54 protein-coding genes (1 of these 54 cut by a window edge) are annotated in these 56,158 nt (G+C 71.4%); 32 read left to right on the top strand and 22 right to left on the bottom strand.

Annotated features, from left to right (window positions below):
- The 7 genes from ACWIE7_RS07545 to ACWIE7_RS07515 form a co-directional block, all read left to right on the top strand.
- Window positions 1–692 carry the 3' portion of a sensor histidine kinase gene (locus tag ACWIE7_RS07545; RefSeq protein ID WP_454068918.1) on the top strand. The gene continues 601 nt to the left of window position 1, outside the view, so only the last 692 of its 1,293 coding nucleotides appear in the window; its start codon lies off the left edge, out of view; the stop codon is at window positions 690–692.
- Window positions 677–1,363, top strand: coding sequence for a response regulator transcription factor (locus tag ACWIE7_RS07540; protein WP_454068917.1), 687 nt, complete (start codon window positions 677–679; stop codon window positions 1,361–1,363). The genes ACWIE7_RS07545 and ACWIE7_RS07540 overlap by 16 nt, the downstream gene beginning before the upstream one ends.
- Window positions 1,360–2,187, top strand: a complete 828-nt coding sequence (locus ACWIE7_RS07535; RefSeq protein WP_454068916.1) for a hypothetical protein — start codon at window positions 1,360–1,362, stop codon at window positions 2,185–2,187. The genes ACWIE7_RS07540 and ACWIE7_RS07535 overlap by 4 nt, the downstream gene beginning before the upstream one ends.
- Window positions 2,188–2,314: 127 nt before the next feature.
- A complete protein-coding gene (locus ACWIE7_RS07530) occupies window positions 2,315–3,553 on the top strand; it encodes a glycosyltransferase family 4 protein (RefSeq protein WP_454068915.1) in 1,239 nt (412 codons plus the stop codon).
- Window positions 3,537–4,139, top strand: coding sequence for a VTT domain-containing protein (locus ACWIE7_RS07525; protein ID WP_454068914.1), 603 nt, complete (start codon window positions 3,537–3,539; stop codon window positions 4,137–4,139). The genes ACWIE7_RS07530 and ACWIE7_RS07525 overlap by 17 nt, the downstream gene beginning before the upstream one ends.
- A 9-nt stretch (window positions 4,140–4,148) precedes the next feature.
- Entirely contained in the window at window positions 4,149–4,847 is a 699-nt protein-coding gene (locus ACWIE7_RS07520) for a hypothetical protein (protein ID WP_454068913.1), read from the top strand.
- A gap of 378 nt (window positions 4,848–5,225) precedes the next feature.
- Window positions 5,226–5,498 carry an alpha/beta fold hydrolase gene (locus ACWIE7_RS07515; protein WP_454068912.1) on the top strand — a complete coding sequence of 91 codons (273 nt, stop codon included), beginning with the start codon at window positions 5,226–5,228 and terminating at the stop codon, window positions 5,496–5,498.
- 5 nt (window positions 5,499–5,503) lie between these two features.
- Here the strand turns inward: ACWIE7_RS07515 and ACWIE7_RS07510 are convergent, their stop codons facing one another.
- The 5 genes from ACWIE7_RS07510 to ACWIE7_RS07490 all read right to left on the bottom strand — a co-directional run bounded on the left by ACWIE7_RS07510 (window position 5,504) and on the right by ACWIE7_RS07490 (window position 11,112).
- Window positions 5,504–7,102: a GMC family oxidoreductase gene (locus ACWIE7_RS07510; RefSeq protein ID WP_454068911.1), complete on the bottom strand. Its 1,599-nt coding sequence runs from the start codon at window positions 7,100–7,102 to the stop codon at window positions 5,504–5,506.
- Window positions 7,103–8,221 carry an amidohydrolase family protein gene (locus ACWIE7_RS07505; RefSeq protein WP_454068910.1) on the bottom strand — a complete coding sequence of 373 codons (1,119 nt, stop codon included), beginning with the start codon at window positions 8,219–8,221 and terminating at the stop codon, window positions 7,103–7,105.
- 125 nt (window positions 8,222–8,346) lie between these two features.
- Window positions 8,347–8,868 carry an N-acetyltransferase family protein gene (locus ACWIE7_RS07500; protein WP_454068909.1) on the bottom strand — a complete coding sequence of 174 codons (522 nt, stop codon included), beginning with the start codon at window positions 8,866–8,868 and terminating at the stop codon, window positions 8,347–8,349.
- Between the two features lie 31 nt (window positions 8,869–8,899).
- The gene (locus ACWIE7_RS07495; RefSeq protein ID WP_454068908.1) at window positions 8,900–10,225 is read right to left on the bottom strand and encodes a UDP-glucose dehydrogenase family protein; all 1,326 of its coding nucleotides are present in this window, start codon (window positions 10,223–10,225) and stop codon (window positions 8,900–8,902) included.
- Window positions 10,226–10,482: 257 nt separating this feature from the next.
- Window positions 10,483–11,112: a PadR family transcriptional regulator gene (locus ACWIE7_RS07490; RefSeq protein ID WP_454068907.1), complete on the bottom strand. Its 630-nt coding sequence runs from the start codon at window positions 11,110–11,112 to the stop codon at window positions 10,483–10,485.
- A 95-nt stretch (window positions 11,113–11,207) separates the two neighbouring features.
- Here ACWIE7_RS07490 and ACWIE7_RS07485 point away from each other — a divergent pair, with 95 nt between their 5' ends.
- Window positions 11,208–12,803, top strand: a complete 1,596-nt coding sequence (locus ACWIE7_RS07485) for a protein adenylyltransferase SelO (protein ID WP_454068906.1) — start codon at window positions 11,208–11,210, stop codon at window positions 12,801–12,803.
- A 9-nt stretch (window positions 12,804–12,812) separates the two neighbouring features.
- On the opposite strand, the gene ACWIE7_RS07480 is transcribed toward ACWIE7_RS07485, so the two are convergent.
- A complete protein-coding gene (locus ACWIE7_RS07480) occupies window positions 12,813–14,105 on the bottom strand; it encodes a cytochrome P450 (RefSeq protein ID WP_454068905.1) in 1,293 nt (430 codons plus the stop codon).
- 67 nt (window positions 14,106–14,172) lie between these two features.
- Here ACWIE7_RS07480 and ACWIE7_RS07475 point away from each other — a divergent pair, with 67 nt between their 5' ends.
- A complete protein-coding gene (locus ACWIE7_RS07475) occupies window positions 14,173–14,826 on the top strand; it encodes a TetR/AcrR family transcriptional regulator (RefSeq protein WP_454068904.1) in 654 nt (217 codons plus the stop codon).
- Here the strand turns inward: ACWIE7_RS07475 and ACWIE7_RS07470 are convergent.
- From ACWIE7_RS07470 to ACWIE7_RS07455, 4 genes are all read right to left on the bottom strand, one after another.
- Window positions 14,823–16,424: an FAD-dependent oxidoreductase gene (locus ACWIE7_RS07470; protein ID WP_454068903.1), complete on the bottom strand. Its 1,602-nt coding sequence runs from the start codon at window positions 16,422–16,424 to the stop codon at window positions 14,823–14,825. The genes ACWIE7_RS07475 and ACWIE7_RS07470 overlap by 4 nt on opposite strands.
- A 6-nt stretch (window positions 16,425–16,430) precedes the next feature.
- Window positions 16,431–17,444: an AurF N-oxygenase family protein gene (locus tag ACWIE7_RS07465; protein ID WP_454057252.1), complete on the bottom strand. Its 1,014-nt coding sequence runs from the start codon at window positions 17,442–17,444 to the stop codon at window positions 16,431–16,433.
- A 137-nt stretch (window positions 17,445–17,581) separates the two neighbouring features.
- On the bottom strand, window positions 17,582–18,259 hold the full coding sequence (locus tag ACWIE7_RS07460; RefSeq protein WP_454057251.1) for a TetR family transcriptional regulator: 678 nt from the start codon (window positions 18,257–18,259) through the stop codon (window positions 17,582–17,584).
- A complete protein-coding gene (locus ACWIE7_RS07455; RefSeq protein WP_454068902.1) occupies window positions 18,256–19,293 on the bottom strand; it encodes an AraC family transcriptional regulator in 1,038 nt (345 codons plus the stop codon). The genes ACWIE7_RS07460 and ACWIE7_RS07455 overlap by 4 nt, the downstream gene beginning before the upstream one ends.
- 90 nt (window positions 19,294–19,383) lie before the next feature.
- On the opposite strand from ACWIE7_RS07455, the gene ACWIE7_RS07450 reads away from it, so the two are divergent.
- Both ACWIE7_RS07450 and ACWIE7_RS07445 read left to right on the top strand, forming a co-directional pair.
- The gene (locus tag ACWIE7_RS07450; RefSeq protein WP_454057249.1) at window positions 19,384–21,018 is read left to right on the top strand and encodes a flavin-containing monooxygenase; all 1,635 of its coding nucleotides are present in this window, start codon (window positions 19,384–19,386) and stop codon (window positions 21,016–21,018) included.
- Window positions 21,015–21,842 (top strand): SDR family NAD(P)-dependent oxidoreductase, encoded by an 828-nt coding sequence (locus ACWIE7_RS07445; protein ID WP_454057248.1) that lies wholly within the window; start codon window positions 21,015–21,017, stop codon window positions 21,840–21,842. The genes ACWIE7_RS07450 and ACWIE7_RS07445 overlap by 4 nt, the downstream gene beginning before the upstream one ends.
- Before the next feature lie 59 nt (window positions 21,843–21,901).
- Here ACWIE7_RS07445 and ACWIE7_RS07440 read toward each other — a convergent pair whose 3' ends face one another.
- A complete protein-coding gene (locus ACWIE7_RS07440; RefSeq protein WP_454057247.1) occupies window positions 21,902–22,645 on the bottom strand; it encodes a dienelactone hydrolase family protein in 744 nt (247 codons plus the stop codon).
- A 98-nt stretch (window positions 22,646–22,743) separates the two neighbouring features.
- Here ACWIE7_RS07440 and ACWIE7_RS07435 point away from each other — a divergent pair, with 98 nt between their 5' ends.
- Window positions 22,744–23,205 (top strand): SRPBCC family protein, encoded by a 462-nt coding sequence (locus ACWIE7_RS07435; RefSeq protein WP_454057246.1) that lies wholly within the window; start codon window positions 22,744–22,746, stop codon window positions 23,203–23,205.
- A gap of 67 nt (window positions 23,206–23,272) precedes the next feature.
- Entirely contained in the window at window positions 23,273–24,142 is an 870-nt protein-coding gene (locus ACWIE7_RS07430; RefSeq protein WP_454068901.1) for a PhzF family phenazine biosynthesis protein, read from the top strand.
- Here the strand turns inward: ACWIE7_RS07430 and ACWIE7_RS07425 are convergent.
- Complete coding sequence (locus ACWIE7_RS07425; RefSeq protein ID WP_454068900.1) at window positions 24,080–25,048, bottom strand: alpha/beta fold hydrolase; 969 nt, start codon at window positions 25,046–25,048, stop codon at window positions 24,080–24,082. The two genes, ACWIE7_RS07430 and ACWIE7_RS07425, sit on opposite strands and share 63 nt — an antisense overlap.
- Window positions 25,045–25,257 carry a DUF2945 domain-containing protein gene (locus ACWIE7_RS07420; protein ID WP_454057243.1) on the bottom strand — a complete coding sequence of 71 codons (213 nt, stop codon included), beginning with the start codon at window positions 25,255–25,257 and terminating at the stop codon, window positions 25,045–25,047. Before ACWIE7_RS07420 ends, ACWIE7_RS07425 begins: the two co-directional genes overlap by 4 nt.
- A 238-nt stretch (window positions 25,258–25,495) precedes the next feature.
- On the opposite strand from ACWIE7_RS07420, the gene ACWIE7_RS07415 reads away from it, so the two are divergent.
- The 5 genes from ACWIE7_RS07415 (at window position 25,496) to ACWIE7_RS07395 (ending at window position 30,478) form a co-directional block, all read left to right on the top strand.
- A complete protein-coding gene (locus tag ACWIE7_RS07415) occupies window positions 25,496–25,837 on the top strand; it encodes a transglycosylase family protein (RefSeq protein ID WP_230929288.1) in 342 nt (113 codons plus the stop codon).
- Window positions 25,838–26,009: 172 nt separating this feature from the next.
- Entirely contained in the window at window positions 26,010–27,377 is a 1,368-nt protein-coding gene (locus tag ACWIE7_RS07410) for an MFS transporter (RefSeq protein ID WP_454068899.1), read from the top strand.
- 124 nt (window positions 27,378–27,501) lie between these two features.
- On the top strand, window positions 27,502–27,993 hold the full coding sequence (locus ACWIE7_RS07405; protein WP_452098073.1) for a glutathione peroxidase: 492 nt from the start codon (window positions 27,502–27,504) through the stop codon (window positions 27,991–27,993).
- Between the two features lie 83 nt (window positions 27,994–28,076).
- A complete protein-coding gene (locus ACWIE7_RS07400; RefSeq protein ID WP_454068898.1) occupies window positions 28,077–29,258 on the top strand; it encodes an alpha/beta hydrolase in 1,182 nt (393 codons plus the stop codon).
- 71 nt (window positions 29,259–29,329) lie between these two features.
- Window positions 29,330–30,478: an alpha/beta hydrolase gene (locus ACWIE7_RS07395; protein WP_454068897.1), complete on the top strand. Its 1,149-nt coding sequence runs from the start codon at window positions 29,330–29,332 to the stop codon at window positions 30,476–30,478.
- Window positions 30,479–30,605: 127 nt separating this feature from the next.
- On the opposite strand, the gene ACWIE7_RS07390 is transcribed toward ACWIE7_RS07395, so the two are convergent.
- Together ACWIE7_RS07390 and ACWIE7_RS07385 are read right to left on the bottom strand one after the other, a co-directional pair.
- Complete coding sequence (locus ACWIE7_RS07390) at window positions 30,606–31,880, bottom strand: pyridoxal phosphate-dependent aminotransferase (protein WP_452098070.1); 1,275 nt, start codon at window positions 31,878–31,880, stop codon at window positions 30,606–30,608.
- A 310-nt stretch (window positions 31,881–32,190) separates the two neighbouring features.
- Window positions 32,191–33,456 carry a TerC family protein gene (locus ACWIE7_RS07385; protein ID WP_452098069.1) on the bottom strand — a complete coding sequence of 422 codons (1,266 nt, stop codon included), beginning with the start codon at window positions 33,454–33,456 and terminating at the stop codon, window positions 32,191–32,193.
- 235 nt (window positions 33,457–33,691) lie between these two features.
- Here ACWIE7_RS07385 and ACWIE7_RS07380 point away from each other — a divergent pair, with 235 nt between their 5' ends.
- The 7 genes from ACWIE7_RS07380 (at window position 33,692) to ACWIE7_RS07350 (ending at window position 40,714) form a co-directional block, all read left to right on the top strand.
- On the top strand, window positions 33,692–35,146 hold the full coding sequence (locus tag ACWIE7_RS07380; RefSeq protein WP_454068896.1) for an aminotransferase-like domain-containing protein: 1,455 nt from the start codon (window positions 33,692–33,694) through the stop codon (window positions 35,144–35,146).
- A 110-nt stretch (window positions 35,147–35,256) separates the two neighbouring features.
- Window positions 35,257–36,081: a mycofactocin-coupled SDR family oxidoreductase gene (locus tag ACWIE7_RS07375; protein WP_454068895.1), complete on the top strand. Its 825-nt coding sequence runs from the start codon at window positions 35,257–35,259 to the stop codon at window positions 36,079–36,081.
- A gap of 256 nt (window positions 36,082–36,337) precedes the next feature.
- Window positions 36,338–37,897, top strand: coding sequence for an FAD-dependent oxidoreductase (locus ACWIE7_RS07370; RefSeq protein ID WP_454068894.1), 1,560 nt, complete (start codon window positions 36,338–36,340; stop codon window positions 37,895–37,897).
- Complete coding sequence (locus ACWIE7_RS07365; RefSeq protein ID WP_454068893.1) at window positions 37,894–38,922, top strand: molybdopterin-dependent oxidoreductase; 1,029 nt, start codon at window positions 37,894–37,896, stop codon at window positions 38,920–38,922. Before ACWIE7_RS07370 ends, ACWIE7_RS07365 begins: the two co-directional genes overlap by 4 nt.
- Window positions 38,919–39,401, top strand: a complete 483-nt coding sequence (locus tag ACWIE7_RS07360; RefSeq protein WP_452098064.1) for a hypothetical protein — start codon at window positions 38,919–38,921, stop codon at window positions 39,399–39,401. Before ACWIE7_RS07365 ends, ACWIE7_RS07360 begins: the two co-directional genes overlap by 4 nt.
- Window positions 39,402–39,427: 26 nt before the next feature.
- Complete coding sequence (locus ACWIE7_RS07355) at window positions 39,428–40,234, top strand: Crp/Fnr family transcriptional regulator (protein ID WP_452098063.1); 807 nt, start codon at window positions 39,428–39,430, stop codon at window positions 40,232–40,234.
- Between the two features lie 72 nt (window positions 40,235–40,306).
- The gene (locus ACWIE7_RS07350) at window positions 40,307–40,714 is read left to right on the top strand and encodes a cupin domain-containing protein (RefSeq protein ID WP_452098062.1); all 408 of its coding nucleotides are present in this window, start codon (window positions 40,307–40,309) and stop codon (window positions 40,712–40,714) included.
- Window positions 40,715–40,856: 142 nt separating this feature from the next.
- Here ACWIE7_RS07350 and ACWIE7_RS07345 read toward each other — a convergent pair whose 3' ends face one another.
- Entirely contained in the window at window positions 40,857–42,821 is a 1,965-nt protein-coding gene (locus tag ACWIE7_RS07345) for a heavy metal translocating P-type ATPase (protein ID WP_454068892.1), read from the bottom strand.
- A gap of 157 nt (window positions 42,822–42,978) precedes the next feature.
- The gene (locus tag ACWIE7_RS07340) at window positions 42,979–43,218 is read right to left on the bottom strand and encodes a heavy-metal-associated domain-containing protein (RefSeq protein WP_452098060.1); all 240 of its coding nucleotides are present in this window, start codon (window positions 43,216–43,218) and stop codon (window positions 42,979–42,981) included.
- 132 nt (window positions 43,219–43,350) lie between these two features.
- Between ACWIE7_RS07340 and ACWIE7_RS07335 the strand changes: the two genes are divergently transcribed.
- Complete coding sequence (locus tag ACWIE7_RS07335; protein WP_454057234.1) at window positions 43,351–44,607, top strand: glutaminase; 1,257 nt, start codon at window positions 43,351–43,353, stop codon at window positions 44,605–44,607.
- Between the two features lie 34 nt (window positions 44,608–44,641).
- On the opposite strand, the gene ACWIE7_RS07330 is transcribed toward ACWIE7_RS07335, so the two are convergent.
- The 4 genes from ACWIE7_RS07330 to ACWIE7_RS07315 form a co-directional block, all read right to left on the bottom strand.
- A complete protein-coding gene (locus ACWIE7_RS07330) occupies window positions 44,642–46,108 on the bottom strand; it encodes a flavin-containing monooxygenase (protein WP_454057233.1) in 1,467 nt (488 codons plus the stop codon).
- Complete coding sequence (locus tag ACWIE7_RS07325) at window positions 46,105–47,034, bottom strand: patatin-like phospholipase family protein (protein WP_452098057.1); 930 nt, start codon at window positions 47,032–47,034, stop codon at window positions 46,105–46,107. The genes ACWIE7_RS07330 and ACWIE7_RS07325 overlap by 4 nt, the downstream gene beginning before the upstream one ends.
- 75 nt (window positions 47,035–47,109) lie before the next feature.
- Window positions 47,110–48,294, bottom strand: coding sequence for an alpha/beta hydrolase (locus ACWIE7_RS07320; protein ID WP_454068891.1), 1,185 nt, complete (start codon window positions 48,292–48,294; stop codon window positions 47,110–47,112).
- Window position 48,295: 1 nt separating this feature from the next.
- Window positions 48,296–48,730 carry a pyrimidine dimer DNA glycosylase/endonuclease V gene (locus tag ACWIE7_RS07315; protein ID WP_264888033.1) on the bottom strand — a complete coding sequence of 145 codons (435 nt, stop codon included), beginning with the start codon at window positions 48,728–48,730 and terminating at the stop codon, window positions 48,296–48,298.
- A 121-nt stretch (window positions 48,731–48,851) separates the two neighbouring features.
- Between ACWIE7_RS07315 and ACWIE7_RS07310 the strand changes: the two genes are divergently transcribed.
- Entirely contained in the window at window positions 48,852–49,529 is a 678-nt protein-coding gene (locus tag ACWIE7_RS07310; RefSeq protein WP_454068890.1) for a DNA alkylation repair protein, read from the top strand.
- A gap of 47 nt (window positions 49,530–49,576) precedes the next feature.
- Here the strand turns inward: ACWIE7_RS07310 and ACWIE7_RS07305 are convergent, their stop codons facing one another.
- Entirely contained in the window at window positions 49,577–50,785 is a 1,209-nt protein-coding gene (locus ACWIE7_RS07305) for a hypothetical protein (RefSeq protein ID WP_454068889.1), read from the bottom strand.
- A 103-nt stretch (window positions 50,786–50,888) separates the two neighbouring features.
- Here ACWIE7_RS07305 and ACWIE7_RS07300 point away from each other — a divergent pair, with 103 nt between their 5' ends.
- The 5 genes from ACWIE7_RS07300 to ACWIE7_RS07280 all read left to right on the top strand — a co-directional run.
- On the top strand, window positions 50,889–51,761 hold the full coding sequence (locus ACWIE7_RS07300) for a WcbI family polysaccharide biosynthesis putative acetyltransferase (RefSeq protein ID WP_454068888.1): 873 nt from the start codon (window positions 50,889–50,891) through the stop codon (window positions 51,759–51,761).
- On the top strand, window positions 51,758–52,828 hold the full coding sequence (locus ACWIE7_RS07295) for a hypothetical protein (protein ID WP_454068887.1): 1,071 nt from the start codon (window positions 51,758–51,760) through the stop codon (window positions 52,826–52,828). Before ACWIE7_RS07300 ends, ACWIE7_RS07295 begins: the two co-directional genes overlap by 4 nt.
- Window positions 52,825–54,219 carry a glycosyltransferase family 2 protein gene (locus tag ACWIE7_RS07290; RefSeq protein WP_454068886.1) on the top strand — a complete coding sequence of 465 codons (1,395 nt, stop codon included), beginning with the start codon at window positions 52,825–52,827 and terminating at the stop codon, window positions 54,217–54,219. The genes ACWIE7_RS07295 and ACWIE7_RS07290 overlap by 4 nt, the downstream gene beginning before the upstream one ends.
- A 104-nt stretch (window positions 54,220–54,323) precedes the next feature.
- Window positions 54,324–55,424 carry a glycosyltransferase gene (locus tag ACWIE7_RS07285; RefSeq protein WP_454068885.1) on the top strand — a complete coding sequence of 367 codons (1,101 nt, stop codon included), beginning with the start codon at window positions 54,324–54,326 and terminating at the stop codon, window positions 55,422–55,424.
- A partial coding sequence (locus tag ACWIE7_RS07280) for a glycosyltransferase (protein WP_454068884.1) occupies window positions 55,421–56,158 on the top strand: 738 nt, incomplete at its 3' end. The genes ACWIE7_RS07285 and ACWIE7_RS07280, both read left to right, overlap by 4 nt.

The raw sequence follows: 56,158 nt of genomic DNA, 5'->3' as shown, positions 1-56,158 counted from the left end.
TCGACGTCGACGAGAAGGCCGAGATGGCCGCCCGCGTCCGCCGGGTCACCGAATCGCGCTCCGAGGCGGTCGCGGCGGCGGATGCCGAGCGGCGGAAGATCGAACGCGACCTGCACGACGGCGCCCAGCAACGACTGACCGCACTGGCCGTCCACCTGGGTCTGGAGAGGCTCCGGATGTCGCGGCAACCGGAGGACGGCGGTGGGCAGGAGCTGCTGCACGTGGCGCAGGAGGCGATGACCTACGCACAGTCGGAGGTGGAGACCGCCCTGCAGGAGATCCGCGATCTGGTCCGCGGCCTCCATCCCGCGGTTCTCGAGGACCGCGGCCTGGACGCCGCCGTCTCCGGGCTCGCCTCCCGGGTGCCGTTCCCCGTCACCGTCGAGGTGGACGTTCCGCGGCGCCCGCCCGAGGAGGTCGAGGCCGTCGCCTACTTCGTCGTCTCCGAGGCGATCAACAACGCGATCGCCCACTCCCGGGCCGGGCACGGGCGCATCACCGTGAACCGCACCGCGGACACGGTGGTCGTCGAGGTCGACGACGACGGGATCGGTGGGGCCGACGAGCGTCGCGGATCCGGACTCGTCGGGTTACGCCGCAGGGTCGGCTCGGTGGACGGCACGATGGAGATCAGGAGTACACCCGGTCGAGGGACCCGGATCCGAGTGGAGTTACCGTGCGCGTCGTCATAGCCGAGGATTCCGTCCTCCTGCGTGAAGGCCTGGCCAGGCTGTTGGATTACGCGGACATCGAGGTGGCCGCCACGGTCGGCAACGCCACCGAGCTCCTCGCGGCCGTCGAGACCCAGCAGCCGGACCTCGTGATCGTGGACGTCCGGATGCCGCCCGACTACACGGACGAGGGGATCCGGGCAGCACTCGAACTGCGCAGGCGGGACCCCGGCCTCGCCGTGATCGTCCTGTCCCAGTATGTCGAGGAGCGCTATGCCGTCGATCTCCTGACGGGCGAAACCGACGGGGTCGCCTACCTGCTCAAGGACCGCGTGGCCCGGGTCGACGAGTTCCTCAGGACACTCCGCAACGTCGCCGACGGGGGGTCGGTGCTCGACCCGGAGGTCGTGGCGCAGCTGCTGGCGCGCCGGCGCGGGCGGGACCCGGTGGAACAGCTGACGTCGCGGGAGAAGGACGTCCTGGCACACATGGCGGAGGGGCGTTCCAACGCCGGGATCTCCGCTGCGCTGCACCTGAGCGAATCCGCGGTCACCAAACACATCAACGCGATCTTCACCAAGCTGGGCATCCCGCCGGCGGCCAGCGACAACCGGAGAGTGCTGGCGGTGCTCCGGTACCTGGCCTCCGATGACGGTGGCGAGGCGGACGGCGGGCCGAGGGGTACCCGGTGACCCAGCGCCGTCAGGACGATCACGGCGTGTCCCGGGCGGTCCGTCGCACGTGGTTCTTCGCGGGCGGGTTCGTCACGGCGGTCGTCCTCGTCACCAGCGTCGTCATCATCTGGGCGTCGATCTCGAGCACCTCGCTGACCCAGCGGGCCGATGATGTCCGCGAGACCTTCGACCGGACGCCGTCGGCCCTGTCCATCGAGGCCCCCCGGGCGTCGGTGCAGCTGTCGGGGACCGACGGGCCGGAGATGTCCGCCCGCGTCTCACGCACCTGGTACATCCGCGAGCCGGAGATCCAACGGCGGTGGCGGGGCGACGAGCTGCAGCTGACCCTGTCCTGTCCGATCGGCGGGGTGCCCATCTGGTTCGCCCCTCGGTGCGGGATCGACTACGTGGCCGATGTCCCCGAGCAGGTGCCGACCACCGTTGCGGTGTCCTCCGGTGAGCTGAGTGCCTCCGGACTGTCGGGGCGGGTCGATCTCCGCGCCGACGACGGACGGATCACGGCCGACCGCCTGTCCGGGCAGGTGTACGCGGAACTGGGTGCGGGCACGCTCGTCGGGGACGAGCTTTCCGCCCGCGAGGTGGTCGCCAGGACCTCCGACGCGTCGGTCGAACTCCGCTTCGCCGCCCCGCCCGAGAACGTGGACGTCACGTCCGACTCCGGAGCCGTGACCGTCGTGCTGCCCCGAGGAGAGTCGTACCGGGTCGTCGCCGAGAGCGACCGGGGTGGGGTGACGACCGGGGTCGACGACGACGACGCGTCGGGCCGGGTCATCCGGGTGCGCTCCGGCGGCGGTGACGTGGAGGTCGTGCACACCGGGTAGGCCCGCCACCGCGCCGCCGGTCGCGGTCCGGGGTGGAGCTTCCTCCACCTCGGATGTCCGCAAACGCCCCCGCAGACGGGGAGCCAGGTGGATCGTCGTCCGCGTCGGGCGACCCTACGTTTGCCACATGTCCGAACACCTCCACGGCCCCACCCGGCGGCTCCGCGTGATGCTGGTGACCGAGTCGTTCCTGCCTCAGGTGAACGGTGTGACGAACTCCGTCTGGCGCGCGGTCGAGCATCTCGCCGGCCGGGGTCACACTGTCGAGGTCGTCGCACCGACGGGGCCCGCGTCCTTCGCCGGGGCCCCGGTCGAGCACACGCGCGGTGTCCGTCTCCCGCTGTACGACGGGTTCACCCTCGGCGTGTCGACGCGGCGGTCCCTGCGCCGGTCGATGATCCGGTTCCGGCCGGACATCGTGCACGTGGCCTCGCCCTTCCTCCTCGGCGCCGCGGCGATCTCCGCGGCGCGGTCGCTCGGGGTGCCGACGGTGAGCATCTACCAGACCGACCTGGTCGGCTTCGCCCGGAACTATCGGCTCTCCGGGGCCGTGCCGCTGCTCGAACGGATGACCCGGCGTGTCCACGAACGGGCCGATCGCACACTGGTGCCGTCCGCGGCCAGCGAGTCGCAGCTCAGGGCGCTGGGCGTCCCGAGGCTGCGCACATGGCCGCGCGGCGTGGACGCCGAACGGTTCACTCCGGACCGCCGAGACGCCGGGGTGCGACGCCGTCTCCTCGGCACACCGGCGGATCACGCCGCCGAGGGCGACGACGTCCTGGTGGGATACGTCGGCCGGATGGCCAGGGAGAAGTGCCTCCACCATCTGGCCGCGATCCAGGACCTCCCGCGGGTCCGGATGGTGATGGTCGGCGACGGCCCCGAGCTCGATCGCCTACGACGGGCCCTGCCGCGCGCCCGTTTCCTCGGGGCGAGGTACGACGACGAGCTGGCGGATCTGATGGCCGCGCTGGACGTGTTCGTCCACCCGGGTGCGGAGGAGACGTTCTGCCAGGCGGTCCAGGAGGCACAGGCCTCGGGGGTGCCCGCGATCGGGCCGTCGTCCGGCGGTCTGGTCGACCGCATCCACCACGGCGTCACCGGGTTGCACTACGCCCGAGGGGACCTACCGCAGATGCGGGCCGCCGTGCGCCGCGTGGTCGACGAGCCCGCTCTCCGCCGATCCATGGGCCGGGCCGCCCGCAGCGCCGTCATCGACCGGTCGTGGAGCGTCGTCAACGAGGCGCTCGTCGGGCACTACCGGGAGGTCGTGGCCGGCGGGGTACCACCGGCCGGGCGTGCCGTCCGTCGCGGGACACCGTACGGATCACCTGATGTGAGGCGCGGTCATGGCCTCGCTCGATGACCTGATCGGCCGGGCTCTCGGCGACGGGCTAACGGCGTGGGCCGCGGCGCCGACGGGGACCACGCTCGTGGTCGTCGCCCTGATGGCACTGCCCCTGGGGCCGGCCGAGGTCACGGCGCTGGCCGCGGGCGCCCTGGCGGCCTCGTCCGGGGTCTCCCCGTGGCAGGCGGTCGCCACCGTCGCGTTCGGGATGGCCCTGGGTGACGTCGTGGTCTACCTCATCGGTGGCCCCCTCGAGCGGGCGCTGCGGCGCCACACCCGAGCAGCGGCGCCGCTCGACCGCTGGCGGTCGCGGGTGGCGGCTCGACCCGTGCGCAGGGACGCCTGCATCGTCGCCTTCCGCTTCCTGCCCGGAGCGCGCACGCCGACGGCGCTGGCCAGCCGGGGTGCGGGGGTCGGCGCGGTGCGCTACGTCCTGCTGGTCGTGACCGGATCGCTCGCGTGGTCGGCCCTGTGGGTGGTCGCCGGAGAGGCGGTGGGCGCCGTGCCGGGCCTGCCCGTGTCCGTGCTGGCGGTGGCCGGCGTCCTGATGTTCCCGGCGGTCGTGTCGTCGTCACGACGACTGTCCCGCCACCCGTCACTCTGAGAGGTAATCATGAATTCTCCCCAACACTTCACGCCCCGGACGTCCGTTCCGGTCGCCCGCGTCGCGGGCGTGCTCCTCCTGGTCGGGGTGGTCCTGTTCATCCTGCCGTCGATCCTGCACGGCAACCCACCGATCGAGGACGCCGCCGCGACGCTCGAGTACGTCGCCGGCCGGACCGGGTGGACGATCGCGCATCTGGCGAACATTCTCGGTGTGGTCCTGTGGGTGGCCGCCGCGGCCCTGATGCGGTCGCTCCCGGGGCTGCCGCCGGGGGCGGCGCGTGCGGCCGGCACGGTCTGGTCGACCGCCGCCGCCGTCTTCGCCGTGTACTTCGGAATCCACGCCATCGGACTCTCCACCGCCGCAGACCAGTACCTGTCGGCCGGGGCGGACACGGCCGCCGTCATCGAACGGACGGAGGCGCTCCTCCTCGTCCTCGGTAGCGCGGCGTTCGTCGCCCAGGCCCTCGTCGGCCTCGCCGTCGCGGCGACCGGACTGGTGCTCGCGCTGGCGCCGGTCGCGAATCGGATGTTCGGCCTCGTCGGCATCCTCATCGGGCTGGGCTGGACCCTCGGTGCCGTGATGATCAACTTCGCGATCATCGTCCCGTTCATGACCCTGGCCTGGGCGTGGTTGACCGTCCTGGGCGTGAGCCTGTGCCTCAACAGGCTGCCGTTCCGGCATGCCGTGCCCCCGACAGCGGAGTGAAGCATGCCTCGTCCTCCACAGCGGACCGGACCGGTGGCGGTCGACACGGCCACACCCTCCGGGACGACGAGGGCGGGGCGCTCACGCGGGCGCCTGGTGATCACCGCGCTGCTCGTCGTCACCTCCGGACGCAGGCGCTCCTCTCTGTGCACTCCCGCTCCCGCCGAGGGGCTGGCGGGAGTTCCTGCAGAGGGGCGGGTGTGCAGGCGCGGGAGCGGATGCCGGGGTGAGCGGCGGGTGGGCCGGATCTGCTGACCGGCCGGGACGCAGGAGCAGTCGATTCCGGCGGCCTTCTCGTGGCTCCCGCGATCATGGCGGGACGACTTCTCCTCGTACACGGCGGGTGGATACCCGGTCGAGGGGGTCGCCGTCGCGGACATGATCGAGGCGGGGATGAAGCACTACCGGCTCAGGAAGCCTCGACCCACCAAGATCGAGGAGGAGCAGCTGAGGACGCTCCGGGTCCCGGTCCTGTCGATCCTCGCAGGTCAGGAGATCATGCACGACGGTGGAGCGAGAGCCGTCGCCGAGCGGGCCGTCCCCGACGGCGAGGTCCGCTTCTACCCTGACGCGTCGCACGCGATCAACGGCGAGTACCCGGCCGAGCTCGCCGCGGACATCGACCGCTTTGTCGACGCCCACGACAGGTAGTCGGATCAGACGGTACCGGCGATCAGGTCGGCGGCGCGCCAGGCCAGCGCCGTGATCGGCGCGTTGGAGTTGCCGGAGACCATGAAGGGCAGCACGGAGGCGTCGACGACGCGAAGGCCGGACACGCCGCGAACGCGTAGACGGGGGTCGACCACCTCGTCGTCCGGGCCCATGGCCGCGGTCCCACAGGCGTGGTAACCGCTGCTCCCGGCGTCGAGCCCGGCGTCGAGGATCTCGCGATCGGTCTGAACCTCCGGCCCCGGGGCCGTCTCGTGACTGATCCGCGACGCGAGCGGCTGTGTGGCGAAGAGCAGGCGCAGGGCGTGGACGATGTCCACCGACGTCGCCCGGTCGTGTGCGGTCCCGTAGTACCCGGGGTCGATGTCCGGTGGCACGTCCGGCTCCGCGGACGTGATCCGGACGGAGCCCTCGCTGTCCGGGCGCAGGGGGTAGCCGATGCACATGATGCCCGGTTCCCGTTCGACCCGGATGGCGGCACCGGGCTCCGGCGGGGCCAGTGAGTACGGCGCGATCTGGAACTGGGCGTCAGGGCGGTCCAGCCCGGGGCGGGTCTTGAAGAAGCCGCCGAGATCGAACGACGGGGCGGCCAGCGGCCCGCCTCCGGTGGCCAGGTACGTCTCCATCGCCTGCTGGTGCCCCTCGGGGGTGGCTAGAAGGGAGTTGTACCCGAGGTCCTCGCGGAGCCGGAACTGGAGGGTGAACACGCGGTGCTCGCGCATCCGGGCCCCGACACCGGGGCTGGGCACCGTGACGTCGACCCCGGCGGCGCGCAGTGTTTCGGGTGGGCCGATGCCCGAGAGCTGGAGGATCTGGGGAGTGGCCAGTGCACCGGCCGACAGGATCACCTCGCGCACCGCGCGGTACTCGACGTGCCGGTCGCCCTCGCGGCCCCGGACGCCGACCGCCCGGCCGTCGTGGAGCACCAGTCCGTCCACGCGGGTGCCCGTCGCGACGGTGAGGTTGGGGCGGCTCATGGCCGGGTGGAGGAACGCCCTCGCCGCACTGCACCTGCGACCGTCCCGCACGGTCGCGGACGTGTACCCGATCCGTTCGGTGTCGGCGGCGTTCAGATCACGGACACGCCGCCAGCCGAGCGCGGAGCCGGCGGCGAGGACGTCCTCGAGCAGGGGGTCCCCGGTCTCGGCGGTCGAGACGGACAGGGGGCCTCCTTCGCCGCGTAGCCCGCTGCCCCCGAGCTGGTGGTCCTCGATCGCACGGAAGACCGGGAGCATGTCCTCCCATCCCCACCACGGGGCACCGCGGTCGGCCAGCGCGTCGTAGTCTGCGCGGTGGCCGCGGTTGTACACCATGCCGTTGACCGAGCTGGACCCGCCGAGCGTCCTGCCCCGGACCCAGTACTCGACCTGCCCGGCCGGCCCGACCGGTCGGGTCGGGTAGTGCCAGGCGGCGCCGGGATCGCCCAGCAGCTCGGCGAATCCCCGGGGCATCGAGATGCGGGGGTCGGTGTCCTCACCGCCCGCCTCGATCAGGAGCACGCTGACCTCCCGGTTCTCGGAGAGCCGGTCGGCCAGCACGCATCCCGCGGTCCCGGCGCCGACGATGACGTAGTCGAACCTGTCCATTCAGAACACCTCCCGGGGTGTGTCGGACCGGCGGATCGGCCGGCCGTCGAGAACAACGAGGTCGGGTGTACGGAGAACCTCCGGGTCGTTTCCGGGGTCGGTGGCAAGGCAGAGGAGATCGGCGCGGTCGCCGGGCCGCAGGCGGGGTAGATCGAGCACCTCGCGGGCCGTCCAGCTCGCCGCGCCCACGGCCTCGTGTGCGGACATTCCGGCGGCGTGCAGCCACAGGACCTCGTCGACGAGGGACCCGACGGGCAGGTCGGTACCCGCGAGAACGGTGACACCGGCGGCCAGGGCGGAGGCGACCACCTCGGGGTGCCCGGCCACACCGTCCGCGAACCACGTTCGCATCCGTTCCGGGAGCCCGGGATCGGACATCGACTCGGCGAGCCGGGTGAAGACGTACCCCGTCGGGACCAGGAATCCACCGTTCGAGGCGAGGTCGTGGAGTGCGGAGTCGGGAAGGTGCATACCGTGTTCGATGGAGTCCGCACCGGCTGCGGCCGCGCTGGCGCCGGCCTCCGCGCCCTGCGTGTGGACCGCGACCCGCGCTCCGGTGGCGTGGACGGCCGCGACCGCTGACGCGATCTGCTGTGGAGAGTAGGAGGGCCCGTAGCCGCCCTCGTCGTCAAACCAGTCGGCGATGATCTTCCCCCAGTCGGCCGTGCACTCCTCGGCGCAGGCCGAGGGGAGTTCCGGCCCGTCCGCGCGGCGTCCCCAGCCGTCGATGAAGCGTCCCGGCGCGGCGACGGCCACACCCGCCGACCGCAGTAGCGGGAGTCCGGCCCGCGCGTGCCAGTTCTCCGGTATCGGTGACGGTGACCCGACCACGCGGGCCGCGCCGATACCGGCGTGCGCGAGAGCGCGCAGGTCCGCCTCCAGTGTCGGCAGGTCGAGCGGGCCGCCGATCTCGGCGACGCCGGGGTGCAGGTGCGCATCGACGAGGGCGGGCATCACCCAGCAGTCCTCCGCGAGTGTCCGCGCCCCGGGCAGGCGCACCGGCGAGATCGTCCCGTCGACGATCCACAGCTCGCGTTCGAGGCCTTCGGGCAGGACGCGCCCGGCGATGCGTAACGGTTCGTCCCGGGGCGGGGAGTCGGGTGTCGTGGTGACGCTCATCGTGCTCACTCCCGTGGTAGAAGGTGGCGTCCGTCGGAGTGATCGCCACTCCGATCACCTCCACGGTGCGGCACGACGCCCCGCCGGCGGAAGGCACTTATCTCCACGGTCTGCGGGGGAGACCTTCACCGGCGGGTCATGCGGATCGTCTCCGCGCCGGTCGGGGCGTGGGTGGACCGGGCGCCGTCCGGCTCGAATCCGTGCCTGCGGTAGAACGAGATGGCCCGAGCGTTGTCGGTCAGGACCCACAGGTGGGCGGGGCGGCCTCGCACCGTCGCCCGCAGGAGGTCGTCGGCGACTCCGGTGCCGTGGTGGCGCACCGAGACGTAGAGGGCCTCGATCTCGAGTCCCGTCGGCGGGTCCTTCCCGCGCCCCGGCCCGGTGGAGAGGAAGCCGATCACCTCGTCGCCGGTCACGGCGACCGTGATGACGCGCCCGGTGGGAGCCCTCCCCGCCTCGTCCAGGCTGGCGAGGACGTCCGCCCAGTGTCGCGTGGCCACCGTGTCGTCGAGACGGCGGAGATGCTCGGCGGCGACCATTCCGGCGTAGGCGGCGCGCCACACCGCGTTGTGCAGCGCGCCGAGCTGCGGGGCGTCGCCGGGGTGAGGTGCCCGGATCGTGACCGCGCCCGTTTCGCCGGTGTCCATCGTCGCTCCTCAAAGGGTGCTCGTCCGCGGCTCATCCCCGGCCGAGCGCCCGGTAGGTCCACCCTGCGGCGCACCAGTCCTCGCGGGGCAGGCAGTTCCGGCCGTCGAGCACCACGCGTCCCCGCGCCACCTCGGCGACCGATGCCGGATCGAGGGCCACGAACTCCTCCCACTCGGTCGCCAGGATCACCACATCGGCGTCCCGGCAGGCCCCCAGGGCGGAATCCGCGTAGTCCAGGGTGGGGAACACGCGCCGTGAGTTGTCCATCGCCTGCGGGTCGTAGACGCTCACCTGGGCTCCCCTGAGAGACAACCGCCCGGCCACGTTGAGCGCCGGCGAGTCACGAACGTCGTCCGAGTCGGGCTTGAAGGCCGCTCCCAGGACCGCGACGGTCGTGCCGATCAGGGAGCCTCCGCACATGTCGGCGGCGAGTTCGACCATCCTCTCGCGGCGCCGCTCGTTGATCGAGTCGACCTCTCTGAGGAACGTGAGTGCCTGGTCCGCGCCGAGCTCACCGGCACGCGCCATGAAGGCACGGATGTCCTTCGGCAGACAGCCTCCGCCGAAGCCCAGACCCGCACGCAGGAAGTGGGGGCCGATCCGCGGATCCATACCGATCGTCCGCGCCAGGACGGTGACGTCCGCGCCCGCGGCCTCGCAGACCTCGGCGACGGCGTTGATGAAGGAGATCTTGGTGGCCAGAAAGGCGTTCGCCGCCACTTTGACCATCTCGGCCGTGGCGAGATCGGTGACGATCAGGGGTGCGTGACCGGGGTCGTGCAAAAGTGGCCGGTAGGCCTCGCGGAGCAGGTGTTCGGCCACGTCGTCGTCGTCGGCGACGCCCAGCACCACCCGATCGGGCTCGAGCGTGTCCTCGACCGCGAACCCCTCGCGCAGGAATTCCGGATTCCACACCACGCGGGCGGCCACCCCGTCCGCGGCGAGTCGACCGGCGAGCTCGTCGAGCCGTGCCGCCGTCCCCACCGGCACCGTGGACTTTCCCACGAGTACGGCGTCACGGTGCAGCAGCGGGACCAGCTCCTCCACCACCGCGTCGACATAGGTGGTGTCCGCCGCGAACTCGCCTTTGCGCTGTGGGGTGGAGACGCAGATGAAGTGCAGGTCGGCGAAGTCGGCGGCTTCCGCGTAGTCGGTCGTGAACCGCAGGCGCCCGGTCTCCAGCCCTTCCAGCAGCAGTTCCGGCAGTCCGGGTTCGTAGAGGGGCGCCACGCCCCGCGACAGGTGTGAGATCTTCTCGACGTCCACGTCGACCCCCAGCACGTCGTGGCCGAGCGAGGCCATGCAGGCGGCGTGGGTGGCGCCGAGGTATCCGACGCCGAAGACGGTCATGCGCATTGTCGGACTCCGGGGGGAGGGGGCGTGTCGCGCCCGACGCGGTCGGTCAGGCGCCGGCTGTGAGGAACACCCGCGTGCGCCACCGGGGGGCGATGTCGGGGAGCGGTGCCACGGCGAACCGGGTGTTCAATGTTGAACACTAGGTGCAGGACCGGACGCGGTCAACAGCGGGCCCGGGAATCGCGCACGGGCCGGACGCGGTCACCAGTGGCCCAAGTCGCCACAGCCGGACCGGACGCGGTCGTCCACCGCAGGAGTCAGACCGGGCCGAGGATCTCCCGGTAGCGGGCCCGTTCCGCTTCCATCTGCGCGGGCTCGCCGGTCGACGGTCCCGATCCGGCGGGCTCACCGGAGAAGTGCAGCTCCCCCGCCTCCACCCGTGCGACCAGCGATTCGCACCAGTCCAGCTGGGCGGCTGCCTCGCGGCGCCACAGCTCGAGCATCTCCGCCACGTACGGCGGCGCCGCCGATCCGCGCCTCGCCGGGATGCCCGCGGTGTCCCGCAACTGCACGATCCGCGAGCGCAGCCACACCCTCGCCGGCTCCCGTTCCACGTGCGGCAACATCGCGAGCGCGGTGTGGAACAGCAACGGCTCGGAGTGGTCCACGGTGGTCAGCCCGCGTTCCATGAGCTGCACGAACTCGGCTTTCCCCCGCGCGGTCACGGTGTAGACCGCCGCCGCCCGGCCGGCGTCGGTGATGTCGTGCCGGTCGACGAACCCCTGCCTGGTGAGGGTCCGCAGCACCGAGTACACCGACCCCGGATTGACGTGCGCCCACTCGTCCACGTCCCAGGAGACGAGCTCACGCCGGATCTGATAGGCGTTGACCGGCTCGAAGATCTTCACTGCACCGAGCAGCAACAGTCGCGTCGCCGTGGCGGACATGCGGCCAGTGTAGGTCGGGTCCTGCGGGTGAGGCGGCGCCGGGGCCGAACCGGCGCCGCCGGTCGCATCGTCCCCGCCGTCCGTATCGTCGTGGTATGAGCACCCCGGAGTCCGCCGCGCCGCGTCTCGGCGCCCGCTACGCCACCGTCCTCCCGGAGCTGGTCGTGCCCTGGCAGGCCGCGGCGGCGGCCGCGCCGGAGCTGCTGTTGCTCAACGAACCCCTCGCCGCCGAACTGGGTCTCGACCCCGACCACCTGCGCAGCGAGGACGGCGTGCGACTGTTGGTCGGCAACCACGTCCCGGAGGGGGCGACGCCCGTCGCGCAGGGCTATGCCGGCCATCAGTTCGGCGGCTACTCACCGCGGCTCGGCGACGGCCGCGCCCTGCTGATGGGCGAACTCGCCGACGGCCGCGACCTGCACCTCAAGGGCTCGGGCCGTACCCCGTTCGCCCGGGGCGGGGACGGGAAGGCTGCGGTGGGCCCGATGCTGCGTGAGTACGTGATCAGCGAGGCCATGCACGCGCTGGGCGTGCCCACGACCCGGTCGCTGGCGGTCACCGCGACCGGCGACACCGTGTACCGCGAGCAGCCGCTGCCGGGCGCGGTGCTGGCGCGGGTGGCGGCCGGCCACGAGCGGGTGGGCACGTTCCAGTTCGCGCGAGCGCTCGCCGCGGGTGGCGCCGGTGGCGGGACCGGCGCCGCGGGTGGCGGGGGCGGAGCCGCAGGTGGCGACAGGGTCGACGGCCACCACGACAACGACGACGACAACGACGACACGGTGCTGCGTCGACTGGCCCAACACGCGATCGCCCGGCACCACCCCCACGCGGCGGACGCGGAGAACCCGTACCTGGAGCTGTTCGCCTCCGTCGTGCGCGTCCAGGCCGACCTCGTGGCCCGCTGGATGCTGATCGGGTTCATCCACGGCGTCATGAACACGGACAACACCACGATCTCCGGCGAGACGATCGACTACGGGCCGTGCGCGTTCATGGAGTCCTACGACCGGGCCACCGTCTTCAGCTCCATCGACACCGGCGGCCGGTACGCGTACGGCAACCAGCCGGGGATCGTGCAGTGGAATCTCGCGCGCTTCGCCGAGACCCTCATCCCGCTGGTCGACCCGGACCCGGAGAAGGCGGTCCGGATGCTCAGTGAGGTCCTGGGCACCTTCCCCGAGGAGTACGAGCGGGCGTGGACCGCCGGGATGAAGGCCAAGCTCGGGCTGGGCACCGAGCCGGCCGACGCCGAGGCGATCCGCGCCCTCATCGACGACCTGCTGGCGCTGCTGACCACCACGCGCGTCGATTTCACGAACTTCTTCCGGCACCTGACCGGCGCCGCCCGCGGGGACGAGGCCGGCCTGCGCGAGGTGTTCGCCGCCTCACCGGCGGGCACCTGCACGGAGGCCGACCCCGGCGCCGGGGAGGGCCCGGTCGACGCCTGGCTCGCGCGCTGGCGGGCGCTCGCTCCCTCGGCTCCGGAGATGGCGCTCGCCAACCCCGTCTACATCCCGCGAAACCACCTGGTGGAGGAAGCGCTGGACGCCGCCACGGCCGGGGATCTCGGGCCGGTGGAGCAGCTCCTCGTCGTCGTCGCCGATCCCTACACCGAGCGCCCCGGCCTCGAGCGGTTCACCGAGCCGTCCCCGGCGGGTGCCGCCCCGCACGTCACCTACTGCGGCACCTGACGCGCGAGGTCAGGCGGTGCCGGACAGGTTCATGGCGGGCAGGGACGCATAGCCGCGCGTGAAGGGTGAGAGCGCGCGGACGGCGTTGTGGTGGTCGACGCCCAGGCGTGGGTGGGCCGCATAGAGTTCCTCGACCGCGAGACGGGCCTGCAACCGGGCGAAGTGGGAGCCGATGCAGAAATGCGGGCCGCGCGAGAACGCGAGATGACCGGTGTCCTCGCGGGTGATGTCGAGCCGGTCGGCGGTGGGGCCGTAGTGGCGCTCGTCGCGGTTGGCCGATCCGTACAGCATCATCACTTTCTCCCCGGCCGGGATCGTCGTGCCCTCGATCGTCACATCGCGGGTCGTGGTCCGCGCCAGGGCCTGCACGCTGGACTCGAAGCGCAGACATTCGGTGAGCGCACCGGGGATGAGGCCGGGGTCCGCGGCGAGCATCGCTCGTTGGTCGGGGTGCCGGTCGAGCAGAGCGGCGGTGTGCGAGATGAGGTTGCCGGTGGTGTCGTTGCCGCCGGCGACGATCACGAAGCAGAACCCCAGGACATCCCAGTCGGTGAGGGTATGGCCATCGATCTCGGCCCGGGTGAGCGCCGAGATGAGGTCGTCCCCGGGGGCCGCACGACGCTCCGTGATGAGCGCCCCGAAGTACTCGAACATCGCCGCGACCGCCGAGACGGCATCGCCCGCGAGTCCCTCGGGGCGGAAGCCCTCCTCCTGGAGTGAGGTGAGAGCGGTGACCCACGGGTCGAAGAGCGGACGGTCGGCCTCCGGAAGGTCAAACAGGTGCGAGAGCACGAACGTCGGCACCTGCGAGGAGAAGTCGCGGTGGAGGTCGACGGACTCGCCGGCGGAGTAGCGCGTGCTGAGGTCGGTGAGGCGGCCCCGCACGAACTCGCGGATGACCGGCTCGGTGGCGGCCACCCGCTTCGGCGAGAAGGCCCTGGCCAACAGGCGGCGCTTGGTCGAGTGCTCGGGCGGATCCATCATCACGATGGTCGGGGCCAGGCCGAGCGCGGCGATCTCGTCCGGGTAGAAGGTCAGACCGCTGGCGGAGGAGAAGAGGTCTGGTGCGGTGACCGCCGCGTCGACGTCCGCGTAGCGGGACAGGGCCCAGAAGTCGGGGCGGTCAGCGGTGCCGTCGCTGACGTGGTGGTGGACAGGGTCGGTCTCGCGGAGGACCCGGTAGGCCGGGTACGGGTCGGCGAGGTGCGCGGGATCGAAGGGGTCGAACAAGTCGGCCGTTGCGGTGGTCGGCGCGGAAGGGACGGGCGGGGCAGTGGCTGCGGAGGGCGTCTCGGCGGACATGCCGCCATTTAACACCTACTGTTAATCCGGGGGAAGGGGTCGGGCCGAATCCGTCTAGACTCGGCCCATGCCGCGCACCTCCGCCGACACTCGCCGGGCCCTCTACCTGGCCGGACTGCGCCGCTTCGCGGACGAGGGCTGGCAGTCGGCCCGGGTCCGGGACATCATCGCCGACGCCGGGCAGGGAAACGACTCGGCGATCAACTATCACTTCGGCTCCCGCAGCGGCCTGCTCGCGCAGATCCTCGCCGACGGCGTGGCGCGGATGGAGGACGAGCGCCGGGCCGACCTGGCGCGCTGGCGCACGGACCCGCCCGACCTGCCCGAGGCGGTACGCGCCGTGGTGGCACCGCTCGCGGATCTGCTCCTCGACGAAGAAGGGCGCTGCACACTCCGGGTGATCGCCCAGGTGGGACCGCTGACCGAGGTCGGTCGGACCGTCACCGCCGGGCCGGTCGGCGGCACCGCGCTCCAGGATCAGATCGAGGTGCTGGTCAGCGAGACGGCGCGACGGTGCGGCCCGGAGATGGCACGGCACCGGGTGCGGCAACTCGTCGTCGTCGTCACCTCCGACCTCGCCGTCCGTGCCGAGGCCTCCCCCGACTCGTTCCCACCGCACCACGAGTACGTCGCGGACCTGGTCGACTGGATGGCCGCGGGGTTGGGCCGTCGCCGGGTCGGCGCGGCGGTCGGTCGTCCGGGAGAAACCCGGGCCCACTAAACAGAGGCAGCGGCCTTTGCGCGGGGGCGGGCGCGGCGCCATGCCGCACCGTCGATGAGATCGGGTCGGCGACCGCGTAGCAGCGCGTCGAACTCAAACGCGGGCCGCGGCGACGGCAGCGTCCCCGAGTTGGCGTCGGCCAACAGGGCGTTGACGGTCTCCGCCGCACACGTCTTGTTGGAGCCGATGAACCCGCGCGGTCCGCGCTTGATCCAGCCCACCACATACTGGCCCGGCAACTCGCTGCCGCCGGGCTCGTCGAGCACGCGGCCCTGCGAGCTGGGGATCGTCGCGGAGGCCGGATCGAACGGCACTCCCGGCACCGGAACGCCACGGTAGCCGACCGAACCCAGGATGAGTCCGGCCGCGATGACCTCTTCGGAGCCGGAAACCGGGACGGCGCGGGCGGTGCCGGTGTCGTCGTCGACCTCGAGCTCGGTGCGCACCACCCGCAGGCCCTCCGCACGGTCGGTTCCCACGACCTCCACGGGGGAGGCCTGGAAGCGCAGCACGATCCGGCGGCGATCGCCCGGCGCGTCGGTCTGGCGCGCGGCGAGCTCGGCGAGATATTCCAGCTTGAGGCGCGTCTGACGGTCGGCGGTGGCGTCCACGTCGATGCCGTCGGGCGCGTCGACGCGCAGGTCGATGTCCTCCCGCGTGGCCAGACCCACCAGCTCGGGCAGGGTGAAAGCGGCGTGCTGCGGGCCGCGCCGGCCCAGCACCACCACCTCCCGCACCCGGCTGTGGCGCAACGCGTCCAGGGCGTGCGGAGCGATCGAGGTGTCGGCCAGCCGCTCCGGGTCGGTGGCCAGGATGCGCGCGACGTCCAGCGCCACGTTGCCGTTGCCGACGATCACCGCGCGCTCGTGGTCCAGCGGCACGTGCGCGTCCACGTGGTCGGGGTGATCGTTGTACCAGGCCACCACCTCTGTCGCGGACGTGCTGCCGGGGAGGTCGGTGCCCGGGATGGACAGCGGCCGGTCGGTCCCCGCGCCGGTCGCGTAGATGACGGCGTGGTGGTGCGCGGCGAGTTCGGCGGCGGTGACGTCCTCGCCGATCCGCACGCCCAGCCGGTAGTCGAAGCCGGGCTCGTCCTCGATCGCGGTGAACAGGTCCGCGACCGCACGGGTGCTGGTGTGGTCGGGCGCCACGCCGTGGCGGGCGAGTCCGTGCGGCACCGGCAGCCGGTCGAAGACCGTGACCTGCACGTCGTCCTGTCGCAGCAGGGCGTCCGCGGCGTACAGCGCGGCCGGGCCGGCGCCCACCACCGCGACCCGCAGCGTTGTGCGGGTCGGACCGAGGCGCACCAACGCCGGCACGCGGGCCTGGGGCCGGGACGGACGGTTGTCCCCGGTGAGCTCGGCGTTGATACGCAGGAAGTCCTGCTGCTCCGGGGCCAGCTCGGTGTGCGGCACGATCGCCCCGACCGGGCACGCCCCCACGCACGCGCCGCAGTCCACGCACGACACCGGGTCGATGTAGAGCATCTCGGCGGTGCCGAAATCCGGCTCGTCCGGCGTGGGATGGATGCAGTTGACCGGGCAAGCGTGGACGCATGAGGCGTCCGCGCAGCAGGCCTGCGTGATGACGTGGGGCATGGCAGCCTAGCTCGCGGCGGCGGCCGGGGCCGGCTCGTGGAACGCGACCGGCGGCTCGCCGCGGAAGCGGGAGGGGCGGCCGTCGATCTTCAGCGCCTTCCACACGCGGCGGGCGGTCGGGTTCATGAGCCCGGAATCCTCGGCGAGCATGCGCACGTCACCGAACAGGTCCGACAGGAACCGGCGCGACTCAGGGCCGTCCCAGTACAGCTCGTCGACGACCTCCTGTGGGATGTCGAAGGCGTCGCGGAACTCCTTGGTCGGCTTGAGGATCGCGTCGCACAGCAGCCGCATGATCACCGGGAACGCCAGCGAGACCAGGAACTTCTCTCGGCGGGACATGCGCGGCGCGTTGCGGGCGACGAAGGTGTGGGCGAAGGAGATGTGGCGGGCCTCCTCGGCGACGTGGATCTCCATGATCCGCGACAGCACCGGCGGGAGGTTGTCCGAGTTGCGCAGGACCTGCTTCTGCGTGTGGTCGATCGGCTCCTCGCCGGCGAGGACCCCGATGAAGAAGGCCACCGGGAACGGGCCGGCCGCCATCGGGATGATGGGCGAGATCCGGCGCAGCCACTTGGGCATTCCCGGGACGTCCGCGCCGATGGCGTTCACACCCTGCTGGAACATCTGGGTGTGGTGGCACTCCTCGGTGGCCTCGTGCGTGAGGTAGCGGAACTCGGCCGAGCCGTTCTCCGACTTGAAGACGTACTGCATGATCCCGCGGATCAGGATGTTCTCGAACTGCAGGCCGACCTTCATGATGTTGGCCTGGCGCCACAGGCCGATCGCGATCTGCTTCTCCTCGGGCTGCGCCAGGTACCAGGGGTGCCCGCCCAGCGGGTCGATCCCAGCGGGCAGGATCCAGCGCTTGTCGGTGGGATCCGCCTTGAAGTCCGGGTGGTCCCAGGAGATGTCCTTGAACGGGTCGAAGCTGCGGTGGACCGAGGCGTCCGACAGGCGCCGGAGCGTGTTCTCGTACTCCTCGGTGGTCGCCGACGGGGCGGGTGCGACAGCAGTCATGATCATCCTTCCGGTCACCGGCCGTTGCCGGGAGCGTGGGAGCCACATGCGGATCGATACAGAGTGACATCCGCGATCTATTTGTAACTGACGCTAGACACGGAGGGGTGTTTCGTCAACCGCCTGCGAAGAATTACTCAGGAATGCGCTGGTCCGGCCTCGCCGGCGAACGCCGACGGGCCGAGCAGCGGACCGAGGTGGTTGCGGGCGAACGCCCGGGAGACCTCGGGGTCGTCCAGATCGATGACCATGGACGGACTGAGGACGAACGAGATGACGAGCCGCACGGTCACCTCGGCAACGACCAGCAGTTCCTCGTAGCTGCGCGAGTCGGGGGCGTTGCGGGAGACCTCGCCGGCCAGGAAGTGCGCGGCCGCGGTGATCAGCGGCGCCCCCTGGACCGTGAAATGCGGGACGGTCGCCTCCGCCTCGGTCTCCAGGAGCCGGTTGAGCAGGTCATGATCGCGCAGTGTCTCGACGGTGAAGGCGAACCCCTCGGTGAGCTTGTCCTCCACCGTGTCGTGGGCGTCGATCTCCTGCTGCAGATCGGACAGGAACCACGCCGACTCACGCAGCAGCGTCGCCTCGACGAGTTCCTGCTTGTTGGCGAACCGCCGGTACAGGGTCATCCGCGCCAGGCCGGCCCGCCGCGTGATGTCGTTCATCGTGGACCGGGCGATCCCCACGCTCTGGAACTGCGCCGTCGCGGCGTCGAGGATCTGCTCGCGGATCGGGTCGTCCGGCTCGGCCCCGTCCTCCGGTCCCCGTCCGGAGCGCAGCATGGCCAGGGGGTCGGACGCCGGGATCGAGCTCATGGTCTCCAGTCTCCCACCTCGGCGGCAGGCGTGCCGCCGAGTCGCACCTGGCGAGCGGTCTTGCCCCACCAGCGGCGCGAGTACTGGCTGAACGTGGTCGCATCGCCCAGGTCGAGGGCGGAAGCGATCTGGTACAGCGGGATCTCCGTGGTGGTGAGCAGTCTCAGCGCCGTCTCGCGACGGACGTCGTCGCGGATCGCGGCGAAGGTCGTGTTCTCCTTGGCGAGCTCGCGCTGCAGCGTGCGCGGCGACACCGCCAGCAGGCCGGCCACGTCCGCGAGCGAGGAGGTGCCGGTCTCCAGCGACTGGTGCAGCACCGCCCGGGCGTGGTCGACGAAGCCGCGTCGGTCCGCGGGGACGTGCTGGTCGAGGTACCGGAGCGCCAACTGCTGCAGGGTCTGGTCGCCGCCGGGGATGGGCTGCCCGAGCAGCGCGGACGGCACGCGCAGCACCGCGCCCGGGGTCGACGCCGCCACCGGGGCGCCGAATAGCTCCCGGTACTGCTGCTCCGCAGCGCCGAGTTCGTTCGGCAACTCCACCGACAGGAGTCCGTAGTCAGGCCCCAGCACGCTCTGCATCGCGCGGTGCAGGAACAGGAGCACCAGGTCGACGGACTGCGGAGGGATCTCCTGGTCTACGTCGCGGTATCCGAAACGCACGCCCAGCACGTCGTCGTCGCCCCTGGGATCGGGGATCACGGTGATCTCGATCGACCGCGAGTGGAAGAACAGGTACTTGGAGGTCATCTCGAGCGCCTGGGTGGTGCTGCGCGCGTTCTTCACGGCCACGGCGACCGGGCCCAGCATGTCCAGGTCCTGGAGCTGGGCCACCCGCAGGCCGAGGTCCGGGCAGTCGAGCTCCGCGGCGGCCGTCTCCAGTAGCAGGGCGATCGCCAGGTCCTCGACCAGGATCTCGTCGCTGTCCAGGGCGGCGGTCGGCAGGCCGCAGCGCCGGGCCAGGTCGTCGGGGTCCCCGCCCAGGTCGGTGACCACCTGTCGGACGCCGCGCAGGCCTGCCGATCGGATGAATGCCATGGGGTAACCCTGCGTCGGGTGGCGCGAATTCTCAACTTGTTGGCGCATTACGGAAGGTTTCTGACGCCAGGCGCGGCTACGGTACTCGGCATGAGTACTTCCACCGACAGCCGCCAGCGGCCGGGCGCGACGCCAGAGAACCCGCTGGACCTGCTGATCGTGGGCGCGGGGATCTCCGGGATCGATCTCGCGCACCACGTCAATCGCACCTTCCCGCAGTGGGAATGGGAGATCCACGACGCCCATGACGATCTCGGCGGAACGTGGCACACCTTCCGCTATCCGGGCATCCGTTCCGACTCGGACATGGCCACCTTCGGCTTCCCGTTCCGGCCGTGGCCGCACGACTCCACGCTCGGCGGCGGCGCCGACATCAAGGAGTACATCCGCGACACCGCCCGTGAGGCCGGCGCGCTGGACCGGCTGCATCTGCGGTCGTGGGTCGCCGACTCCGACTGGAACACCGCTCTACAGCTGTACCGCATCACGTGCCGCGTGGGCGGCGACGCCTCCGCCGACGTCGCGGCCGGCGACGCCTCGACCACCACCGAGCGCATCGTGTGGGCCCGCCGGGTCCACTACGGCGCCGGGTACTACTCGCACGCCGAGGGCTACCGCCCCGAGTTCCCGGGCGAGGCCGACTTCCGCGGCGAGATCATCCACCCACAGCAGTGGCCCGAGAACATGGACTACGAGGGCCGCAAGATCGTCGTGATCGGCTCCGGCGCAACGGCAGTCACGCTACTGCCGTCGCTGGAGCAGCTGGGCGCCGAGGTCACGATGCTGCAGCGCACCCCCAGCTACATCGGCCCGCTGCCGGAGAAGGACACCATCAGCGCGGTGTGGAAGCGTCTGTTGCCGGGGCCGCTTGCCTACAAGGTCGCGCGCTTCAACCACGGTGCGCGCGACATGTCGCAGTTCGTGATCGCGCAGCGGGTGCCGTGGTTGTTCAAGCGGGCGCTGCGCGCGATGCAGCGGCGCTACATCTCCGCCGAGATGATCGACCAGCACTTCACGCCCGACTACCGCCCGTGGGATCAGCGCGTGTGCAAGGCCCCCGACGGCGACATCTTCCGCTCACTGCAGCGCGGTGCGCGAGTGGTGACCGGGCACATCGAGACGTTCACCCCGACCGGCATCCGGCTCGTCGGAGGCGAAGAGATCCCCGCCGACGTGATAGTCACCGCCACCGGCCTGCGGCTCCAGGCGTTCGGCGGCGGCACCCTGAGCATCGACGGCCGGCCCCTGGACATCTCCGCCCAGGCGACCTACCGCGGCATGATGCTCGCCGGCGTGCCCAACTTCAGCTTCACCGTCGGCTATATCAACTCGTCGTGGACACTGCGCGCCGACATGGTCTCGCGCTACATGGTCAAACTGTGGAAGCGGGGCGACACCGTGTACGCGCCGACTGCGCCCGAGGAGCCCGCCGATCGGCTGTTGCTCGACTTCGACGCCGGCTACATCCGGCGCGACGGCCATCTCTTCCCCAAGCAGGGCGAGACCCGGCCGTGGCGCTACGTGCAGAACTACCTGGTGGAGATCCCGGAGCTGGCGTTCGGCGACCAGCGCCGCGGGATGGCCTTCGGTCCGGACGTGGAGCTGTCCGGCGGGCGGCCAGACGTGGGGAGCGCCGCCGCGAGTCCTGAGGTCGCGGGCCACGAGGCCGCGGGCATCCAGTTCGACGACGAGAACGACGACGACAAGGTGGGCCTGACCCGATGAGCGGATTCCTTTCCCGACGTGGCCGCGCGGGGGCGTCGGCGGCCGAGGCCGGCTCGCGTCGTGTCCTCATCACCGGTGCGGCATCCGGGCTCGGGCTGGCGCTGACGCGCGAGTTCCTGGCGCTCGGTGACGAGGTGATCCTCACGGATGTCCACGCCGAGGCGCCGGCCGAGGTGCGGGCGCTGACCGGGCGCTGGACGTACCGCCGACTGGACGTGACCTCGGACGCGGACTGGGAGACGGCGGCCGCGGAGATCGACCGACTGGACGTACTGGTCAACAACGCCGGCATCGCGGTGGGCGGGCCGATCGAAATCACGTCGATGGCCGCGTGGCAGCGGATCGTCGAGATCAACCTGCTGGGGGTCGTGCGCGGCTGCCGCACCTTCGCCGGCCGGATCCCGGACGGCGGCCGGATCGTCATCACCGCTTCGGCGGCCGGCCTGGTGCACGCACCGCAGATGAGCGCCTACAACGCCACCAAGGCCGCGGCGGTCGCGCTGGGGGAGACCCTCGACGCGGAACTGCGGCACCGGGGGGTGTCGACGTCGGTGATCTGCCCGCAGTTCTTCCAGTCCGGTTTGGCGGATTCGCTGTCCGGGGAGGATGCACAGTCGGACGAGATGGCGCGCAAGCTGCTCTCCAAGACGCACCTCACCTCGGAGATCATCGCCCGGCGGGCGATCCGGGGCATAGAGGCCCGCCGTGTCGTGATCACCCCGGACGCGTTCGCGACCTTCGCCTGGTACTCCAAGCGGTTCACGCGGGTCCCGTTCCTGGCGGGCACCCGCCTGATCGGTCGCTTCACGGCCCGCCGCGGCTGAGGCGCGCCCGGGGCCGGCCCGCCGGAGGCGGCCCGCCCCGGGCGGGCAGCCTGCCGGAGTCAGCCCCGGGCGGGGCCGCCCAGCGTGCGCTGGAGGAGGGCCTCCAGCGTGCGGAACATCCGCTCGGCGCCTTCTTCCTGGTAGGAGGCGGTGTCCGACATGCTGAAGCCGTGCGGGGCGTCCGGATAGGTCTCGTTCACCGCGGTCAGCCCGGCGGCGTCGAGCGTCCGGCCCAGCTCGGCGATCGCCTCGGCGTCGTTGGCCGGGTCCGCGTCGGCGTGTCCGAACGCGAACTCGGCCCGGCAGTGCGGCAGCAGCAGATGCGGGCTCGCCTCGGAGCCGTCGACGAGGGCCGCGCCGTGGAAGCCCGCGGCCGCCACCACCTGCTCGGGCCGGAGCGCCGCCGCCCGCACCGCCAACCGGGCGCCCATGCAATAGCCGGTCACGCCGACGGGCCCCGGGCGCGCGTGCTCGCCGAGGACGTCGAGCCAACGCGCGGTGTCTGGGTCGGACAGGTCCGGCGTATAGCCCTGCACGCGGGGCATGATCACCGGCCCGTACGCCTTCCGGTTCTCGGGGACGGTCAGGTCCATCGGCGGGAGCAGTTCTTCCCTGGTGCCGAGCCGGTAGAAGACGTTCGGAGCCAGGACGGTGTAGCCCCAGCCGGCGATCCGGTCGGCCATCTCCTCGATGCGCGGCCGCAGCCCGATGGCGTCGATGAAGAACAGCACACCCGGGCCGGACCCGGTCAGGTAGGCCTCGGCGGTTCCGTCGTCGGTCGTGATCTCGAGTGTGGTTCCCATACCTCGTGCCTACCCGGGCCCGGGCTACCCGGCAAGCGTTCGACGATCTCGGCCGCGCAGCGGATGCGCGCTCGGCCGTCAGCGTGCACGGTGGGGGCATGAGTGATTCCACCAACGTCATCGTCGAGCGAGTGATCGACCACTCGGCGGCCGAGATCTTCGAGTGCCTGTCCAACCCGGAGAACCACGCCCGGCTGGACGGCTCGGGGATGGTCCGCGGCGACTACAAGACCGACCGCATCCAGCAGGTGGGCGACGTGTTCACCATGGACATGTACGCCGAGGCCATGGGCGGCGAGTACCGGACCGACAACCACGTCACCGGGTTCGTCGACGACAAGCTGCTCGCGTGGAAGACCGCCCCCGCCGGCACCGAGCCCCCCGGTTGGGAGTGGGTCTGGGAGCTCACGCCCGAGGGGCCCGACTCGACCAGGGTCCGGCTCACCTACGACTGGTCCGCGGTCGACAAGAAGCTCCGGGAGAAGCTGTCGTTCCCGGTGGTGTCGGAGAAGCAGCTCGCCGACAGCCTGGGCAACCTCGCGGCCGCCGTCGCTGGCTGAGTCGCCACTGCCTGATCCTCCACTCGGCCCGCGGGCTGACGCGACGCGCGATGTTTAGCCTTGACTCATGAAGTCCTTGGTCGAACCCGAGATTCTGCGGTACGCCGCGTTCGCCGCAGCGGAAGGCGGGGGAAATCCCGCGGGCATAGTGCTCGATGCCGCCGAACTGAGCGATGCGGAGATGTTGCGCATCGCCGCACGAGTCGGCTACCCCGAGACAGCGTTCGTGACGAGCATCAGCACCGAGTTGCGCGGTCTGATCGTCGGCATTCGCTACTGGTCTCCGGCCGCGGAGGTACCGTTCTGCGGCCATGCGACCGTGGCGACCGCCGTCGCGCTGGCAGAGCGATACAGCATCGAGAGCATCGTTTTCGACACCGAGGTCGGTGAGGTCTCTTTGGCGGTCGAGAACACGGATGACGGTGTCCGGGTGAGTTTCATCAGCGTGCAACCCCATGTCCGCGCGATGCCGTCCGACGTGACCGACCGAGTCCTCGACCTACTGGGGTTGCGAGCCGGGGACCTGCACCCCGACTTCCCGGCCCGCGAGGCCTTCGCCGGCAACTGGCATCCGATGCTGGTGCTGCGCGACGCCGAGATCTTCAACCAGTTCCGATTCGCACCGGCACCCGTCGCCGAGATGATGAGGGAGCGCGGGTGGGCGGGCACCATCACGGTGCTGCATCCCGTCGCTGAGGACGAGTTCGTCGCCCGCAACATCTTTCCGGTCGGCCGCATCAACGAGGACCCGGCAACCGGATCCGCCGCTGCCGCCACCGGCGCATACCTGCGCGAGATCGGCCGGGTTCCACCATCCCGGGCAGTCCACATCCACCAGGGTGCCCATGTCGGCCGCCCCAGCCTGCTCGAAGTGTCAATTCCGGAACACAACGGGATCGTCGTGTCCGGCACCGCGAAGTTGATCCTCCATGAGTGATTCGACGGGTCGGTGGTCGACAGTCAGTGACCGCAGTATCTCGGCCCAATAGGTCAGCGGTACCAGATGGCCCTCGCCCGGGTAGACGGTCAAGTGGGCGTGGGCGAGGTGCTCGGCGAGCCACTGCCCGTTGACCGGTGGGGCAATCTCGTCACGGTCTCCGTACCAGAGCAGAACCGGCGCGACGACGTCCTCGACCTGCACCCCCCACGGGCCCACGAACGCCACGTTGTCCCACGCGATCGCGTCCGTGCCCTGGCGCAGCGCCTCACGAAAGTTCACGGCCAGCGCGCGGCGGGCTTCGGGGCGGGCGACCACCTCGGTGTCGCTGGACGCGAACATCCAGTCGATCCAGGGCGCCGCCTCGTCGTCGCGAACCGAGAGCATCGCCCCGAGCGTATCGGCGTTCCCGGTGCGGAAGAGCCCCGCGGCACGAGCCGGATCGGCGGGTAGCTGCGCCAGCGCCTCGAGGTCGTTCGGCGAGAGTGAGTCGCGGGCATCGGGCATCCGGTCGAACGGCGCCAACCCGCCGGCGATCCCCACACGTGAGACGCGCTCAGGCAGCACAGCGGCGGTCGCCAACGCGAACGCGGTACCGCCTGACCACGCCGACACCGCGAACCGTTCCAGCCCCAGATGATCGGCGATCGACTCCGCTTCGTGAGCGATGCCCACCGCGCTGATCGGCGCGGCGTCGGAAGCGCCGTAACCGGGCCGGTCGAAGCCGATCACCCGTACGCCCGCCCTGGCGGCGATCTCGTGACCGAAATCCGCCTCGAGCCTGGAGCCAGGGGTGCCGTGGAAGTGGATCAGGGGTGTGCCGGACGGGTCGCCGCACTCGTGGATCGCCACCGAGCGAGGCCTGCCAGTTGTCCGATCCTCGATGGCGATCGAGCTGTCGGTCACTTACCGATCTTCCGCAGGGCGCTCTCCTTGTGCATGGCGACGTGGTCGGTCTTGTCGCTGGCGATCTCGTACTGCGGCTCCTCCGGGCTGCAGCGCCGTGTCCGGCCCTTGAACTCCACGTCCTTGGTGTGGACCGCCCGGATCACGCCGCTGACCATCCCCGCCTCGGAGTTCCACTCGACATGGTCGCCCTTCGCGAAAGCACTCATGGCCCCAGCCTGCCTTGATGTGGGCGATGTCACCACCGCTCGAATGCCCGGCGATCGCACCCGGCGATTCAGGGCCGTGACCTGCGACGGGCCTCGTCGTCGTCGACCCCAGCCGATCCCCTGATCCCGGGTTCGCACCGGCTCCGACCTTGCGCACCTCCCCGGCCGGGTACGTAGGGTCGGCGGCTGTCCGACGACCGATGCACGACACGCCAGACCCCCATGGAGGTCACGAAGAATGCAGAAGACCCTCGTCCGAACCCTCGCCGGCGCCTTCCTCGCGGGAGGAGTCGCCGCCGGGGCCGCCAGCCTCGCCACGCCGGCCGCCAACGCCGCCGGCCCGGCCGCCTGGGAGCAGGTCGCCCAGTGCGAGTCCGGCGGCAACTGGCAGATCAACACCGGCAACGGTTACTACGGCGGCCTGCAGTTCGCCGCACAGACCTGGACCGCGCACGGCGGCGGCGAGTACGCCGCCACCGCCGACCAGGCCACCAAGGAGCAGCAGATCGCCGTGGGTGAGCGGGTGCTCGCCAGCCAGGGCGCCGGCGCGTGGCCCAACTGCGGCGGGCCGCTCGGCTAACGAGACGGCCGACGGGCTGGCCCGTCCAGCCGACAGCTACCGGAATCCGCTACCCGCGTTCCGGGTCCGCTACCTCCCCTGGAGGGCAGCGGACCCGGGCGGAGGGTGGCGGATTCTGCGGTTGTGGGGTTCCGGGCGGTGGTGTCGGAGTGGGCGGCTACTGTCCTGAGACGTGAGCGCCCCCGACCGTCTGTACACCCGCCTCGTCACGCGGGTCGATCCCGCCGAGACGGCGCTGCCCCGCGACGTGCAGCAGGACGTGCCGCGCAACGGGCTGCGGCTGGTCGCGGCCAACACGTTCCAGTCGTCGGGGGACCAGATGGTCAGCGCGTCGACCGTGCTGCCGTGGCTGTTCCACGTGATCGGCGTGCCGGCCGCGCTGGTGGGACTGCTGGTGCCGATCCGCGAGTCCGGGTCGATGCTGCCGCAGGCATTCCTCACGCCGCTGGTCGTGCGGGTGCGGCGGCGCAAGTGGGTGTTCGTCACCGGTGCGGGCGTACAGGCGGCGTCGGTGGCGGTGATGGCCGCGATCGCCGCGCTCGGTCACGGGACCGCCGCGGGCGTGGGGATCCTGGCGGCGCTCGTCATGTTCTCGCTGGGCCGCTGCCTGTGTTCGATCGCGTCCAAGGACGTCCAGGGGCGCACGATCCCGTCCGGTGAACGCGGGCAGATCATCGGGCTGGCCACCTCCGCCGCGGGGCTCGTGGCCGTCACGCTGGGTCTGGCGATCCGGCTGGTGGGCGGACACGACATCGACGCCGGGCAGATCGCGATCCTGCTGGCGGCGGGCGCGGTCATGTGGACCCTGTCCGCTGCGGTGTACGCGCAGATCAAGGAGCCCGCAGGGGAGGGGCGGTCGGAGAAGTCCGGCAAGGACGACTCCTCGGGCTCGGGCGGTGAGGGCGGTGAGGGCGCGTCCGGCTCGTGGTTCGCCGACGCCGCGCGCCTGTTCCGCGAGGATCCCACCTTCCGGAAGTTCATCTCCGTGCGCGGGCTGCTGCTGGTGTCGTCACTGAGCCCGCCGTTCATCGTGTCGATGTCGGTCGCCGCGGGCACCCACGCCCTGACCGGGCTGGGCGGGTTCATCCTCGCCTCGGGCGTGGCGTCGCTGATCGGCGGGCGGATCTTCGGCCGCATGGCCGACCGGTCCAGCCGGCTGCTGATGGCGCGTGCGGCGTCGGCGGCCTCGCTCGTGGCGATCGCGCTGGTCGTGGTGGTGCTCGCGGTCCCCGGCTTCGACGGCGGATCGGCCGCCGGCACGGCCGTGTTCGTGGGTTCCTACTTCCTGCTCACGCTGCTGCACTCCGGCGTTCGGGTCGGCCGCAAGACCTACGTCGTGGACGTCGCGGAAGGAGACACTCGGACCGCTTATGTCGCGGTGGGCAACACCAGCATGGGGATCATCCTGTTGCTGGTCGGCGGCACCAGCTCGGCACTCGCGTTGCTCGGCGTCCAGTGGGCACTGGTCTTCCTGGCGGTACTGGGCCTGATCGGCGCGGCCTCGGCGCTGACGATGCCGGACGTCTCCCGCGGCCGGTAGCGGGCAACGGCCCCACCAGGGCCGGTCGCCGGGGGACAATGGTGCGTGATCCGCGCGCGACCGAGCCGCGCGCGTCGGGGACCGACCAGAACGACGACGACAACGCGAACAACGAGGAGTCCTCATGGCCGACACCCCCACTCTCTCGGACTTCCGGGCCCGCCTGCTCGACGGCAGCGAGAAGGACCTCTCGGACTACGCGGGCCGGGTCGTGCTGGTGGTCAACACCGCGAGCAAGTGCGGATTCACCCCGCAGTACAAGGGCCTGCAGAAGCTCTACGAGGACTACCGCGAGGACGGGCTCGTGGTGCTCGGCTTCCCCTGCGACCAGTTCGCGCACCAGGAGCCGGGCGACGATGAGCAGATAGGGGAATTCTGCGAACGGAACTTCGGCGTGGAGTTCCCGATGTTCTCCAAGATCGACGTCAACGGCGCCGATGCCCACCCGCTGTACCGCTGGCTCAAATCGGAGAAGTCCGGGATGCTCGGCGGGCGCATCACGTGGAACTTCACCAAGTTCCTCATCGGTCGCGACGGTCGGGTGGTGGGCCGCTTCGGCCCTAACCGGAAGCCGCAGGACCTCGGCGGAGCGGTTGAGGGGGCCCTGCGCGGGTGATCGTGCGAGGGGTCTGGTAACGCGTCGGGACTCAGGATCGATTAAGCTTTCCGAGCACACCCTCCCCTCGAATCTGGAGCCTCATGTCCCTCGGACTCCGTCGCCTCGCGGCCGCCACCGCCGGCGCCCTCACCCTCGCCCTCACCATCGGGTCGATCACGCCCGCCTACGCCCAACTCGACGGCATCGACACCTCCTCGCTCGGACTAGAGGAAGTTGAGATGATCGGCTCGGTCGCCGGTTCACTGCCGCTCGGGTCCGCCCTCGGCTCGCTCGGCGCCCTCGGATCCTCCGACTTCCCGCTCGACGGCGCCGGGTCGCTGCAGGAGCTCAAGAAGCCGCCCCGCCCGCGCCAGGACACGATCACCGGGTCGAAGTTCGTCGGGCTCGACAAGACCGTCGGCGAGTACGAGTACTGGCTGGTCACCTCCGCGGCGATGCAGCGAGAGGTGATCGTCGAGGTCGTTCCCTCGCAGGTCACCGACCAGGGCCCGGCGCCGGTGCTGTACATGCTCGACGGCGTCGACTCGCCGGAGGGTAATTCCGGCTACCGACACCAGGTGCACATCGACGAGATGATGCAGAACGAGAACGTCCACATCGTGGCGCCCACCGGCGCGTACTCGGCGTACTGGGCGGACTGGAACGCCGAGGACTCGACTCTGGGCTACAACAAGTGGGAGACGTTCCTCACCAAGGAGCTGCCCGGCATCGTCGAATCGCAGCTCGCGGAGCGCGGGACGCCGACCAACGGCAACAACGCCGTCGGTGGCGTATCGATGGGCGGTCAGGCGGCGATGCACCTCGCGGCCACGCACCCCGAGCTCTACCAGGGCGTCATGTCCATCTCCGGCTACTACTCGACCATGGACGAGCTGGGCTACCAGTCGATCCGCGGCGCCATCGAGGGCCGGGGTGGCGAGCTCGAGAACATGTGGGGCCCGCGCGGCAGCGACCGCTGGAAGGACCACGACACGATCTCGCACGTGCAGGGCCTCGAGAACACCGCCGTCTACTTCTCCGCCGGCAGCCCCAGGGTCGGGCAGACAGATATCGAGGAGTACGGGGACGACTACCTCAAGATGACCCTGGGCCTCCTGCTGGAGTCGGGCGTGCGGTCCGGAACCGAGGAGTTCGAGCGGGTACTCGATCGCGAGGGCATCAAGCATCTCGCCGACTACGCCGACACAGGCTTCCACAACTGGCATACCTTTGTGCCGAAGATCAAGCCCGGCTGGGACTACATCAAGTCGGCGCTGTACTGAGCCGCCGGCTCTTTCTGCACCACCTTTTCTCGTCGTCACCGGGCGGCGACACGATCCGCCATCGGAGACACATGAATCCCGCACTGCGCCGCCTCGCGGCCACCACCGCCGGCGCTCTCGCCACCGCCCTGACCATCGGCTCGGCCGGCCCCGCCGCGGCCCAGGACATCGACGTGTCCAGCCTCGGTGAGGGAGGAGTGGAGACGGCGCTCGAGGTGATCGGCTCGCTGCCGGTCGGATCGACCGCCGGGGTCATCGGCTCGGTCGGCTCGGCGGACTTCCCGCTGGGCACGGGCTCGCAAACTCCTCTGTACGGCGATCCCCGCCCGCACAAGGACGTCGCAGCGCCAGGCTTCGTCAGCAAGACGAAGGTCGGGGACTACGAATACTGGGTCGTCGACTCCTTCGCGATGCAGCGGGAGGTCCTCGTCGAGGTGATGCCGTCCAAGGGGGAGGGGCCCGCGCCGGTGCTCTATCTGCTCGACGGTGTCGACTCCCCGGAGAAGCCCTCCGGATGGCGGTCCATGGCCAAGACCGACACGCGGCCGCTCGCGAACGACAACGTCCACGTCGTGGCCCCCACCGGGGCGTACGCCTCGTACTGGACGGATTGGAAGAGCGACGATCCGCTCCTCGGAAACTACAAGTGGGAGACGTTCCTCACCGAGGAGCTGCCCGGGATCGTCGAGTCGCAGCTGCAGGTGACCGACAAGGCTGCGGTCGGCGGCATCTCGATGGGAGGCCAGGCGGCGATGCACCTCGCCGCGACATACGACATGTTCGACGCCGTGATGTCGTTCAGCGGCAACTACTCCACCATGGACCCGCTCGGCTACCAGACGTTGCGCATGACCGTCGAGACGCGCGGCGCCGACGTCCAGAACATGTGGGGCCCGCACGGCAGTGACCAGTGGCGGGAGAACGACACGATCTCCCATGTGGGCGGCCTGGATGGCAAGAGCGTGTTCTTCTCGGCAGGGAGCGGAGTCATCGGGCCCGACGACCTCGCGGCGTACAAGGGGGACGTGCAGTCGCTGGCCGTGGGCGTGGTTCTCGAGCGCGGAGTTCTCGAGGGCACCACGGCGTTCGAGCGGGCACTCAACCAGGCCGGTGTCGAGCACGAGGTCGTCTACACACCGACCGGCGCCCACAACTGGGTCAACTTCATGAAGAACTTCGACGCCGGGTGGGACTACATCAAGCCCGCGCTCCAGGGCTGATCAGGCGGGATACGCGAAGTCACCGGCTCGCGCCCATCGCCCAGAGGGTTCCGCACACGTCTACTCGCGAGATGTGTGCGGAACCCTCTGGACGATGAGACGGCGCGTCTTGCGGGGCGGGCCGGGTTCAGGCCGCGACGCGGAGCCTGCGGCGGGCGAGGTAGTCGCCGATCGAGGCGATCGCCCGCTCCAGAACGCCTGCCTCCGGCAGGCAGACGATCCGGAAATGATCCGGCTCGGGCCAGTTGAACCCCGTCCCGTGCGTGACGAGAACATGCTCCGAGCGCAGTAGATCGAGGACGAACTCCTCGTCGTCGTCGATCCCGTACATCTCGCGGTCGATCCGAGGGAAGCAGTACAGAGCTCCGCGCGGCGGTACGCAGCTCACCCCGGGGATCGCATTCAGGGCGTCCGACGCCATCGCCAGCTGCGACTCCAGGCGGCCGCCCGGGTCGACGACGTCCGCCGGGAGCGCGGATCCGGGCGTGCCCGCGGCGAGCGCCACCGGGATCGCGTACTGGCCCGGCACGTTGGGGCAGACCCGCATGTTCGACAGCAGCGTGATCCCCTCGAGTAAGTCCGCGGCGTGGTCGAGCGGCCCGGTCGCGGCGACCCAGCCGGCCCGATAGCCGCACACCCGGTACGCCTTGGACAGGCCGCCGAAGGTCAGACACAACACGTCGCTGCCGGCCGCGAGCGCCGCGTGGTGATGCACGGCCTCGCCGAAGACCAGCTCTTCGTAGATCTCGTCGCTGAGTAGGACGAGTCCGTGGCGGCGAGCGATGTCGGCCATCCCGCGGACCGTCTCCTCGCTGTAGACCGCGCCCGTCGGGTTGTTGGGATTGATCAGGACGAGGGCCTTCGTGCGCGGGGTGACCTTGGACTCGATGTCCTCCAGCGACGGGTTCCAGCCGTTCGCCTCATCGGCCAGGTAGTGCATGGGCACGCCGCCGGTGAGGTTCACGGCGCCGGTCCACGTGGGGTAGTCGGGTGCCGGGACCAGGATCTCGTCGCCCGGGTTCACCAGGGCCTGCAGGACGAGGGTGATGAGCTCGCTGACGCCGTTGCCCAGGAACACGTCCTCGGCCGAGATCTGGTCGATCCCGCAGCGGCGGTAGTGCTCGGCGACCGCCTCGCGCGCGACCGGGATTCCGCGCGAATCCGAGTAGGCCTGGCCGTCGCCGAGGTCGCGGGCCACGGCCTCGACGATCTCGGGGCGTGCGTCGAGGCCGAACGGGCGCATGTTGCCCAGGTTCAGGCGCAGGATGTCGTGGCCCTCGGCCTCGAGTCGCATGGCCTCGGTGAGGATGGGGCCGCGCACGTCGTAACGGACGTCGCGGAGGCGTGCGGACTGGCGGTACGTGGGCGCCGGGCGGTTGTAGGCGGTCGCGGAGTTCTGCATGAGGCCATTCCATCCGCTAAGTGGCTCGGCTGGGAAGGTCCACTTCGGGCCAAATGGTGAGACCACTTTGGCGAAGGTTCGGGGCGGCCGATACGGGGATTGCTGACGGCCGGTGGTCCGGTGTCGGCGCTGCCCGAACTTTGGTGGCGTCACTGCTATCTTTCCGGGCTGGGTTCGCAGTGATGCCGACGAGTTTCGCACTCATGTCGACAAGGTCTGGCGGGGCCGGGTTCAGTGCCGGCCGCCCCGGCCCGGGCCAGCGGGGCCCGGGCACGCCGCCCCAGGCCCCGGGCCCCAGGCCCCGGCGCCGTCAGACCGTGGGGCCGCGCTGCTTGACGATCTTCTCGGACTCGCCGGCCTCGCGACCCGCGGCCCGCGCGGAGGCCAACCGGGTCTCGTGCGCGGTGCGGATGATGTCGGAGTACTTGTCCTTGTGTTCGAGCAGTTCCTCGCGGTACCTCGGCGCCACGGACTCGGCCTTGCGGGTCCAGTCGTCCATGAGCTGCTCGGCCTGCACGCGGTCGGCGTCGGAGACGTCGGTGTCCTCGGCGAGCCTGGAGTAGCGGAACGCGTAGCGCTCGGCGTTCTGCAGCGCACGCAGTGCCTTGCCCTTGGGGCTGAGCAGCGAGACCGCCACGGTGATCGCCAGGATGATCACGATCACCAGCAGCGAGAGGTTGGTGGGGATCTCCACGACGGAGACGTTCTCGCCCTCGTTGATGAACGGCAGGTTGTTCTCGTGCAGTGCGTGCAGGATCAGCTTGACGCCGATGAACCCGAGGATCGCGGACAGCCCGTAGGACAGGTACACGAGCCGGTCGAGCAGGCCGTCGATGAGGAAGTACAGCTGCCGCAGACCCATCAGCGAGAACGCGGTGGCGGTGAAGACGATGTACGGCTCCTGCGTCAGACCGAAGATCGCGGGGATCGAGTCGAACGCGAACAGGATGTCGGTGGCACCGATCGCCACCATGACCAGCAGCATCGGCGTGAGCAGCCGCTTGCCGTTCTCGCGGGTGAACAGCTTGTCGCCGTCGTAGTGCTCGGAGGCCGGCAGGAACCGCTTGGCCAGCCGGACCATGACGTTGTCGGCCTCGTCCTTGCCGTCCTTGTCCCCGGTGAGCTCGCCTCGGAGCTGCTGGCCGGCGATGAGCAGGAGCGCGATGCCGAACAGGTAGAACACGTCCGACCAGGCCTCGATGATCGCGGCGCCGAGGAGGATGAACACCGTGCGCGAGATCAGCGCGAACGTGATGCCGAACAGCAGCACCTTCTGCTGGAACTCACGCGGCACCTTGAACGACGCCATGATCACCAGGAACACGAAGAGGTTGTCGACGCTCAACGCCTTCTCGGTGATGTAGCCGGCGTAGTACTCGACGGCGTGCGCGGTGTCGCCCACGGCGAAGAACATGAGGCCGAACAACAGGGCCAGACCCACGTAGATCGCGGACCAGACCGCGGCCTCGCGGATGGTCGGCAGGTGTGCCTTGCGCACGTGGAAGAAATAGTCGAAGGCCAGCAGGCCCACGATCACCGCGATCGTGATGCCCCAGAGCAGCGGAGTGATCTCCATGGACGGAGAGGGTCCTTTCGTGAGAGACGGCGTGGGACGACAAAGCCCCGTGAGTCTCTCCGCTCACCCGGGCCTTGACCGTTGGTGTGAGCCGCTGTGCCCGGCCGACCCGATCCTCGGGCCCGCGTGCTGACGTCCACAGCGTGATGGATACTCCCCCACTGCCGGTGAATCCTACACGCTGGCGGGCGACTTCTCCGGCCTCGTGACCGCGGTCGCCGCCTACGCTTGGTCCATGTCCCGCACCTCCCGCCCCGGCGCCCTGGTCCTGGGGCAGGTGTCGGGAGCCGCGGATCTGGTGGACGCGATCATCGAGCGCATCGCGGACGGCGCCCTGGCCGACGGCGACCGCCTGCCGTCCACACGCGCGCTGGCCGAGCAGACGGGCCTGTCCCGGGGGACGGTCGTGCGCGCGTTCGACGAACTCGCCGCCGCCGGATTCGTGGCCTCCGAACGCGGCTCCGGCACCCGCGTCAGCCGGGGCGCCGCGCAGGCCGCCCGCGCGGGTGCCAGGACCCGGCGGAGTGACGGTGCTGCGGCTGAGGCCTCGTCGTCGTCGCCCCTACCCGAGACCCGTCGGGGGCGATCGCCGCGCGACCTGCGTCCCGGGATCCCGGACGCCGCGCTGGTGGAGGAGCGTGCGTGGCGGTCGGCCGTGCGGGCGGCCGCGGCGCAGGGGCTCGCGGGGGTCAACCCGTGGGAGGAGCCGAGTCCGACGGTGCGCGCGGCGTTGGCGGGGCACCTGCGGCGGCATCGCGGGATCGCCGGCGCGGACCCGCTGCTGTTCGACTCGTCGCGCTCTGCGATCGCCGCCCTGTGCGCCGCGTTCGTCGCCCGGCGCGAGGAGGCCGGCCGGCCGGGCCCCGCCGCGATCCCGTTCCACATGGAGGATCCCGGCTACCGCGGCGCGCTGCTCATGGCACGCGAGCAGGGTCTGGACGTGCACTTCCACCCCGTCGACCCGGACGGCCTCGACGCCGGGCGCCTGGGCGAGGCGCCCGCGATCGTGTTCACCACGCCCGCACACCAGTACCCGCTCGGCCACCGCATGAGCGTCGAGCGGCGGGTCGCGCTGGTGGAGTGGGCGCGGCGGACGGGCTCGCTGGTGATCGAGGACGACTACGACGGCGAGTTCCGCTACGGCGTCGCCCCGCTGCCCGCGCTCGCGACGCTGCCGGGCGCCGACGGGTGCGTGGCGTACGTCGGCACGTCGTCCAAGTCCGTGGCCCCTGACCTGCGCGTCGCCTGGTGCCTGCCACCGGCCGGGTTGCGCCGCGAGGTCGAGCGGTGGCTGGCGGTGCACCGGCGCGGGCCGTCGTCGCTGCCCGCGGACGCGCTGGGTGGGTTCGTGGCCTCGGGCGCGATGGACCGGCACCTGGCGCGGGCGGCGCGGGTGTACAGCGATCGGCGCTCCCGACTGGTGGGCGCGCTCGCGCGCGAATGCCCCGACCTGGACGTGACCGGCGTGGAGGCGGGCCTGCACCTGTGTGTGTTGCTGCCCGGGTACGACGACGCCGAGGTCGTTCAGTCACTCGAGCGGGCCGGGTGGCGAACGCGGTCGCTGAGTAGTCAGTCCGCGCGGTATCCGGTGTCGGGGTTGGTACTGAGCTATTCGCGGCTGGTCGCGCGCGATGCGGACGCGTTCGCCGCGGCGCTGCGCGAGGTGCTGGACGAGGCGGATTCGGGCTGATCCGCATCGGCATGCGTGCTTCGGTGCTTAGATTCTGACAGTAGTCAGGCCGTCGCCCCGGCGGCCCGGCAGGTCGCCGTTCGGGCATCGTGAGCAGGAGCGTGGAGCACATGGAACAGCAGTCACTCGCGGGCAAGGTCGCCTTCATCACCGGCGCGGCCCGGGGCCAGGGGCGCAGTCACGCGGTGGAGCTCGCCCGGCGCGGGGCCCGCATCCTCGCCCTCGACATCTGCCAGGATATCGCGTCGGTGCCGTACGCCCTGGCCACGCAGGCGGACCTGGATCAGACCGTCGCCGAGGTGGAGGCGGTCGGCGGTGAGATCGTGGCGGTGCAGGGCGATGTGCGCGAGACCGCCGACGTCGCCGCAGCCGTGGACCGGTGTGTCGAGGCGTTCGGCGTGCCGGACATCGTCGTGGCCAACGCGGGCATCAACCTCCAGCGCGGGCAGGAGCCGGATGCGCAGGTCGCGTTCATCGACACGATCATGGTCAACCTGGTCGGCGTGTGGAACACCGTCCACGCGATCGCGCCGCTCATGGTCGAGCGGGATCAGGGCGGATCGATCGTGCTCATCTCGTCGACGAACGGCCTGACCGGCCGCGGCGGCGACGGCAGCGGCGCCGCGACCGGGTACACCGCCAGCAAGCACGGCGTGGTGGGCATCATGCGCAGTCTCATGATCTGGCTGGCGCCGCACGGCATCCGCATCAACACCATCCACCCGGCCGGCGTGCCCACCGCGATGGTGTCGCACGCGGAGATGCAGGCCTGGTTCGCCGGTAATCCGGCCGGGCACACGATGGGCAACGCGATGCCGGTGGCGATGCTCGATCCCATCGACATCTCTCGCGCCGTGCTCTACCTGGTGGAGGAGTCCGGCAGGCACATCACCGGCATCACCCTGCCCGTGGACGCCGGGTTCACCGGCAAGTAGCCGCCTCGCCGTCCCGCTGCCCGGCCACCTGGCTGCCTCGCTGCCCGGCTGCGTCGGGAAGAGGGTTCGGCCCGCATCGACCGAGTGAGTCTGTGCGCTTTCCGCTTCTCGATCGAGTCCTCGACTCGGCGGGAGTCGCTCGGCGCGGGCCGGAGTACATCGTGAGAAGCGGACCGTGTGAGCAGACGGCGATTCTGCGCTGGCGTGGAAGCCGAGCGGATGCATTAGCGGATGGGCAGTCCTACGGTAAGCCACCATGGGCACTTCGTACTGGCAGCGCAGCACCATCGACGTCCCCGCAGTCGACATCCCCGCCGACGAGCACGTGGACCTGGTGGTCGCGGGCGCGGGCTTCACCGGCCTGATCACCGCGCTCATGGCGGCGGCGCGCGGCCACTCGGTGGTGGTGCTCGAAGCGCGGACCGTCGGCGCGGGCGCCAGCGGAGCGACCACGGCCAAGGTGTCGGTGCTGCAGGGCACGCGGCTCTCCGCCATCCGGTCAAGGCACGGTCTGGACACCGCCCGCGCCTACGCCGACGCCAACCAGTACGGCCTGGAATGGTGGGCCGAGTTCTGCGACACCCACGACGTGGCCGTGCAGCGCCCGCGGGCGGTGACGTTCTCGCGCGGCCTGCTCGGCGGGTCCGCGCTGGGCAAGGAGATGCGCACCCTTCGCGACCTGGGACTGCCCGCGCGGTGGTACGACCGGATCGACGTGCCGTTCCCCGCCAGGGCCGCGGTCGAGCTGCCGGAGCAGCTGCAGTTCGACCCGGCCGAGGCGCTGGCCGCGCTGGTTCAGACGGTCGAGGCGCTCGGCGTGCGGATCGTGGAGGGCGCGCGTGTCACCGGCCTCGATGCGCGGGGCAGCGGGGACGAGGCGTTCGTCGACGTGACCGTCGACGCGGTGGCGGGCGACGTCGTCGTCGACACCTCCGACGCCTCAGGCACCTCCGGCACCACGGCCGCACCCGGTCCCACCCGTCGCTCCACCCTCACCGCGCGCGACGTGGTGCTGGCCACGGCGACGCCGGCGCTCGACCGCGGCCCCTCGGTCGCGACCATGGAGGCCGAACGTTCCTACCTGTGCGCGTTCGACTACGCGGGCGGACTACCGGAGGGCATGTATGTCTCCGTCGAGAGCCCGGCGCGGTCGCTGCGCGCGGTCCCGTCCGCGGGCGGCGAGGTGCTGCTCGTCGGCGGCAACGGCCACCGCACCGGCACGGCCGCCGGGACCGCCGACAAGCTCGACTCCCTGTGCGAGTACGCGGATAAGCACTTCCCGGGCGCGCGCCTCACGCACGGCTGGTCCGCGCAGGACTACCACCCGGTGACGATGCTGCCCCGATCCGGACCGCTGCCGTGGGGGCGCGGGCGGGTCCACTTCGCCGGCGGCTACAGCAAGTGGGGACTGGCGGCGGCGCCCGCGGCCGCGGGGATCATGGTCGACCGCCTCGAGGGGCGGCAGCCGCGGACGTCGTTCGGGCGGCCCACGATCACCGGCACGGTCCGGGGCGCGGTGCCGTTCGCGGCGGGATTGCCGGCGCAGCTCGCCGCGACCGCGGCGCAGGCGGTGGTACGGCCACCACGGCCGAGCATCCGGCCGATGGGCCAGGCCAGGAGCGACGACGACGAGACCTGCCGCGTCGGACTGCTGTGCCCCCACCTGGGAGCCGCACTGACCTGGAACGAAGCGGAGCGGTCCTGGGACTGCCCGTGGCACGGGTCGCGCTTCTCGGCGTGCGGCGAGCTGCTGGAGGGGCCGGCCGCGCGCGGACTCACGAGGTATGACACCCGCCAGGAAGGGAGGACCGGATGAGCACGGCACATCCCAAGGGCAGCAGACCGCGGCCCACGCGGATCGATCAGCCGTGGGGCGAGCGCACCGCCTACGGGCCCGGCGAGGACTGGCCGGTCCGCGTGGACACCCACCTGGCGGACGGCGTGCGCGAGGAGGACGTGGACCGCTGGGTCCAGACCGCCTCCATCCTGCATTCCAACGGCGACGCGATGGACATGGCGGTGGTCGACGGCCGCATCCAGGGGGTTCGTGGGCGGGCCGGCGACCGCGTCAATCACGGTCGCCTGGGCGTTAAGGACCTCTACGGCTGGCAGGCCAACTCCTCGCCGGACCGGCTGACCCGGCCGCTGGTGCGGGAGAACGGCCAGCTGGTCGAGACGGACTGGGATACCGCGATGGACCGGGTCGTCGGCCGGACACGGGAGCTGCTGGACGAGCAGGGAGCCAGCGCGATCGGCTTCTACACCAGCGGCCAGCTGTTCGCCGAGGAGTACTACACGCTGGGCGTGATCGTCCTGTACGGCCACAACATGGCCGAGACGCAGAGCGTCCTGTGGATGCGGATCCTCGACCGGCTGGCCGGTCCCAACCCACCCGCGATCCTGTGCGTGGACCCGCGACGGACCCCGGTGGCCGCGCACGCCACCCTCCACCTGGCGCCGCTGCCCGGCACCAACATGGCGCTGATGAACGCGCTCATCCACGAGCTCATCGAGTCCGACGCCGTGGACCGCGACTACGTGGAGATCTCCACCCCGCGCGGCCGCGTCCGTGCGACGGTGCGGATCACCGACATCCGCGACGGGGTGCTGTTCCTGCCGTTCCACTACGGCTACTGGGACACCCCGACCGGCGACGGCCCGGCTCGCGACGCGGCCGGCCGGGCCGCCAACGAGCTCACCCTCACCGACTGGGACCCGGTGTCCAAGCAGCCGATCTTCAAGACCGCGGCCGCCCGGATCACGCGGGTCGCGGACTCGGCCGCTGCGGCGGAGGCCCACGGGCCGGGGCACCGGGAGTCCAGGAAGGAGGGCGCGCGATGAAACTCGCACCCGTTCTGCACGAACTCCACCACTCCGAGGTGCGGCTGGGTCGGCAGCTTCTGCTGGTCTCCGAGCGGTACGCCGTCGACCACGAGATCCACCACGTCGCGCGGGACAACGCCGAATGGTCGCGCCGCCACCTGCGGCGGATGGTGGAGGTCGGCGTCGACTACGGGCTCGACCTCGATCCGGCTCCCCGGCTGGAGTCCGGGCCGGCCGCCCGGGTCCGCGAGAAGGGCTCGGAGTTGATCGGCCGGCTGCGTGCGCCGGAGCTACTCATGCTCGAGGACCTGCGGAACGTGTACGTGGACGCCTCCGGCGTGCAGATGGACTGGTTGCTCCTCGCGCAGGCCGCCCAGGGGGTGCGGCACATGCGCCTGCTCGAGCTGGCCGAGGAGTGTCAGCCGGAGACCCACCGCCAGGCCAAGTGGGCGGAGGCGCAGCTCAAGGCGCACGCCACCCAGATCCTCGTGTCCTGAACCGGGAAGTTGGCACAGTGGGGGATATGAGCTCGGTTTCCGATCGTGCGGCCGCCCGCCGGGTCACGCCCCTGCGACCGACGTGCGCGCAACCGCATGCGTGCCCGGAGCCGGTACGACTGGCGGTCCTGCGGCACACACCGTTCTTCGCCGACCTCGACGCCGACGGTATCGCCGACGTCGACCGGCACTCGGTGGCACTGTCCTGGGGGGCGGGCGACGCGGTCTACACCGAGGGCGACTCGGCCGGCCACCTCTACCTGGTGGCCCACGGCCGCGCCAAAGCCTACCGCGACACCGAGGACGGCAGGACCGTCGTGGTGGACCTGCTGGCGCCGGGCGACGTCTTCGGCGGTTTCGACACGCTCGGCCGTCCGGTGTACGGCGAGACCGTGGAGGCGTTCGACACGCTCTGTGCACTGCGGATCTCTGCGGAGGACTTCCGCGAACTCCTGGTCCGCTACCCGGCTGTCGCGCTGCGGGTCGTCGACGATCTGGCGGGTCAGCTCGGCGAGTCCCGCACGACGGTGATGCACCAGTCCACCCGGACGGTGGCCGAGCGGGTCGCGGGGACGCTGCTTCGTATCGCCGACAAGTTCGGCGAGTCCCGGACGGGTTTCGGCGACGGCGGCGCGCCCGGCACACTGTTGCAGCTGCCTCTCACCCGCGCCGATCTCGCCGGGATGACCGGCTCCACACCCGAGTCCGTCTCGCGGGTGATGAGCCGCTTGCGCAGGGAGGGGATCATCGACTCCGGACGACGATGGACGGCAGTGCTCGACCGCGACGGACTGGAGGCGGTCGCGCGCCCGCTGACGGGGCCGTCCAGGTAGATACGCGCCACGCGGGCCGGCCGTTTCGGGCAGGCTGTCAGTGTCAGTTACACCGAACAGACAGGAACCGCGATGAGCCCCACCGATCATGGTCCGAACCCGTATGTCGTGGACATCGAGGACGCCACCTTGGAGAACGACAACTACCGGACCACCTTGTGGACGGGATCGAACATGCAGCTCACGGTGATGAGCATCAAGCCGGGTGACGACATCGGGCTGGAGGTCCACGACGACCACGACCAGTTCCTGCGCGTCGAGGCCGGTAAGGGCCGCGTGCAGATGGGCCCCGCCAAGGACCAGCTGGACTTCGAGCGCGAGGTCGGCGACGACTGGGTGATCCTCGTGCCGGCCGGCTCGTGGCACAACGTCACCAACATCGGTGACGAGGACCTCAAGGTGTACTCGCTGTACGCCCCGCCGGAGCACGCTCACGGCACCGTCCACCCGACCAAGGCTGACGACAACCACGATCACTGATCTGCGCGCGACGCTGACCGACAAGTCGCGCCGCACGATAGCGGCAGGGCCCGGACCGGCATCTGATTGCCGGTCCGGGCCCTTGTCGTCTCTGCGGTGTGGCATGCCGTTCGCGGAATGCGGGCTGCCTCGACGTGGTGCGTCAGACCTTCACGGAATCGCGATCCGCATCGCCGAGGTCGGCATCGCTGCGCGCGGGTGCCGCCATTGCCTTCGGGGCGCTGCCCCTGCGACGCATGAGCCGCATGGCGTTGATGATCACCACCAGGACGGATCCCTCGTGGACGAGCATGCCGATCGACATGGTGACCCCGCCCGCGAACACGCCGGCCAGCAGTGCGGCCACGGTGATCATCGCGATCGCGATGTTCTGCCGCATCACGCTGACGGTGCGCTTGGCCAGGCCGATGGCCTCGGGCAGGCGTAGGAGATCGTCGCCCATGAGCGCGATGTCGGCGGTCTCCACTGCCACCGCCGAGCCGGCCGCGCCCATGGCCACACCGATGTCCGCGGTGGCCAGGGCGGGAGCGTCGTTGACGCCGTCGCCGACCATTGCCACGGTGTGCCCCTGACGCTGCAGCTCGGTGACCGCGTCGAGCTTGTCCTCGGGCAACATGCTCGCCCGGACCTCGTCCACACCGGTCGCCTTCGCCACGGCCTCGGCGACCAACCGCACGTCACCTGTGAGCATGATGACCGTCTCCACGCCCGCCTCGTGCAGACGGGAGACCATCTCGGCCGCGTCCGCACGGATGGTGTCGGCCACCGCGATGACGCCGGCGACTCGTGTATCCACCGCGATGATCATCGGGGTCTTGCCGTCGCGGGCGAACTCGTCCGCCGCACGTTGCGCGGCGCCGTCGTCGACGATTCCGAACTGGTCCAGCAGCGCCTGGTTGCCGATCAGGACACGGTGACCGTCCACCTGGGCGGTCAGGCCCTTTCCGGCGACCGGCTTGACGGACTCGGGGGTGTCGTAGCGGATCCCCTCGGCCGCCGCGGCCTCCAGGATCGGTCGGGCCAGCGGATGCTCGGAACCGGCCTCGCCGCCGGCAGCCAGGGCCAGCACATCGGCGCGGTCCATGGCCGGATCGAGCACCAGCACGTCGGTGAGCTCGGGGCGACCCTCGGTGAGGGTGCCGGTCTTGTCCACCGCGACAACGTCGATCTTGGCGGAGGTCTCCAGGTACTCGCCACCCTTGATGAGGATGCCGTTGCGGGCGGCACGGCCGATGCCGGCGACGATCGCCACGGGAATCGAGATGACCAGAGCGCCGGGGCAACCGATCACCAGCAGGGTCAGGGCGAGAACCACATCACCGGAGATGAGGCCGGCGACCAGCGCGAGGATCATGATGCCCGGGGTGTACCAGGTGGAGAAGCGGTCGATGAAGCTCTGGGTGCGGGCCTTGGCATCCTGCGCTTCCTCGACGCGGTGGATGATCCGCGCCAGAGTGGTGTCGGCGCCGATGCCGGTGGCCAGCACGTGCAGGAAGCCGCCACGCGAGATGGTGCCGGCGAACACCTGGTCGCCCTTGCCCTTCTCGACAGGGATGGACTCGCCGGTGATCGAGGCCTCGTCCAGCGCGCCCGAGCCGGCCACGACCTGGCCGTCGACGGGCACCTTGGCGCCGTTCTTGACCAGGACGATCTCGCCCTGGCGCACCTGGCCGGCGTCGATCTCGACTTGTTCGCCATCGCGCATCACCACAGCGACATCCGGGGCCACCGCCACCAGTTCGGCCAGCGCCGAGCGGGTCTTGTTGAGGGTCGCCGCCTCGAGGGCGTGGCCGATCGCGAACAGGAAGGTGACCGCGGCCGCCTCCCAGTAGTTGCCGATGATGATCGCGCCGATCGCCGCCACCGAGACCAGCAGGTCAATGCCGATATGGCGGATGAGCAGTGCGTCGATCGCCTTCTTGACGATGGGCGCGCCGGCCACGACGGCGGCGGCGAACATCAGCGCGTCGGCCAGGATGGTGTTGCCCTCGAGCCCACGGAAGTCCGAGCCGGCCACACCGGATGCGATGAACGATCCGATGATGAGCAGCCCGGACACGATGGGCACGAACCACCGCCCGTACAGCCAACTACGGATCGTGGTCATGGTCTTTTCCTCTTTCTCTTCTCCGCCACCGTCAGGGGTGCCGGACCTCAGGCGGCCGGCGCCCGTTGGCGCCGGCCGGTGGTGCACTTGCTCGGTTGAGAAGCTGCCGTCGGCGGCCCGAATGACCGCTGCGCGACCCGATAGGGGCCGGCGTGGGTCAGAAGGCGCTGGCACGTGCCTTGTAGCCGGCCTTGCCGACTGCGGCCACCACGTCGTCGACGCTGGCGACCTCGGGGTCGTGTTCAACCTCGATGCGTGAGGAGGCGAAGTGCACCTTCACGTCCTCCACGCCCTTGAGGCGGCCGACCTGCTTCTCGATCCTGCCCACGCAGGAGGGGCAGGAAAAACCCTCCGCACGGAGCATGCTCTTGACGATGTTCTGGCTGTTCGCGGCCATTTCTATCCTCTCCTCGTGGTGTCTTCCTCGGACCTTCCCGGCCCGTCAACTGTGAAGTTACGAGAGACGGGGAAGAAGAACACTGATGGGCGTCACTTATCCGCAAACTAGTTCTCGTGACAATCTGAGGGTGTGAAGACGCCGGTACCCGAATATCTGCTCGAGATCCGCGACGCCTGCTCGGTGGGCGACGACGGTGAGTTGGCCGACTACATCCCCGAGCTCGCCTCCGTCGACCCGGACAGGTTCGCCGTGTCCGCCTGCACCCTGGACGGCGTCGTCTACACCGCCGGCGATGCGGACGCCGAGTTCACCATCCAGTCGATGAGCAAGCCGTTCATCTACGCCCTCGCCCTGCGCGACCGGGGGATCAAGAGTGTGCTGGAGAAGGTCGGCGTGGAGCCGTCCGGTGATGCGTTCAACGAGATCTCGCTCGAGCCGGAAACCGGACGCCCGGAGAACCCGATGATCAACATCGGAGCCATCACCACGCACACCCTCGTCGGGCCGCCGGACGCGACCGAGATCGAGCGGGACACGGCCGTGCAGGAGGGGCTCTCGGCGTTCGCGGGTCGCCCGCTGGACGTGGATATCACGGTTCTGGACTCCGAGCTGCGTACCGCGTTCCGCAACCGGGCGATGGCCAATCTGGTGCGGGCCGGAGGGATCATTGACGGCGACCCGGACGAGGCGGTCCGCGGATACACCAGGCAGTGCGCCTACACGGTGACCGTCCGCGACCTGGCGGTGATGGCGGTGACCCTGGCCGCCGGCGGGGTCAATCCGGTGACCAAGGAACGGGTGGTCTCGGATGAGGTGGCGCGGCATGTGCTGGCGGTCATGGCCACGTGCGGTATGTACGACGCGGCCGGCGACTGGATGTCCACGGTCGGCATCCCGGCCAAGAGCGGGGTGTCTGGTGGCATCCTCGGTTCGCTGCCCGCCCAGGTCGGACTCGGGGTGTTCTCCCCGCGGCTGGATGCGCACGGGCACAGCGTCGAGGGGGTGCGGGCGTTCGAGCGGATGTCGCGGGACCTCGACCTGCATCTGATGAACACCGCCGTGATGGATGTGGAGGCCGTCCGCTCGGTCCGCTACGACGAGGCAAACGACCGCCGCGTCTTCCGGCTGCAGGGTGCGATGACCTTCGCCAGCGCCGAACTCGTCCTGCGACGCCTCGCCGAGATCCCGCCCGGCGACGGTGAGGTGACCTTGGATCTGAGCCGCGTGTCGTCGGTCAACACCAGCGCCCGCCGGATGCTGCTCGACGGCATGCGCCGCCTCGCCGCCGACGGACACCTGATCGGGCTGGCCGACCCGAGCCGCCGCCTGCCCGACCCGGACCTCGGCGACGGGACGCGGCCCGTATCCCGGCGCGCGGCCCGCTGAACCGCGCCCCGACCGTCACACGCGGCGCGACCGGTCACCGCACCCGGAAGTGGGAGCGGTCGGGCTCGGCGAGCAACTCGGCGAGACGGGCGCGGTCGAACGGGAACAGATCGATCGCGCCGCCGGAGTGGAAGTACCAGGAGTTGCACCCGGTGTTCCAGACCGTCGGGCCCATCGCGTCCGCCACCTCGGCGTTGAAGTCCGCGGTCGCCTCCTCGGTCACCTCCACCGAGGAGATCGGGCCGTCGCGCAGCAGCCCCAACCAGTGGGCGATGTAGCGGGCGGTGAGCTCCGCGGTGTGCTGCAGGGAGATGGAGCCGGTCGGGGAGTTGGGGCCGAGGACGGTGAAGGCGTTCGGGAATCCCGGGATCGCCGTCATCCGGTAGGCGCGCGGGCCGTGGCGCCACTCATCGTCCAGAGTCCGACCGTCGCGGCCGACGATCTCCATGGGCAGCATGTAGTTGTGCGCCCGGAATCCCGTCGCCAGCACGATGACGTCGGCCGGGCGCTCGACGCCGTCGGCCGTGCGGATCCCGCCGGGTGTCACCTGGGCGATCGGCGCCGTCACCAGTTCGGCGTGGTCCTGTTGGATGGCGCGGTAGTAGGTCCCCGAGACCACCTGACGTTTGCACAGCGGCTCGTCGGCCGGGGTGAGTTGCGCGCGCAGGTCGGGGTCACGGACCTGTAAGCGCAGTGAGAGCCGCGCGTAGGTCTGTACCGCGCGTCGTCGCCACGACGGCCGGGTGGTGATGTCGGCGAGGATGCCCGAGCCCCACTGCAGCGCCGCGTACAGCGCGCGGTGGGCGGTCGGGAACCGCCGGAGGACGGATCCGACGACGACGAGCTGGCGCACCCCCATCGGGGCCCACAGGATCCACTGTGGCGATCGGACGTGATGCGTGACCGAGGCGGCGTCCCGGATGAGGGCGGACACCACCTGGACGCCCGTGGAGCCGGTACCGAGCACCGCGACGCGCCGGCCGGCGGTGGACAGCCCGTCTGGCCAGCGCGCCGTGTGGACCACCTCGCCGGCGAAGTCCTCGAGCCCGGGGATCGCAGGCACCGACGGGTGGTGCAGCACCCCGGTCGCGAACACCACCACGTCGGCGTGGAGCGTCTCGCTGCAGGCTGTCGTCAGTTCCCAGTGGGCGTCGTCCTCGTGCCAGCGGGCGGCGACGACCTCGGTGTTCGTCCGGATGAACCGGTCCAGGCCGAGATCGTCGACCACCCGGCGGTGGTAACGCTGGATCTGACTCCCGTCGGCCCACACGTGAGACCAATCCGGCTTGGGGGCGAACCCGAACTGATACAGCTGCGAGGGCACGTCGCAGGTCAGGCCCGGGTAGCGGTTCCAGTGCCAGACCCCGCCCACGTCGGAGCCCTTCTCGAGGACTGTGACGTCGGTGAATCCCTGCTCGCGGAAGACGTGGAGGGCGGTGATGCCGGCGACCCCCGCCCCGATGATCACCACGCGCGGTTCGCGCGGGTGGGCAGGACTCATACGCCGGCCCCGTTCGCGGACAGCGCGGCGCGGACGGTCTCCGGCGCGGTCCTCATGGAGTGCTCGAACGCCGCCACCCGCCGGGACGCGCTCATGAAGTGGGCGCCCAGACCGGCGAGGTCGGTGGCGGTGGGCAGGATGGGGACGACGGTGGTCCCCCGGGCCCGGACGGCCGCGACCTCGGCGGCCAGGCCCGCGGACATCGGACGCCGCAGGAGTCGGTACTCGACCGCGCCGCCGAAGCCGGGGACGCGGACGCCGGGCGCCGAGGTCATGGGGGCGACGACGTAGATCAGATCCGCGTCCTCGGGCGAGATCAGGTCCACGGAGGCGGACGAGCCCATACCGCCGTCGACGAAGATGCGGTCCCCGATGGCGACCGGAGGCATCCACCCAGGGGTCGACCAGGACGCCCGCAGCGCCTCGCCGACGGTCGCGATCGGCGAACCCGGCGCGCCGAACACGACCCGCTCGCCGGCCCGCACGTCGTAGGCGATCATCCGCGCGGCGCGATGCGGCAGCCAGGATCCCACCTCGAAGCCGTCGGCCAGCCGCTGCAGCCACGTCATGTCACCGCGCCCGGTGGGGGCCAGGCCGGTGAGGGCGGCCAGCCCGGATTGCGTCCGCAGGAGTCCGGGGTTGAGCAGTGGCGGCCCGGGAAGCGGTGGGACGCCGGGCGGCGTGGCCGCGATGTGGCTGCGGAGCCGGGGGTCCTCGGCCTCGCCGCGCTGCATGTCCACCAGTTCGTCGATGCCGACGCCGCCGCCCAGCATGGTCACCAGCTCGGCGCCCGCGGAGGTGCCCTGCAGCACGTCGGCGTCGCGGGGCTCGAAGCCGGTCTGCTCGGCCAGCGCGTGGAGGGCGGCGATCGTCCACGCCGCGCCGATCGTCCCACCGCAGCCGATGACGAGGGCGGTTCGGTTCATCCGGGGTCCCTCCTGGGGTGATGGGGTGATCGGGTGGATTGTCGTGGGGTTAGTGATGTTTAACGGTAGCGCCGATCATCCGGCAAGCGGTTCGGTGAATCGGCGGATCGCCGCCACCACCGCGAGATAGCGCGGCGACCGTACGGCGTCGAAGCCGTGTTGGGCGCCGGGCAGCTCCGCGTAGACCACCGGGTTGGCCGAGGCGGCGCGCAGGTGCCTGACCAGCCGCCGGGAGCCCTTGACCGGGGTGTACGTGTCGAGGGTGCCGTGGATGATCGCAACCGGCGGCGCGCCGGTTGCCGGTCGGCGCACCGGGTCGGACGTCTCCGTGGTCGCCGGACCCAGTCGGCCGTAGTAGCCGTACAGTCCGATTGCGCCGGCCAGCGAGGTGTCGACGTCCTCGAAGCCCGGCTGGTACTCCGGGTCGCCCGCCGTCAGCGCGGTCATCATCGCGATATGTGCCCCCGCCGAGCTCCCGGCCACCACGATCGGCGTGTTCATCGGGATGCCGTGGTCCGGCCCCTCGGCGCGGACCCACCGGATGAGCCGCTTGATGTCCACCAGATGCTGCGGGAACCCCGACTCCGGGGTGGGCGAGAGGTGGTAGGTCGCGCTGATCGCCGCCCAGCCGCGGCGCGCGTGGTCGAACAGCATCGCCCGCGATTCGCGGCTCGGGCCGCCCGCCCGGAAGTGCCCGCCGTGGATGTGGATCAGCGCGCCGCGCGCCGGGGCTCCGTCGGCACAGGTGTAGAGATCGAACCGATTGGTCGCCGGGTCGGGGCCGTAGACCACGCCCCTGCGGGCGCGGACGCCGCGCGGCACGCTCGGCCACGGCGCGAGCAGCACCGCGGGCCAGGGCGTGCGGCAGCGGGGCGAGGGCGGTGTCGTCGTCGACTTTCCCGCCGCCTCTCCCACCACGTCGTGCGGCTCCGCCAGGGCCCGGTCGAGCACACGCGCGGCGGCGAGCTGCCGGGCCAACACCAGCCCCAGCCCCGCGCAGGTCAGTACCGCCATCCCCACGCCGATCACGTCTGACGGGCGCGTGCTGCGGCGGGCCAGCGCCGGGGCGGCCGCCGCACCCACGAGCACGCCGACGTGCAGCGGCAGCTCCAGCGCCGGCAGGCTCAGCACCCAGCCGGCGGTGGCGGCGGCGAACGGGCGGCGGATCGGGGTGAGCGCGAGTAGCGTCGACGCCGCGGCGGGCGCGAGCACGGCCGGCAGCGGAAGCGGGCGCCGCATCGGGCGGGGGAGCAGCGTCATGTCAGGCCTCCGGCCGGGGTGCACGTTCCCAGTCGGCCACCGGGCCCGGCACCAGGTCGAACATCGGGTGCGGACGCGGCTCCGTGAGCCGCTCCAGCCACGCCGGGTCGCGCGCGGTGACCTTGCCGCGCAGGTGCGCCCACTCCAGCGCGAGCTGACCGTCGGTGAGCTCGAGTCGTTCGGCGCCCGCGGGAACCACGACGCGGGTGCGGTCGAACCGGTATCCGCGCTCGTCCGCGCCATCCGCCAGCGCGTGCAGCCACGTGGCGATGCCCGCGACCGGATCGGGCAGCGTGCGGAACCGCTCGAGCTGCGGGTGGCTGCGATAACCGGTGGTCAGCCCGCGGAGCACCTTCTGCGCCAGCAGGCCCTCGCGCCACCCGGCGACCAGCGCGGAGCGGTCGAGGAGGTCGGGGTGGATACTCCACAGGCGCACCCGGTGAGTATAGGGCGCGCGACAGCGTGGCCGCGCGAGTGCGCACGCCGCGGCGACGGAGGCCGCGCTCGTATGGTGGTGGGATCGGTTCGGTAACGGTGCGAGACGGAGGCGACGGGCCATGACGACGACGACAACGCCCACACTCGACGACGTGATGGCCGAGCTCGCGGAGCTCGCCGATGCCCGGATCCGGGAGGTCAACGAGCGTCACGGCGACGATCACGCGGTGAATCTGACCAAGCTGCGCGCCGTGGCCAAGAGGGTGAAGAAGAACCATCCCCTGGCGGTCGGGTTGTGGGGCACCGGCGATTCGGCGGCGCGGCTGCTGGCGCTGCTCATCTGCCGGCCGCGGGAGTTCTCGGCGGACGACCTCGACGCGATGATCCGCGAGGCGCGCACCCGCAAGGTACACGACTGGCTGGTGGGCTACGTCGTGATGAAGGGCCCGCACGCCGAGGAGCTGCGGGTCGCGTGGCTGGCCGACGCGGACCCGGTCGTGGCGAGTGCCGGCTGGGCGTTGACCGCGGACCGGGTGGTCAAGAAGCCTGGGGGGCTGGACCTGCCCGCGTTGCTGGACCAGATCGAGGCCGAGATGGCCGGGGCGCACGAGCGGCTGCAGTGGGAGATGAACACCACGCTCGCGCAGATCGGGATCGAGAACCCGGACCTGCGGCCGCGCGCGCTGGAGATCGGCGAGCGGCTGGGCGTCCTGCGGGACTACCCGACGCCGGCCAACTGCACGTCCCCGTACGCGCCGGAGTGGATCACCGAGATGGTGCGCCGCAAGGAGGGTTGACGCACGCACCGTCTTTCGCCCCGTCGAGTGGTCGAAGATCACGGCGTTCAGTGACCGCCACCTGGGGAAACGTGAGCGGGATCGACCAAGCGGCGGTTGCTGAGGGGCCGACCGGTGTGGAAGTAGGCATCACGGGCGGAATTCCGGACGGCGTCGCGGTAGAGCTCGCCGTGGGCCCGGGCGACGGCGGCGTCCTCCGCATCGGGCGCTCGGGGTGGAACCGGTGGGCCGTCGAGGGCGGTCAGGAGGGCGGAGTGCAACTCCGACGTCAGCGCCTCCGCGGTGACGCCCGCGGTGACGCGGGCCGGATCGTACGAGGCGGCACCGGGGCCCCACTGCTGCACGAGATGGCCGATAGCGGGGATGACCGGCGGGAGACCCAGGTCTCGGCACAGCTCCAGCCAGCCGGAATGCGTGCCGTGGCGGTGCGGAAGCACGAGCGCGCCGAACCCGGCAAGTGCCGCGCACAGGTCGGCATCGGACAGGTGCTCGTGCGCGCGGACCTCGACGGCCGGCGCGAGTCGGTCGAGTTCGATCGCCGCGGCGTGCCGGGCGTGGCCGGGCTCGCGGGCCGCGGCCAGCGCATCAGACCGGACCATCACGACCAACCGCGTACCCGGCGGCAGGGCCGCGACCAGCGGGGCCAGGAGTTCCTCGACGGCGACCCCGGCCCGCAACGAACCCAGCACCACGCCCACCGTGCGGGGTGCCCGGGTGGGCGCGTGTTGATCGCGAAGCGTGTCGAGCCGAGTCCGACGGTGCGGCTCGGTGATCTCGGGCGGCATGAGCCGGGGATGCGGGATGACGTGCGCGTCCACGCCCCAGAGTCGGCGGATCTCGGGGGCCGCGCCCCCGGTCAGCGTGATCACCGCATCCGCGCCGCGGACCAGGTGTCCGGTGCGCTCGAGGTGCGACGCAGGGTCGGGCTCGTGGGGGTTGGTCAGATCGTGCACGGTCACCAACAGCGGCAACCCGCGCGCGCGGACCGCGGCGACGAACTCCGCGACCTGCCCGGGGGTGCGGTGCTCGTAGCCGAAGTGAACGTGGACGAGGTCGGCGCAGTCGAGCATCTCGGGGCGCTCCGCGGCCTCCAGCACCGGGTGCGGCCACCACCGCGCGGGCTCGGCGGGGTCGAGTACGGGATCGGCCAGCACCTCGACGCCGACGGCCGGGCCGACGGCATGCCGGACGTAGTCGTGGCCGGCCGGGATGGACAGGACCCGGATCCGTGGGGTCGAGGAGGGGCCGGAGGTCACCCCGCCACCGTGCCCGCCGGCGCACGCCGTCGCCACCGCTGGCCGCCGCGGCCTCGGCGTCAGCCGGTTGCCGCCGCCCCCGGCCCTGCCTACGCTCGCCCCGATGAGCACTCCGGATCAGCCCACGGTCATGGTGATCGGGAACTGCCAGGCCGACGTCTACCGTGACCTGCTGCGCACCTCGCAGGAGGTCGGCGTGATCGATGTCCGACCGGTGTACGAGATGACGGCCCGCGACCTCCCGCGCCTGCACGCGGATCTCGCCCGCACCGATGTGCTGATCATCCAGCCGATCCGCGACGACTACCGCGACCTGCCCCTGGGCCACCGCCAGCTCGCGGCCCGACTCCCGACGTCGGCGTCCGTGGCTCTGGTGCCGGTGCTGCGCTACGCCGGTCTGCACCCGTACCAGGTGCTGGTGCGCCCACCACGGGATCGCTCGCTCGTCCCACCGATCGCGCCGTACCACGACCTGCGCACCCTCGTGGCTGCCGCGACCGGCGACCACGATCTCCTCGGGGCCACTCCGACCACCGAGCAGGCCCGGGCCTCGGCGAGTGAGTCCGTCGAGGCGCTGCGTGCCCGGGAGCAGGCCCACGGTGCCCTGCCCGTCTCGGATCTCCTCGAGGACTACCCGCGCTGGCACACCATCAACCACCCCGACCGGCAGACGCTGGCCACGGTGTTCGCCCGCATCCTCGGGCACCTGCCCGCCGGCCTGCTCTCAGACCCGCCCCGGATCGGCGACCGTGAGCCCCTGGGCGCCACCCGCGCCCCCGTCGACCCCGCGGTCGAGCGTGCGCTGGGACTGCCCGAGACCGGGCCCCGCGGCTGGCTGGTCGACGGCGCGCCGGTGCCTGAGCGCGAGATCGTGGACGCCCACCTCGCCTGGTACGCCGTGACCCCGGGCGTGGTCGACGAGGGCCTGCGCAGGCACGCGGCCCGCATCGAGTTACTGGGGCTGATGCCCGCGTGATCAGCGCCGACGCCGACGTCCCGGCCGCCCGGCCACCTCTCACGGTCGCTCTGGGGCCGCCCGAGCACGGGGTGGCCCGCTTCGCCGTCGACTGCGCCCGCGCCGCCGGGACCACGCTGATCGAGGTCGCCCACGTCGACGACCTGCCAGCCGCCCTGACCGGGCACCCCGGTACGCCCGTGCACCTGCACATCACCGATCCGCTGTTCGGCTCGACACCTGACGAGGCCGCCGGAGTGGTCGAATCGCTGGCGCGTGATCGACCCGTCGCGGTGACCCTGCACGACGTCCCGCAGCCGGCCGAGGGCGCCGAGCGATGCCGGAGCCGGGCCCGGGCCTATCGTCGAATCGCGACCGCTTCGGGCCTGGTCATGGTGAGTTCCGAGCACGAGCACCGACTCTGCGCGGACGAGGGCGTCGCCGTCGACGTCGTCGTCCCGCTGCCTGTTCCCGCCCTGCCTGTTCCCGCGCTGCCCACCCCGGCCCGGACGGGAGCGGCGCCGACCGCTCGTGCCGTCCCCTCCCTCGACCCTCGCTCGGTGGGCGTCTTCGGCTTTCTGCACCCGGGCAAGGCGGTTGACGTGGTCGCGGAGGCCGTCGCGCGGCTCGCGGCCGACGGCGACGACCGCGTGACTTTACGCCTGTTGGGCGCGCCGGCCGAGGGGCACGAGGAGTACGTGGCCGCCGCGCTGGAGACCGTGCGCGCCGCCGGGGGCCGGGCGGAGGTGACGGGGCGGATCGACGACGACGAGCTCGCCGGCACGCTCGGCGCGGTGACCGTGCCGGTCGCCCTGTTCCGGAACGTCTCGGCCTCGGGCTCCCTCAACACCTGGGCTGCCGCGGGCCGCCGCCCGCTGGTCAGTGACTCGTACTACACCCGGGAGATGGAACAGAGACGGCCGGGCTCCCTGCTGCTGGCCAGCGGCACCGATCTGGGCGCGGACCTGGCCGCGGACCTGCGCGCACTCCTCGACGATCCCGCGCCCACCCTGCGCGACATCCCGCCGCCCGGCCTGGACGAGCTCGGTCGGTCGTACCTGCGCGCCTGGCGGGGATGGCTCACATGATCGGCCGGCCCCCGCTGAGCGTGGACGTGGTGATCCCGTACTACCGGGACCAACGGATGCTCGACCGGATCCTCACCGCCCTGAGCGGGCAGCGCGGACTCGCCGAGCCAGGGATTGAACAGGCGGTGCGCGAACCGGTCGGGAACGATTCGGCGGGACACGTGCCGGCGGGGCTCGTGCCGGCGAGGCCGCCGGCCATGCAGGTGATCGTCGCGGACGACGGGTCACCCACCCCGCCCTCCGTGCTGCCCGAGGTCACGGTGGCCCGCCAGGACGACCGGGGTTTTCGCGCGTCGGCCGCGCGTCACCTCGGCGCGCAGGCGGGCAGTGGCGAGCTCCTGCTGTTCCTCGACGGAGATACCGTTCCCGGGCCCGACTACGTCGCCACGATGGCCACCGCCCTGACCGACGCGCCCGACCTGTTGGTCGTGGGCCGCCGCCGGTATGGGCACTTCAGCCCGTCCACTACAGCAGTGGAGCCGGAGGTGATCCTGCCCGATCCCGCCTGGCCCGCCGCGTTCTATGCCGAGACCGACAGACTGACCCGCGGCGAGGGCCTGTGGCGCGGAGTCCTGTCCGCGGTGTGCGGCCTGCACCGCCGCCTCTACGACCTCGCCGGAGGATTCGATCCGGGGATCATCGGCTACGGCGGCGAGGACTGGGACCTGGCCTGGCGCTGCGAACAGGCCGGCGGTCGCCTGCGCTACCTCCCCGACGCCGTGGCCTGGCACGACGGCCCGGACTGGGCGGGCCGCGCAGGCGCCGCGGACGGCCGGGACGACGTCCGACACCTGGCCCAGAAGAATGCCGAGACCGCCCGTCTGGCACCGCTCATCGCCTCGCCCTTCACGCGCCCCGCCGGTGGGATCTTCGCCCTCCCGTCCATCGCGGTCCACGTCCATGCCGCGAGGTCGGCGTTCTCCGGGGCCGGCTCGGCCGCCGCGACCTGCATCTCGTTGCTGCGCTGGGGCGATGTGGCCGCGACCGTCGACCCCGCCACCTCGGACTCCGGGGTGATCGCCGGCCTGTTCGCCGACGACCCACGGGTCGACGTGGGGGAGCGCGGCCGGTGGTGGCGGCCCGGCGGGCAGGGGGCGGGTCCTCGTCGTCGTCCCGACATCCTGGTCGACATCCACCGCCCCTGCGCGCTCGGGGATCTCCCCGTGGAGCGGTTGCGCGCACTGTGCCCACCCGTCGGGAGCGTGAGGATCGACGACGACGAGGGCCGCACCCTCGCCCACGTGCGCAGGTCGCGAGCACTGGCGCGCGAGCAGGAGTGGGGTGAGCAGCCGCCCGACCCCGTGCGGGTCGCGGCGCGGGACCTCGGAATCAGGCCACCGGGCGACGACGGAACAGGAGTGCGACTCGAACGCGTGGTGGGCGGCTGGTGAGAGCGGGGGTGTCGCTCCGGTGGCGGAGGGCCCCCCGGGGGGCCACGATCGATGATCTGGCACACCCGGAAGGCCCGGGAGCTCCGTCAGCGGCAGGGGGGATCGTGGACATCCAGAACGAGGACCGGTTGGACATCGCCGTGATCGGCCCATCGAGGTTCCCCATCCGCGAGCCGTACGCCGGTGGGCTCGAGGTGGTGGTGGCCAAGGAGGTGCGGGCCCTGCGCGACCGCGGGCACCGCGTCACCCTGTTCGCGGCGGCCGGCAGCGAGGGCCACGACCGGCGGTTCGAGTTCACGACCATGGCCACGGCCATCGGCTTCGGCGACAGCTTCTACCCGCCCGGCGGTTACGAGGCCGACGCGGCCGAGTTCGACCGCCTGATGGACCACCTGGCCGGATCCACGTTCGACGTGATCCTCAACCACAGTCTCAGTCACGTCCCGCTCGTGCGGGCAGCCGACATGGCCGCGCCCGTGATCACGACGCTGCACTGCCCGCCCCTGGCGGCGATGCAGGCGGCGTTCGACAGGCTCGGGTCCGCGACCGGGCAGGCCCTTGCGGTGAGTCGCTCGGTGCTGAGCGCGTGGCAGATCCCGCACGGCGCCGAGGTCCTGCCCAACGGCGTCGACATGACGGTCTGGTCACCCCGCCCCGCGCCCACAGGTCCGCACCGAGCGGTGTGGATGGGGCGGATCGTGCCCGAGAAGGGGCCGCACCTGGCCGTGGAGGCGGCCCGGCGGGCAGGCCTGCGACTCGATATCGCGGGCCGCGTCGGCGACCGCGAGTACATGAACAAAATCCTGGCCCCACGACTGCGTGCGGCCGGTGAGGCCGCCCGCTTCCACGGACCGCTCGGCCGGGACGCGCTGGTCCCGCTGGTGGCCGGGGCATCGGTCGCGCTCGTGACCCCCTGCTGGGAGGAGCCGTTCGGGCTCACCTCCGTCGAGGCACTGGCCTGTGGCACCCCGGTCGTCGCGCTGGCCCGCGGCGGCACCCGCGAGATCCTCAGCGGGCAGCCCGGGGTGGTATTGGTCAAACCGGGCCCCGACCCGGCGTCGGCGCTGGCCGCGGGCATCCCCGCCGCGCTGACCATGGACCGGACCGCGACCGCCCGGGCGGCGGCCGCGGCCTTCTCCCACGATGCCCGCATCGACTCCCTCGAGGCCCGATTGCGCGGACTGCCTGTGGGGGCGGCCCTGTGATCGGTATCTACGCCCACCACCAGGGCAGCGGCCACCTGCAGCGGGCCCTGGCGGTGGCGGCCGAACTCCGTGACGAGGTCACCGTCCTCACCTCCGCGCCGGTCGCTCGCGCAATGAACCCCGACCCGGGGCGCGTGCAAATCCTGCCGCTGCCGCTGGACCACGACGGGTCCGCCTCGGGGGTCGACCCGACCGCCGGGGGCCGCCTCCACTGGGCGCCGATGCACCAGCCGGGGCTGCGCCGCCGCATGGCTCTTATCGCCGAATGGATCGACAGGACCGAGCCGGCGCTGCTGTGGACCGACATCTCCGTCGAGGTCACCCTGGCCGCCCGGCTCACCGGCACCCCCGTCGTCGCCACGGTTCTACCCGGCCGCCGTGACGACGCCCCGCACGCCCTGGCCCACGGCGTGTGTTCGGCCCTGGTGGCGGGCTGGCCACGATCGGCAGGCGCTCCCGTGCCCGCGGGCGCGGACCGACCCCTCGTCCCGGTGGGCGGGGTCTCCCGATTCGCGGACCGGGCCCCGGCAGGCGCGCGCTCCGTTGCGCACAGGCGCGGCCGCCCCCGGGTGCTGCACCTGCGCGGCTCCGGCGGCGACGCCGCAGACCCTCGCTGGGACGCGGCCCGCGACCAGTTGGCGGAGGTCGACTGGGTGTCGCTCGGTGGACCCGGCGGCAGATGGGTCGCCGACCCGTGGGACGAGATGTGCCGCGCGGACGTGGTGGTCAGCGCT

Source organism: Dietzia sp. NPDC055343 (genome assembly GCF_053645265.1).
This window is presented reverse-complemented; position numbering and strand designations above follow the sequence as displayed.

Coding starts and splice junctions, on each gene's coding strand:
- ACWIE7_RS07385 (WP_452098069.1), bottom strand. CDS start 33,456: ATGGAGATCACTCCGCTGCTCTGGGGCATCACGATCGCGGTGATCGTG.
- ACWIE7_RS07510 (WP_454068911.1), bottom strand. CDS start 7,102: ATGGACAGGTTCGACTACGTCATCGTCGGCGCCGGGACCGCGGGATGC.
- ACWIE7_RS07525 (WP_454068914.1), top strand. CDS start 3,537: ATGGCCTCGCTCGATGACCTGATCGGCCGGGCTCTCGGCGACGGGCTA.
- ACWIE7_RS07405 (WP_452098073.1), top strand. CDS start 27,502: ATGGCCGACACCCCCACTCTCTCGGACTTCCGGGCCCGCCTGCTCGAC.
- ACWIE7_RS07530 (WP_454068915.1), top strand. CDS start 2,315: ATGTCCGAACACCTCCACGGCCCCACCCGGCGGCTCCGCGTGATGCTG.
- ACWIE7_RS07375 (WP_454068895.1), top strand. CDS start 35,257: ATGGAACAGCAGTCACTCGCGGGCAAGGTCGCCTTCATCACCGGCGCG.
- ACWIE7_RS07470 (WP_454068903.1), bottom strand. CDS start 16,424: ATGCCCCACGTCATCACGCAGGCCTGCTGCGCGGACGCCTCATGCGTC.
- ACWIE7_RS07495 (WP_454068908.1), bottom strand. CDS start 10,225: ATGCGCATGACCGTCTTCGGCGTCGGATACCTCGGCGCCACCCACGCC.
- ACWIE7_RS07430 (WP_454068901.1), top strand. CDS start 23,273: ATGAAGTCCTTGGTCGAACCCGAGATTCTGCGGTACGCCGCGTTCGCC.
- ACWIE7_RS07320 (WP_454068891.1), bottom strand. CDS start 48,294: ATGACGCTGCTCCCCCGCCCGATGCGGCGCCCGCTTCCGCTGCCGGCC.
- ACWIE7_RS07310 (WP_454068890.1), top strand. CDS start 48,852: ATGACGACGACGACAACGCCCACACTCGACGACGTGATGGCCGAGCTC.
- ACWIE7_RS07360 (WP_452098064.1), top strand. CDS start 38,919: ATGAAACTCGCACCCGTTCTGCACGAACTCCACCACTCCGAGGTGCGG.
- ACWIE7_RS07355 (WP_452098063.1), top strand. CDS start 39,428: ATGAGCTCGGTTTCCGATCGTGCGGCCGCCCGCCGGGTCACGCCCCTG.
- ACWIE7_RS07440 (WP_454057247.1), bottom strand. CDS start 22,645: ATGGGAACCACACTCGAGATCACGACCGACGACGGAACCGCCGAGGCC.
- ACWIE7_RS07485 (WP_454068906.1), top strand. CDS start 11,208: ATGAGCACCCCGGAGTCCGCCGCGCCGCGTCTCGGCGCCCGCTACGCC.
- ACWIE7_RS07475 (WP_454068904.1), top strand. CDS start 14,173: ATGCCGCGCACCTCCGCCGACACTCGCCGGGCCCTCTACCTGGCCGGA.
- ACWIE7_RS07330 (WP_454057233.1), bottom strand. CDS start 46,108: ATGAGTCCTGCCCACCCGCGCGAACCGCGCGTGGTGATCATCGGGGCG.
- ACWIE7_RS07480 (WP_454068905.1), bottom strand. CDS start 14,105: ATGTCCGCCGAGACGCCCTCCGCAGCCACTGCCCCGCCCGTCCCTTCC.
- ACWIE7_RS07455 (WP_454068902.1), bottom strand. CDS start 19,293: ATGGCATTCATCCGATCGGCAGGCCTGCGCGGCGTCCGACAGGTGGTC.
- ACWIE7_RS07390 (WP_452098070.1), bottom strand. CDS start 31,880: ATGCAGAACTCCGCGACCGCCTACAACCGCCCGGCGCCCACGTACCGC.
- ACWIE7_RS07445 (WP_454057248.1), top strand. CDS start 21,015: ATGAGCGGATTCCTTTCCCGACGTGGCCGCGCGGGGGCGTCGGCGGCC.
- ACWIE7_RS07365 (WP_454068893.1), top strand. CDS start 37,894: ATGAGCACGGCACATCCCAAGGGCAGCAGACCGCGGCCCACGCGGATC.
- ACWIE7_RS07350 (WP_452098062.1), top strand. CDS start 40,307: ATGAGCCCCACCGATCATGGTCCGAACCCGTATGTCGTGGACATCGAG.
- ACWIE7_RS07300 (WP_454068888.1), top strand. CDS start 50,889: ATGAGCACTCCGGATCAGCCCACGGTCATGGTGATCGGGAACTGCCAG.
- ACWIE7_RS07415 (WP_230929288.1), top strand. CDS start 25,496: ATGCAGAAGACCCTCGTCCGAACCCTCGCCGGCGCCTTCCTCGCGGGA.
- ACWIE7_RS07435 (WP_454057246.1), top strand. CDS start 22,744: ATGAGTGATTCCACCAACGTCATCGTCGAGCGAGTGATCGACCACTCG.
- ACWIE7_RS07400 (WP_454068898.1), top strand. CDS start 28,077: ATGTCCCTCGGACTCCGTCGCCTCGCGGCCGCCACCGCCGGCGCCCTC.
- ACWIE7_RS07420 (WP_454057243.1), bottom strand. CDS start 25,257: ATGAGTGCTTTCGCGAAGGGCGACCATGTCGAGTGGAACTCCGAGGCG.
- ACWIE7_RS07345 (WP_454068892.1), bottom strand. CDS start 42,821: ATGACCACGATCCGTAGTTGGCTGTACGGGCGGTGGTTCGTGCCCATC.
- ACWIE7_RS07520 (WP_454068913.1), top strand. CDS start 4,149: ATGAATTCTCCCCAACACTTCACGCCCCGGACGTCCGTTCCGGTCGCC.
- ACWIE7_RS07460 (WP_454057251.1), bottom strand. CDS start 18,259: ATGAGCTCGATCCCGGCGTCCGACCCCCTGGCCATGCTGCGCTCCGGA.
- ACWIE7_RS07380 (WP_454068896.1), top strand. CDS start 33,692: ATGTCCCGCACCTCCCGCCCCGGCGCCCTGGTCCTGGGGCAGGTGTCG.
- ACWIE7_RS07450 (WP_454057249.1), top strand. CDS start 19,384: ATGAGTACTTCCACCGACAGCCGCCAGCGGCCGGGCGCGACGCCAGAG.
- ACWIE7_RS07500 (WP_454068909.1), bottom strand. CDS start 8,868: ATGGACACCGGCGAAACGGGCGCGGTCACGATCCGGGCACCTCACCCC.
- ACWIE7_RS07465 (WP_454057252.1), bottom strand. CDS start 17,444: ATGACTGCTGTCGCACCCGCCCCGTCGGCGACCACCGAGGAGTACGAG.
- ACWIE7_RS07370 (WP_454068894.1), top strand. CDS start 36,338: ATGGGCACTTCGTACTGGCAGCGCAGCACCATCGACGTCCCCGCAGTC.
- ACWIE7_RS07340 (WP_452098060.1), bottom strand. CDS start 43,218: ATGGCCGCGAACAGCCAGAACATCGTCAAGAGCATGCTCCGTGCGGAG.
- ACWIE7_RS07325 (WP_452098057.1), bottom strand. CDS start 47,034: ATGAACCGAACCGCCCTCGTCATCGGCTGCGGTGGGACGATCGGCGCG.
- ACWIE7_RS07490 (WP_454068907.1), bottom strand. CDS start 11,112: ATGTCCGCCACGGCGACGCGACTGTTGCTGCTCGGTGCAGTGAAGATC.
- ACWIE7_RS07290 (WP_454068886.1), top strand. CDS start 52,825: ATGATCGGCCGGCCCCCGCTGAGCGTGGACGTGGTGATCCCGTACTAC.
- ACWIE7_RS07505 (WP_454068910.1), bottom strand. CDS start 8,221: ATGAGCGTCACCACGACACCCGACTCCCCGCCCCGGGACGAACCGTTA.
- ACWIE7_RS07515 (WP_454068912.1), top strand. CDS start 5,226: ATGATCGAGGCGGGGATGAAGCACTACCGGCTCAGGAAGCCTCGACCC.
- ACWIE7_RS07395 (WP_454068897.1), top strand. CDS start 29,330: ATGAATCCCGCACTGCGCCGCCTCGCGGCCACCACCGCCGGCGCTCTC.